This is a genomic window from Cupriavidus sp. FW305-3-2-15-C-LB2, from assembly GCF_058787575.1.
The window spans coordinates 1-55257 of sequence record NZ_JBYSZW010000046.1 but is presented as its reverse complement, the minus strand read 5'-3'; the positions used below and the strand labels follow the sequence as shown (position 1 = coordinate 55257).

Genomic DNA, 55257 nt, shown 5'->3' with positions numbered 1-55257 from the left:
TGGCGATCCCGACCGTGATCTTCAGCCTGTATGGCATGAACTTCGATTTCATGCCTGAGCTGAAATTCCACTTCGCCTACCCGGCAGTGATCGGCGTGACCGCGGTCGCCTGCGGGGGACTGTGGCGGCGGCTGCATCGGGCCGGGTGGATCTGAAGACCTGGTTTTATCTGTGCGAGGAATGATCGTGGCAGATATTATGGCCGATTGATTATTCGCATGGATATTCCGGCGAGTCCGCGCCTGCCTACCGGCGCCGTGTCCTGACTCCTACACTGGAATCAGGAAGGCGCTGTGCCCGGAGTCCGCCATGTCGATTGCCCGCCCCCCGATTGCCGCCTTGCTCGCCGGCGCCACCGCCGCATGGCTGTTGTGCATGCAGGCGGCAGCCTCCGCACCGCAGCCGCCTGCCCCCGCGCAGGTCCAGACCCGCGACGCGGTCACCGCGTATGAAGCGGGCAACTTCGACCAGGCCCTGCGCGGCTTTGCCGATGCGGCCCGGCTGGGCAACCGTCTGGCCCAGTTCAACTACGCAATGATGCTGCTGCGCGGCGAGGGCACCGCCGCCCGCCCGCAGGAGGCGCTGGTCTGGCTGAAAAAAGCGGCCGACAACCAGATGACGCATGCCCAGTACACCTGGGGCGACCTTTACGAGCGCGGCGAACTGGTGCCGAAGTCACTGGAGGAAGCCAACCGCTGGTATGCACTGGCGGCACAGGGCGGGCATGTGCAGGCGCAGATGGCGCTGGCGACGAATTACTTCACTGGCCGGGGCGTGCCGCGCGACTACGGACAGGCGTTCATGTGGTACAGCCGCGCGGCCAGTGCCGGCGACGGCGGCGCGCAATACATCGTCGGCAGCTTCTACGAACACGGCGAGCCCGGCGTGGTCGACCGGGATCTCGAGCAGGCCAAGATCTGGTATGCGCGCTCAGCCGCGCACGGGGATCCGGGCGCGCTGGCGAAGTTGCGGTCGTTGCTGGAGGAGTCGGTGCGGGGAAGGGCGGCGAGGTAGCGCGGTGGGATGCGTGTGCCGGGAAGCGTCAACCATGTCCTCGCACACCTGTCACCTGTGTGCCCGCTCTGTACAGCGGGGGAGGGGGCCGGACCGGCGCGGAATCATGGCTTCCCGCCGCTGCCATCTTCCTCGTCATGCAGATGCTCGATGATCGCCGCCACCCGGTCCCCCAGGTATTTGTTGGCCGAGATCTCCAGCGCCCGCATCATCTCCGTCTCCGCCATCACCAGTGCCAGCGGGCGGATGCGCCACAGGATCTCCACCAGCCGCGGCACGTCCTGCGGCGGCGGCAGCTTGCCAATGCCAAAGCGGTCCAGCTCGCGCACCACGGTAGCGACGATATGGTCAGATACCGCCTGGAAATGCCCGCGCGACTGCGCGATGATCTCCAGCACGTCTTCCAGCGCAAAGCCCGCCTGGGCGATCTCCGCGCCCGCGGCCAGCGCGCGCGGGCTGCGCGCGAGATAGCCCAGGCCGTCCGGTTCCAGCAGCCCCAGCGAGATCGCCTTGGCCAGGGCCGGGCGCGAGATCGCGCGGCCGAACAGCCGCGCCAGCGCCAGGTAGGAGTAGTGCCGCGGCGTCTCGTTGGTCCACGGGCTGCTGATGGCAGTCTCCAACCCAAGGATCGAGCGCAGGTCGTGCCCTTCGACGATGGCCTTGAGCAGCTCGGTGATATTGGCCAGCGTATAGCCGCGCGCCAGCAGGTGGTGGATCAGCTTGAGCCGTCCCAGGTGCGCTTGCGTGTAGATGCCGACGCGCCCGCGCCGCTGCGGCGGATCGATCAAGCCGCGGTCCTGGTAGGAGCGCACGTTGCGCACCGTGGTGCCGGCCACGCGCGCCAGCTCGTCGATGGTGTATTCCGGGGCGGGCGGCGTGGTGTCGGACGCCTGGCTGGTCGGGGACGAGGGGTGGCGGCGCCGGATCAGTGTCATGCGAAAAATTCTAACCGAGGAATGCGGCAGGCAAAGGTGGCGGCCGGTATTGCCGATAATGAGGGCATTGCCGCCCCACCTTCAACGGTCCGCCTTCCATGCATATCCGCTGGCTTGAAGACTTCGTCTGCCTGGCCCAGGCCGGCAGCCTGGCGCGCGCCGCCGAGCTGCGCAACGTGACCCCGCCCGCGTTTGGCCGCCGCATGCAGGCGCTTGAGGTCTGGGCCGGCGCCCCGCTGATCGACCGCAGCGCGTTCCCGGTGCGGCTGACCGCCGAAGGGCGCCAGTTCCTGGAAGCCGCGCAGAGCGCCTTGCGCACGCTGGACGAGACCCGCGTGGCGCTGCGCGCCGCGCACCGCGCCGACGCCAGCACGGTCACCATCGCCACCGGCAAGACCCTGGCGCGCTCGATGGTGCCGGCGTGGCTGGCGGGCCTGCGCGAGGCGCTGCGGCACGACCCCGCGGCGGCCGGTTTCCGCACGCAGCTGTCGACCTTCCCGATGCATGACGCGCTAGCCATGTTTGCCGAGGGCGATGCCGATTTCCTGCTCTGCTACAGCCCGCCGGACCTGCCGGTGATGCTGGATGACGCGCGCTACCAGTTCCACCTGGCCGGCGTGGAGCGGCTGGTGTGCGTCAGCGCCGCCGATGCGCGCGGCGCGCCGCTGCACCGGCTTGCGACCGGCAAGGCTGCGGCGAAGCCGGTGCCCATGATCGCCTACGCCGAGACCCTGACACTCGGCCGCATGGTCAACCAGGAGATCGCGCGCCGCAAGCTGGCGCCGCGGCTGGACGTGATCGCGGTCAGCGACTTTGCCGAGTCGGTGCACGAGATGGTGCGCCAGCGCATGGGCCTGGCCTGGCTGCCGGCACGCCTGATTGCTGACGACCTGCACGCCGGGCGCCTGGTGCGTGCCATCAGCGGCGCGCGCAGCGATGATGGCGGCGACCTGGCGCTCGATATCCGCCTGTACCGCCCGCGCGCGCCGATGCGCCCGCTGGCCGAGGCTTTCTGGCAGGCGGCGGTGCAGGCACCGCGCTGATGCGCCTTCGGCCACCATTGCCGAATCGGCAACCGCCCTTGCCAAAGCTGCACGCCGGGCCGGTTCCGCGCTCACTACCATCGCTCCACAACAACCATTCCGGGACCCCCAGAGCCAAGACCATGAAGACCATCCTGCGCGCGGCCGCTGCCGCACTCTGCCTTGCCGCTTCCGCCGGCGCCGTTGCCTCCGCCTGGCCCGCCAAGCCGATCACGCTGGTGGTGGGCTACACCGCCGGCGGCAGCGTCGACCTGGTGGCCCGGACCATTGCCCCGGAGCTGGGCAAGCGCCTGGGCCAGAGCGTGGTGATCGAGAACCTGGGCGGCGCCGGCGGCACCATCGGCGCGGCCAAGGTGGTCAAGGCCGAGGCCGACGGCTACACCCTGCTGATGGGCTCGGGCAGTGAAGTGTCGATCGCCCGCCTGACCAACCCCGCCGTGCGCTACGACGGCGAAAAGGACCTGGTGCCGGTGACCTTCGTCGGCACCCAGCCGATGGTGCTGGTCGGCAAGCCCGGCCTGGCGGCCAGGAACGCGGCCGAGCTGATTGCGCTGGCCAAGGCCCAGCCGGGCAAGCTGTCGTATGCCTCGTCGGGCGTGGGCACGCCGCTGAACCTGGCCGGCGAGCTGATCAAGCAGCAGGGCAAGGTCAATATCACGCACGTGCCGTACAAGGGCGCGTCGGCCATGGCTACCGACCTGCTCGGCGGCCAGATCGACCTGGCGGTAATGGTGCTGTCGTCGGCGCTGCCGCATATCCAGGCCGGCCGCGTGCAGGCCTACGGCGTGACCAACGCCAAGCGCTCGCCGGTGGCGCCGAACGTGCCCGCGCTGGCCGAGACGCCCGCGCTCAAGGGCGTCGACATGGGCGTGTGGTTCGGCCTGATGGGCCCGGCCAGGCTGCCGCAAGCGGTGGTGGAGCGCCTGAACACCGAGATGCAGGCCGTGCTGGCCATGCCGGATGTGAAGAAGAAGCTGGCAGAAGCCGGTGTGGAAGTGGCGCCTGCCAATCCGGCGCAGTTCGGCAGCTTTATCAAGCGCGAGACGGGGCGCTATCGCACCATCGTGCAGACCGCTGGCATTCATGAATAAGTGAGGTTGCGGGGCGGCGTCGCTTCTTGCAAGTGCCCGCCGCCCTTCCTCAACTCGATTCACAACAACGACCCCGCAGGCATACGACCTGCCAGGCGCCCTGAACGCACCGATTCCCATGACCCAGCCCACCGCACCGATCGACGCCTACCCAGTCGATGTCGCGTTCCCCGACATCCGCGCCTACGCCGCCGGCAATACCGGCATCCCCTACCTGTACACCTTCGACAGCGGCCAGCCCGGCCCGCACGTGATGGTCAACGCGCTGACCCACGGCAACGAGGTCTGCGGCGCCATCGCCGTCAAGGCGCTGCTGGACCACGGACTGCGCCCGCGCCGCGGCCGGCTGACGCTGGCGTTTGCCAACGTCGACGCGTACCACAGCTTCGATGCCGCCAGGCCCGACGCATCGCGCTTTGTCGACCAGGATTTCAACCGCGTGTGGACCGCCAGGGTGCTGGATGACGCCAGCCTGGATTCATCGGAGCTGCGCCGCGCGCGCGCCATGCGGCCGGTGATCGACACCGTCGACCTGCTGCTGGACCTGCATTCGATGCATGAGAAAAGCCGGCCGCTGATCGTCTCCGGCCCGCTCGACAAGGGCATCGCCCTGGCGCGCGCGCTGGGCGCGCCGGCCGATGTGATCGTCGACGAAGGCCACCCCGAAGGCCGCCGCATGCGCGACTACGATGGCTTTGGCGATGCCGCCAGCCCGCGCAATGCACTGCTGATCGAGTGCGGCCAGCACTGGGAGCCCGCCGCCGTGACCGTGGCGCAGGACAGCACCGCGCGCTTCCTGCTGCATGCCGGCGTGATCGATGCGAGCGACTTGCCCGCAGGCTGGCTGCAACCGCTGCCCGCCACGCAGCGCGTGGTGCGCGTGACCGAGCCGGTGGTGGCCACCAGCATGGACTTCCGCTTTGCCGGCCCCTATACCGGGCTGGAGACCTTTACCGAGGCCGGGACCGTAATCGGCTGGCGCGACGGCGAGCCAGTGGTGACGCCGTATCCGGATTGCGTGCTGGTGATGCCGTCGCTGCGGCAGCTGCGCCCGGGCGTGACCGTGGTGCGCCTGGGGCGGCTGGAGCGCTGATCCGGGTACGCTGGGCCGGGCGCGGCTGCGCCCGGCAAGATGCTGCGCAGAGAGGCATGGTCCGGCCCTCCGGTTGACTGCTGACAGGCTAGGCCGCCGGGGCGGCCGTGCCCGCCGGCGGCGGGGGCGGCGGCAGCATGCCGGGGAACAACTGTTCGACCAGTTCATCCAGCTTGGACGACGGCTGCACGAAGTTGCTCAGGTTGAGCCCGCCCGCGCTGCGGTTGGCGTTATAGATGGCCTTGCCGACACGGTCGCCGTTGCGGAACACGGTGATGTCCGCGCTGTTCAGGTACGCAGTCCAGTACCAGGCGCTGCGCGCCGTGTACAGCGCCACCACCGGGCATGCCGCGATCGAGGTCTGCGCCTGCAGCACCTTCACCTCAAAATTGCGCCGCCGCAGCGATGAGAGAAAGTTCTCGACAAAGTCATTGCCTGTGACCGGGTTCACCACCACGCACAGGAGCGTGCCGTTGGCGCCGTAGTTGCCCAGCGGGCCGCCGCCAGCGGGCACCTGGAACGCGACCAGGGGATCGGTGTGGTCGGGCCGGTCGACCGGGGTCACTGCCTGGTAGGTCGAGCAACCGGTGATCAGCAGGCCAAGGCCTGCGGCCAGCATAGCTTTGTACATGGATGTCCTGTGTGGCTGGGGCGGGCTGCCATGCAAGACACAGTGGCCACCGCATACCTTCACACTGTAGGCGCCGGCACGCCGATCCAATCGTCCAAACAGAAGCGCAAAACGGCCGCTTCTGCGCCGCGGTGGCGCCTCAGCCGCCCGCGCCGCCGCCTTGAGCCAGCCGGCCCACCAGGACCAGGCACAGCCCGGCAAGGCAGACCCCGATCACTGCGACCTGCAGCCGCGTGACGGGTCTGCCGCCAAACAGCGTCTGGCTGAGCCAGGCGGGCGAAACCACGCCGACGATGGTGGCCACCATGATCAGGATGGCAAGGACGGACAGAACGGATTGCATGGCGGGACTCCGGAATCTAGGATGGCGCGATCAGTTGGCGCCGCCGCGCAGCAGGCAGTCGCGCAGCAGCGGTGCGCCATCCGCCAGCCCTGCGCCGTTGCATTCCAGCGCGACCTTCTGGCCGCGCCGCACCATGGTGGCTCGTGCTTCCACCTCGCACACCCGCCCTGCCGGGCCGCAGATCTGGCGTTGCAGCAGCAGTGCGCGCACATTCACGCCGGGATCGTTGGTGCGGATATCGACAAAGACCTGGTCGCGCTCGCGGCGAATGCCGCTGGCGACGCCTTCGACGATCAGGTACTGGCCCAGGTAGCGGGTGTCGGCTTCCTTGGGGTTGTCGCGGTAGTCATTCAGCAGCGTGTCGGCCTGGAGCTGCGGCAGCCGGTCCGCGGGGCGCTCCGGGTCGATGCTGATCGGGTCGAGCGTGCCATCGCGCGGGATCCCGCGCACGACGCTGGCCGGCACCGCGCTGGCTTCGGCCTGCGCCTCGGGCGCGGCATCGCCGACATCGTCGCGGCGGTCATTGCCGGCAAACCACAACATGCCAAGGACGGCCACGGCGACGATGGCAACAAGGATTTGCTGGGTACGGTTCAACATCGGAAGGTCCTGCGTCAGTGAATGCGGAAGGCGGAACGGGATTATGCGCCCTGCCTGCCGCAAAAGCGCTCAATCGCCGCCACGGCGTGGTCGACGCCACGCTCGGCGGCCATCGCGCGGCCCAGCCTGGCGGCCCGTTCGCGCGTGGCCGGCTGCTCGGCAAAGGCGATCATCGACGCCAGCCGCGGCGCGTCGATCTTGTGCCCGGCGACATGACGCGGCGCCACGCCCAGTGCCGCCAGCCGGCCCGCCCAGAAGAACTGGTCGCCCGCAAACGGCAGCACAATCGCCGGCACGCCCGCCGCCGCGGCCGCATGCGTGGTGCCCGCACCGCCGTGATGGATTGCCGCCGACACGCGCGGCAACAGCCAGTCATGCGGGGTGGCGCCTACTACGTGAAAGTTGGATGGCAACGCCGCCACGTCGATGCCGCTCCAGCCTGGATAGAACAGCGCGCGCCGGCCATCGGCCGCCTGCACCAGCGCCGTCACCACCTTGTGCCGGTCAAAGCCCGCCATGCTGCCAAAGCCGATATACAGCGGCGCCTCGCCGGCCGCCAGGAAGTCGCGCAGCGGCGCGTCCGGTTGCCAGTCCGGCTGCGGCGGCATGGTCCACGCGCCGCTCACCAGCCAGTCGTCATGCCAGTCATGCGGACGCGGGACCAGCTGCGGCGAGATCGCGCACAGCGTAGGAAAGTCCGCCCACATCGCCTTGCGTGCCGACGCGCCGAACAGCCTGGAGCGCGCAGCATTGGTCGCGCTACGGAACATGCGCCACAGCACGAAGTTGATCACGTGGTGGCTGGCGCGATTGGCCCACCCCGGCATCCTGAACGGCGGCAGCAGCGCGGACGGAAAGGCCCGCGTCGGCGAGATCGGGAACATGCCCGCGCCGATCACCGGCTTGCCCAACTGCTCGCTCACCGACAGCGCCACATACGCCGTCAGCCCCGAGAACACGATGCCGTCCGCATCGCGCGCAGCCTCCGCCAGCTGCGCCATCCACGCCTCGGTGTTGTCCTCGGCAATGCGCGCGAATGCACGCGTGGCCTCGGCGACGTTGCCGCCTTCGGTCATCAGCTTGTGCAGCGCGCCGCCGGGCGCCAGCGTCTGCTGGATATCGCCTGCCATCGGCGCGAAGGCGAGGCCGTGCTCTGCCGCGAGCGTGGCCGCCGAGCGTTCGCCCAGCATCAGCACGTCATGGCCGGCGGCGCGCAGGCCGAGGCCCAGCGCGACGATGGGGCGGCAGTCGCCCTGGGTACCGAAGGTGATCAGGATGAGGCGCATGGCGGGGGAAAGGTGCGATGCAAAAATCCGCATCGCAGCTTCGATTGTGGTGTTCCCGACAGTTTACCCGGGCGTAGCTTGCACAGTAGGCCAGCCTGGCCTCAGGAAGCGTGTGCCGGCCAGCGGCCGTCGGCGACCAGGGCCTGCACCGTGTCGGAAATCAGCGCTTGCACGGTCGATGCGGCCATCGACAGTGGGGTGGTGGCAGAGCGGCACAGGTAGACCGGCCGCGAAATGCCGGGCTCGACGATGCGGGCCGCGGACAGCAAGCCGCCGCGCAATTCGCGGCGGACCGACGCATAGGACAGGATGGTGAAGCCGACCCCCGCCGCGGCCAGCTCGATCAACTGCGGAATGGCGTTGACCTCCGCCAGCACGCGCAAGCTGACGTGATGGGATTTCGCATGGCGGTCGATCAGCGCGCGCAGGCCATGCAGCCCGGCCGGCAGGAGCATGGCGTAGTCAACCAGTTCGGCGAAGGCGACCTGGCCGACCGTGCCCGGACTGCCGCTGGCATTCGGCGCCCCATGGAGCGCGCCAGGGGGTCCCACCAGGACCAGGTCCTCGTCCAGCAGATGCTCGAACAGCAGCCCGGCGCCAGGATCCACCTGGAAGGTCAGGCCGATGTCGATGTGCCCGCTGAGCAGGCGCTCCGGGATATAGCCCGTGCTCAGTTCGATGATCTGGAGCTGGATCTTCTGCCAGCGCGCCAGCGTCTCGCGCACCAGCGCCAGGGTCAGGATCTGCGCCATGGACTGGGGCAGGCCGATCGCGACACGGCCCGCCGGCTCGGCCACGAAGTCGCGGACATCCTCGCAGGCCAGGTCGACGCGGGTCAGGATGTCCTTGGCGTGGCTCACGAAGCGCAGGCCGGCCGCCGTGGGTAGCACGCCCCTCTGGGTACGGTCGAACAGCCTGACGCGTAGTTCTTGCTCGAGTTGCTTGATCTGGAGGCTCAGCGCCGGCTGGGCCAGATGCATGTGCTCGGCCGCCCGCGAGATCGAGCCTGCGGACACGACGGCCAGGAAGCACCGCAGATCCCGTATATCAATGGCCATGATGGGATTTCCAGCAAACGCGCGACAAGGCGGGGAGCTCAGTATATAAAAATTATATGTATGGCATCGTGAAACGGTCTTTTACTTATAGCAAGGCCGGCGCCATAGTGGCAACCAGATTCCCATCCTGCCAGGCAAGCGTGTCCGGCCAGGGACAAGGGAACCACACCGGAGACTGCCATGACATTCAGCCGCCGCACCCTGCTGCTCGGCACTGCCGCCGCCTTGCTGGCCCGGCACGGGTTTGCACAGGGCTGGCCTTCCAGGCCGGTCAGGATCGTGGTGCCGTTCGCGGCGGGAGGTCCGGGCGATTTCGTCGCGCGCCTGGCCGCGAAGCATCTCGCGCAGGTGCTGGCGCAGCCGGTCTTGGTCGAGAACAAGCCAGGCGCCAGCGGCAACCTGGGAGCGCAGTTCGTGCTGGACACGGAGGCCGATGGCCATACCCTGCTGCTGAACACGGTCGGCATGCAGGCGGTCAATCCCCTGATGTACCCAGCCGCGCGCTTCCTGCCGCAGCGCGATTTCGTGGCCATCGGCATTGCCGCCACCGTGCCGAACGTGCTGGTGGTCCATCCGGGCAAGCTCGGTGTCTCGACCATGGGCGACCTGGTCAGGCTTGGCAAGCAGCGGCCCGGCAACCTCACCTTTGCCACCTACGGGCCGGGGAGTTCTCCGCATATCTACGGTGCGCTGCTCCAGCGGCTGGCCGGCTTCTCGGCCATTGAAGTGCCGTACAAGGGCAGCGCGCCGGCCAGCAGCGATGTGATGGCGGGCCAGGTGGACTTCCTGTTCGACAGCATGACCACCTGCGTGGGCCAGATTCAGGGCGGCAAGCTGAAGGGGCTGGCGATCACCTCGGCAGAGCGGTCGCCGCTGTTGCCGGCCGTCCCCACCATGAAGGAGGCGGGCTACGGCGGCCTGGCCCTGAAGTACTGGCTGTCGCTCCAGGCTTCGGCCAGGACCCCGCCTGAGATCGTGTCCGCGCTGCGCCAGGCCCTGGCCAGGGCGCTGGCCGATCCCGCCTATCAGCGCGCCCTGGCCGCGCGTGGCGCAGAGCCGCTCCTGATCGCCCCGGCGCAAGTGCAGGCCTTTGTCGACCGCGATGCTGAACGCTGGACTGCCGCGGCCCGCAGCATTGGCATTCGGGCGGAATAGCCGCCACCCGGCCCTCTCATCCGACTTTACATCCATTGAAACTGCCCATGCTTGCGCTACAAGGAATTCGCGTGCTGGACCTGAGCAAGGTGCTGGCCGGCCCGCTGTGCGGCCAGTATCTGGGGGAACTCGGCGCCGACGTCGTCAAGGTCGAGCCGATCGGCGTGGGGGACGATACCCGCGCCTGGCTGCCGCAGGAGCAGGGCCAGTCGGCAACCTTCCTTTCGGTCAACCACAACAAGCGCAGCATCGCGGTCGACCTCAAGACCGCCGAGGGACAGCAGCTCGTGCAGACCCTGGCCGCCGGCGCGGACATCGTGCTGCAGGGCTTCGGCGGAGGCACCGCGGCCCGGCTGGGCGTGGACCATGACAGCCTGAGCGCGCGCAATCCCCGCCTGATCTACTGCGAGATCTCCGGCTATGGCCGCACCGGCCCGCTCGGCAACGAGCCCGGCTATGACGTCATGCTGCAGGCGTTCAGCGGCATGATTAGCACCATGGGCGATCCGGCAGGCAAGCTGGCGCGCGCCAGTTTCTCTCCGGTCGACCTGGGCACGGGCATGCATGCCTTCAGCGGCATCCTGGCCGCGTTGATCGAACGCGAAAAGACCGGGCACGGCGTCTACCTGGAGGTCTCGCTGCTCGATACCGCGCTCGGCTTCATGGGCTACATGGCGCAGAACTACTGGCGCACCGGCCGGGCGCCGGCGCGCATGGGGACCGCGCACCCCGCCATGGCCCCGTACCAGGCCTTCGATGCAGCGGATGGCCCGCTCATGATCGGCGTCGGCAACGATGCCCAGTGGCGCCGCTTCTGCACGGTCGCCGGGCTGCACGACCACGTCGATGACCCCGCGTTCGCCACCAATGCGGCGCGCGTGGCCAACTTCGCGCGCACCGTGGACCTCGTGCAGCGCCGCATCGCCACGCAGCCGGTCGCATTCTGGCTGCAGGCATTGCGCGTGGCAGGCGTGGCCTGCTCGCCCATCCACACACTCGACCAGGCCCTTGCCCACCCGCAGCTGGAGGCGCGGCAGCTGGTGGTCGAATCGGAACACCCGGTGCTGGGCACGGTCCGGAACATGGGTTTGCCGGTGCGGTTTCGCGACGGCAAGCGGCAGGCGCACCGCGCGCCGCCCTTGCTGGGGCAGCACACCGAGGAAATTCTGCGCGAGGCAGGCTTTGGCCCCGACATGATCCGGCGCTACCAGGCCGACGGCATCGTGGCGGTCGCCGGATCCGTCACGTAGTGAGCGCGAGGCAAGCCCGCCCCCAAGTCAACTGAAGCCCGTCCCATATCCACTCAATGGAATCCATGTCCTCCATCCGCTATGCCGTGCGCGACCAGGTCGCCGAAATCCAGCTGGACAGCCTGCCAGTCAATGCGCTGAACGAGGCCATGATCGACGACCTGATCGGCGCCTTGCGGCGCGCCGCCGAAGACGACTCGGTGCGCGCCGTCATCCTCGGCAGCGCCATCCCGCGCCGCTTCTGTGCCGGCCTGCGGCTCGATGCCGTGCAGCAGTCTTCACCGAGCCAGCTCTATGCGCTGGTGGAGAAACTCTATGTGGGGTTGTGCGAGGCGCAGTTCCAGCTGAAGAAGCCGTCGATCGCGGCGGTCGAGGGTGCGGCGCGCGGCGGTGGCATGACCCTGGCCATCTCGTGCGACATGATCGTCGCGGCCGAGGACGCAACATTTGGCTATCCCGAGATCGACGTCGGCATGATCCCTGCCATCCACTACACGCATCTGCCGCGCATCGTCGGGCGCCACCGCGCCTTTGACCTGCTGTTCACCGGGCGCGCATTCGATGCCGACGAAGCCTGGCGGCTTGGCCTGGTCAGCCGCGTCGTGCCGCAGCCGGACGTCATGCGCGAAGCCCGGGCGCTGGCGCAATCCTTCTGCGAGAAATCGCCCACCATCGTGCGGATGGGCCGCGCCGCCTTCCTGCGCGCCAACGACTCCGACTACCGCCGCGGCGTAGCCGGTGCGGTGGAGAGCTTCGGGAATATCGCGGTAACCGATGACGCAAAGGAAGGCGTGGCGGCGTTCGTGGAGAAGCGCAAGCCGGCATGGTCGCCAGGGTGACTGTGATCCCGTCAGGAGAACGCAACCCAGCAGTGCTTTCATCAAAGGGCCAACCATGCCAGATCATTCCCGAGCCGATCGCCTCGAAGCATTCCGCCAGGAGGTTCGCAGCTTCCTGCGCGAGGTGGTCCCGCCCGATATCCGGGCCGCTTCGCGCGCCCATTGCCTGGTGACGCGCGAGCAGGCCGTGCGCTGGCAGCGGATCCTGCATGCGCGCGGGTGGGCGGCACCTGGCTGGCCGCGGGAGTACGGCGGCCCGGGATGGTCGCTGGTGGAGCAGGCAATCTTCCGGGAAGAGCTGGCGGCCAGCGACGCGCCGCGCTATGACAATCTCGGCATCGATACCATCGGACCCACGCTGATCCGCTATGGCACGCCCGAGCAGTGCCGGCGCTTCCTGCCCGGCATGCTGTCCTTCGATGACTTCTGGGCGCAAGGCTATTCCGAGCCCGACGCCGGGTCCGACCTAGCGTCTTTGCGCACCGTTGCGCGCCGCGATGGCGACGAATGGGTCGTCAACGGCAGCAAGATCTGGCAGACCCTGGGCCAGTGGGCCAACTGGGCACTGGTGCTGGTCCGCACCGATCCGTCTGCCCGACGCAAGCAAGAGGGCATCTCGGTGCTGCTGATGGACCTGCGCACACCGGGCGTGACGGTGCGGCCGATCCGCTTTATCAACGGCGCGCACTTCCACGTGCAGATGTTCTTCGACGACGTGCGGGTGCCCGCGGCCAACCTGGTGGGCGTGGAACACGCCGGCTGGTCCATCGCCAAGGGACTGCTGGTGATCGAGCGCCTGTTCGTCGCCCGGGTGGGAGACTGCAAGGCGGAGCTGGCCAGCGTCGCGAAACTGGCCGGCAAATGGCGCCCGGGCCCCGGCGCGCAGATCGACGATGCCTTGCTGGCGCGCCGGCATGCCGAGCTGGACATTCGCATGCGCGCGCTCGAAGCCGCGTGGTGGCCGGCAGTGCGGTTTGCTGAGCAGGGCGGCAGCCCTGAGCTGGAAGCCTCGCTGCTCAAGCTCGATGGCAACCTGCTGCTGCAGGACCTGCACACGTTCAAGCTGGATGCGTTGGGCGCCCGAACATTGCCCTTCGATCCCCGCGCGATCGATGGCGAGCCCAGTCCGGAGCCGCTATCTCCTGGCCATGCCGAGAATTTTCCGCTGCACTACTGGCGCTACCGTGGCATCACGCTGGCCGGGGGCTCGTCGGAGATACAACGCCAGATCGTTGCCAAGGCTGTGTTCGGCGGACTGACCGAGATCGACCGCCCCCGCCAGGACCAGATGGACGAGCAGCAGGCGATCATGGACGGCACCCTGCGCCGCTGGCTGGACAAGCACTACGGCTTCGAGCGCAGGCGCGAGGTCGTGGCTGCCAGGGACGGCTTCGACCCTGCCGCATGGGCTGCCCTTGCCGAGCTGGGCCTGACCGGCCTGCTGATCCCGGAGTGCGACGGCGGCCTGGGCGGCACCCTGTCCGACCTCATGCCATTGCTGGAAGCGCTCGGCGAGGCCCTGGTGGTGGAGCCCATGCTCTGGAGCGCGGTCCTCGGCACGCAGGTGCTGCTTGGCGCGGAGAACGCAGAAGGACGCGAACCGCTGCTCGCAGCGCTGGCCAGCGGCCAGGCCCGCTGCGCGCTGGCTTATCGCGAGGGCCAGTCCCGCCGCGACGTCCACCATCCTGAAACCGTTGCGCGCCGGGATGGCGCGCACTGGCGCCTGCACGGCGTCAACCGGCTGGTGATGGGCGCCGCCCAGGCGCAGCATCTGTTTGTTACGGCTTGCCTGCCTGAAGGCGGGCTGGCGCTGTTCGATGTGCCGAGCCAGGCGGCCGGTGTCGGCCTGCGTGCCTATCAGCTCCACGACGGGCGCAGCGCGGCGGACATTCGCTTCGACAACGTCGAACTGCCTGCGTCCGCGCTGCTCTGCGGCGCGGACCACGCCACGGCGTTGCTGGACGACGCGCTGGAACTTGCCACCCTCGCCCTCTGCGCGGAAAGCATCGGGGCCATGCGGCGATCGCTTGCCCTCACGGTTGAGTACATGCGCATGCGCAAGCAGTTCGGCCGCACCCTTTCAGAGCAGCAAGTGCTTCAGCATCGGGTGGCCGACCACTATCGCGGCTGGCATGCCGCACGCCAGCTGGTGCGCGAAGCCGTTGCAGGCTGGTCCCTGGTGCCGCCGGCCGAGCGCTCGCGCCGCGTCAGCGCCGCCAAGTACATGGTTGGCCATGCCAGCCGTGTGCTTGCGCTTGACGCCCTGCAACTGCATGGGGCGATCGGCATGCAGGACGAAACCCCGATCAGTCACTACAGCAAGCGCCTGATGGCCAACGATGCACTGCTCGGCAATGCCTCGGCGCATCTCGGGCGCTTTGTCGATGCCGGCCATCGCTCGCAGGCGTGAACAGGACAACACTGAGAAGAAAGAGGCAATGCCATGCAAGCACTCCGCAGTACCAGGCGCCTGGCGCTCGCACTTGCCGCTGCCCTGGGCGCAATGATGGCGGCCCCGGCTGTGTCCGCGCAAACGGGCGCGGCGTGGCCTGCGCGGCCGGTTACCATCATCGTGCCGGGCGCGGCAGGGGGCACGATCGATATTCCCATCCGCCTGCTCGCGCAGAGACTGAGCCTTCGCCTTGGCCAGCCTGTCATCGTGGACAACCGGCCCGGCAGCGGGGGCATCATCGGCACACAGGCGGCGCTACGCGCGCCCGCCGACGGCTACACGCTCCTGGCCGGGAATGTCGGGCCGCAGGCCATCAACTACAGCGCCTACAAGACCCTGCCATACAAGCCGGACGACCTGGTGGGGATTACCGATGTCATCTCTTTTCCCAGCGTCCTGGTCGTCAACGCACAGTCGCCGATCCGGAGCGCCGCCGACCTGGTCGCGCAAATGAGGGCGCAGGCGGGAAAGCTGTCCTTCGGCTCCTCCGGCATCGGCCAGACCAGCCACCTGACCGGCGAACTGCTCAAGCAGCGCACGGGAACGGATGCCATTCACGTTCCCTATCGCGGTTCCACGCCGGCGACCACCGCGCTGCTGGCCGGTGAAACGACTTTCCAGTTCGACAACCTGACCCAGGCCCTGCCGCATATCCGGGCCGGCAAGCTGCGCCCGCTCGCCGTGACGTCGGCACGGCGAATCCCCAGCCTGCCCGAGGTGCCGACCATGGAGGAAACCGGGGTGGGCAACCTCTTGTCGACGGCGTGGATCGGCATCTTTGTGAAAGCCGGCACGCCGCCGGAGATCGCAGCCAGGCTGCATGAGCACCTGGTCGCGGTCCTGCGCGCCCCGGACGTGGTTACCGAAATCAGCCGGATGGGCGGTATTCCAGGCGGACAGGCACAGGAGAGATTCGCCGCCTTTGTCACGGCGGAACGCTTGCGCTGGAGCGAAACCATCAAGACATCGCAGCTGAGCCTGGATTGAGGTCAGGCGCTGCGCCTTATTTTCCGATGCAAAACCGCGTAAAGATCGTCCCCAGCAGATCATCACTGGTGAACTCACCCGTAATGCTGTTCAGGCAATCCTGTGCCAGCCGCAGTTCTTCGGCAAACAGGTCCAGCGCCTGCGCCTGGTGCTCGGCCTGCTCGGCGGCGATATCCAGGTGCGATTGCGCATTCCGCAGCGCCGTCAGGTGCCGCTCGCGCGCCAGGAAGTTGCCTTCATTGCCCGACTGCCAGCCCACCAGCCGCAGCAGCTCACGGCGCAGCAGTTCAATGCCGGCCCCGGTGCGCGCCGAGATCCAGATCTCGGTCGGGTTGGGGCCGTTGGCGGCGACCACGTGCGGGCGGTTGCCGCCGAAGACGACATCGCCAACCGCGGGCGCCTTGTCGATCTTGTTGACGATGCGCACGATCGGCGAGCCCGGCGGCAGCTGGCCGCTGAGCTGGTCGTCGATGGCGTCGTCAGTCTCTGACAGGCCATGGCGCAGGTAGTCGGTGGCGTCGACCAGGTGCAGCACGATGTCGGCGCGGCGGATGGCGTCCCAGGTGCGTTCGATGCCGATGCGCTCGACTTCGTCGGCGGCATGCTCGCGCAGGCCGGCGGTGTCGATGATATGCAGCGGGATGCCGTCGATCTGGATGGTCTCGCGCACGCGGTCGCGCGTGGTGCCGGCGATGGGCGTGACGATGGCCAGCTCCGCGCCGGCCAGCGCGTTCAGCAGCGACGACTTGCCCACGTTGGGCTGGCCCGCCAGCACCACCGACAGGCCCTCGCGCAGCAGCGCGCCCTGGCGCGCCTGCGCCAGCACGCCGCTCAGTTCGGTGCGGATGGTGGCAAGCTGGCCGCGCGCGTCGGACTGCTCCAGGAAATCGATCTCTTCTTCGGGGAAGTCCAGCGTGGCTTCGACCAGCATGCGCAGGTGGATGACCTTGTCCACAAGCTGGCGGATGGCGTTGGAGAATTCGCCCTCCATTGAACGCGCCGCCGAGCGCGCCGCGGCCTCGGTGCTGGCTTCGATCAGGTCGGCCACGGCCTCGGCCTGGGCCAGGTCGAGCTTGTCGTTGAGGAAGGCGCGCCGCGTGAACTCGCCGGGCTCTGCCAGGCGCAGGCCGATGCCGTCGCCCGCTTGCAGGCAGCGTGTCAGCAGCATCTGCATCACCACCGGCCCGCCGTGGCCCTGCAGCTCGAGCACTTCCTCGCCGGTATAGGAATTGGGCGCCGGGAAATACAGCGCCAGGCCGTGGTCGATGACCTTGCCATGGCCATCGAGGAACGGCAGGTAGGTGGCGTGGCGCGGCTTCAGTGCCTGGCCGCAGACGGAGCGCATCACGGGGCCAACATCGGGGCCCGACACGCGCACCACGCCGATGCCGCCGCGTCCGGGCGCGGTGGCGATGGCGGCAATGGGAACCTGGGGAGCAGTCATGGCGCTATTGTCGCAGATCGGGTGCGGTTGGCGTGGCACGCGGTGGGCAGGCCGCCATGGCGGGCGGGTGGTCAGCTGGCACCGGGCAGCGGGCGCGGCGGCGCCTCGTCCGGCATTGCCTGCGCCTGCAGGCAATCGGCCAGCAGCCGGCGCGCGACGATGCCGTCGACAAGGCGGCCGAGCTTTGCCTGCCCTTTGACCAGCTTGCGATGCAGGTCCCTGGTGTAGCGGGATGGCAGCACCGGCTCGAATGCCTCGATCACATAGCGCAGTCGCTTGCCGGCGATGCGCTGCTCATGCACCGCGCGGGGATCGCCGCGGCGTGCGGCCTTTGCCAGCGCGCGCAGGCGCTTGCGGCCGCGGCGCACGCGCTTGCGCGCAAAGGGCCCGAGGCGGCCACCGCCATTGCGGGCGCGGGCGGCCAGCTGGGCCAGGTGCGCCAGGTCGCGATGCAGCGCTGGCAGCGGCCAGTCACGGTAACCGGCCAGGGCCGCCAGCATGGTTTGCCGTGCGGTGTCGCGGCGCTCTCGGGCGGTGTCGGCGATGGCCGACAGCACGGTATCGTCCGGTTCCAGTTTGCGTGCCGGGGCAATGGTTTCGGCCAGGAATACGTCCCAGTCGCGCACGTCGCTGGTGGCGCGCGCCAGCATGCGCAGGTCATGCTTCCAGCGATCGCGCTCCTGCCGCGGCAACGACGGCCCCAGGGCCCAGAGCACCGCGCGCGCATGGCGCACCGCCACGCGCAGCGCGTGCAGGTCTTCGGGCTCGTCGCGGCGCAGCAACTGGGCCAGGCTCGCTTCGATGCGCGCCAGGCTTGCCTGCGTCAGCGCGGCAAAGGCCGCGGCGGGCCGCGTCTTGCGGCGCAGTGGGGGGGGATGGGTGTCGGCGATCATTGCGGGCTGCATGCGCTCAGGCGCGCACTCGGGTCGCGGATGCTTCCAGTGTAGGCGACGGCACGCCGGCCCGCTTCCGCGCGGCGTAACAGGCGCATGGATGGTTGACAGCCCCGCGCCTTCACGCTGCAATGCGCACATCCCGGTGATGCAGTGACCCGACAAGGAACAGCCATGACCACCGAACAGGAACGGCTTCTGCTGCGCGACACCATCGAGGCGGGCTTTCGCCAGGCCGCCTTTGTCAACGATGTCGGCATCACGCTGGCGGACTGCGGGCCCGGCTGGTGCGAATCCACGCTGGCCATTGCGCCGCGCCACCTGCAGCACGGCGGCATCGTCCATGCGGGCGTGCAGGCCACCATCGCGGACCACACCGCGGGCGCGGCGGCATCCACCATCCTGGAGGCAGGCCAGCACGTGGTCACCGCGGAGTTCAAGATCAACCTGCTCAGGGCCGTGCGCAGCGAACGGCTGCGCTGCCGTGCCGATGTGCTCAAGTCCGGCCGTTCGATCATCGTGGTGGAGGCGGATGTCTTCGCCGACGTCCACGGTGAATCGGTGCTGGTCAGCCGCCTGAACGCCACCATGAGCGTGCTGGACCTGGCCTGAGCCCCCTCCCACCGTTGAAAGGAAGCGATCCATGATCGACCACACCGGCGTAAGCGTCAGTGACTACGGCAAGAGCCGCGCCTTCTACCAGGCGGCGCTGGGCGCCATCGGCTATGTGCTGGACAAGGAATTCCCGGCCAGCGTCACCGGCAGCACCGATGTCGCAGGCTTCGGCCCACCGGGGCAACCCGACTTCTGGATCCACCGCGGCACGCCCAGCCAGCCGCCGCTGCATGTGGCCTTCCGCGTGGACAGCCGCGAGACCGTCGATGCCTTCCATCGCGCGGCGCTGGCCGCGGGCGGGCGCGACAACGGCGCGCCGGGCATCCGCGCGCACTACCACCCCAACTACTACGGCGCCTTCGTGCTGGATCCGGACGGGCACAACATCGAAGCGGTGTGCCACAAGCCGGCGTAGGGCTGGCCTCAGCGCGTCGCGACGATAAACAGGCGCGGGAACGGCAGCAGCACCGACCCGTCCGGCAGCGCCGGGTACGCCTTGGCAATCTCGGTCTGGTAGCGCGCCAGGTAGGCGGCGCGCTCGGCCTCGTCCAGCGGTTGCAGGAAGGGGCGCAGGCCGCTGCCCTTGAACCACTCCACCACCGCGGCCGGGCCGTCCGCCAGCGGATGGTGGTACGTGGTCAGCCATACGTCCACGCGCTGGCACAGCGGGCGCAACAGCTCGTAGTACCACTGCGCCGGGGCACGCTCGGCGCGGGCCTTGCTGGCGCCGGCGAGCTTTTCTGCCCACGGGCTTTCCGTCGCCACCTGGCGCATCAGCCGGTGCGCGGGTTCTTCCAGGTTGTCCGGCATCTGCACGGCCAGCGTGCCGCCGGGAGCGAGCCTGGATACCAGTGCCGGGAACAGGCTGGCGTGGTCAGGCAGCCACTGCAGCACGGCATTGGCCAGGATCACGTCATAGGGCCCGGCCTCGTCCCAGGCGCCGATGTCGGCCACGCGGAACTGCACCGCGGGCAGGCGCTTGCGCGCCGCATCGACCATGTCCTGCGAGCTGTCCAGCCCGGTCACCGACGCCCCCGTATAGCGCGCCAGCAGCACCTCGGTGGAGTTGCCCGGCCCGCAGCCGATATCCACCGCGCTGCGCGCGATCTCATTGGGGATGGCAGCCACCAGGTCGCGGACCGGGCGGGTGCGTTCGTCTTCGAAGGCGACGTATTGGTGGGCGGACCAGCTCATGGGGGATCTCCTGACTTTTAGAGCAGGCCAGTAGGATACGCCTGCCGCAGCGGTTCGCTGGCCCTGTCAGCCAGCCCTTACCCCAGCTTCTTCTTCAGCAGCTCATTCACCTGCGCCGGATTGGCCTTGCCCTTGGTCGCCTTCATCGCCTGCCCGACCAGCGCATTGAACGCCTTCTCCTTGCCCGCGCGGAATTCCTCGACCGACCTGGCGTTGGCAGCCAGCACGTCGTCGATGATCTTCTCCAGCTCGCCGGTGTCGGACATCTGCTTCAGGCCCTTGGCCGCGATGATGGCGTCGGCATCGCCGCCGTGCTCGCCGGCCCACATCGCCGGGAACACGTCCTTCTTGGCGGTGTTGTTCGATACCGTGCCGTCGGCGATGCGCGCGAGCAGCCTGGCCAGTTGCGCCGGCGTGACCGGTGCGGCGTCGATGGCGATGCCTTCGCGGTTCAGCTGCGAGGCCACGTCGCCCATCAGCCAGTTGGCCGCGGGCTTGGCGTTGGCGGCGCCGGCGTCGGCCACCACGGCCTCGTAGTAGGCGGCGAAGGCCTTGGTCGCGGTCAGCGTGGTGGCGTCATAGGCCGACAGGCCGTACTGCGAGACAAAGCGCGCCTGCATCGCCACCGGCAGTTCCGGCAGCTCGCCGCGCACGCGCTCGACCCAGCTCGCGTCGATTTCCAGCGGCATCAGGTCGGGGTCTGGGAAGTAGCGGTAATCGTGCGCGTCTTCCTTGGTGCGCATGGCGCGCGTTTCGCCCGTTTCCGGGTCGAACAGCACGGTGGCCTGCTGGATCTTGCGGCCGTCCTCGATCTCGGCGATCTGCCACTGCACTTCGTACTCGATGGCCTGCTGCAGGAAGCGGAACGAATTCAGGTTCTTGATTTCGCGGCGGGTGCCGAATTCCTTCTGGCCGAGCGGGCGCACCGACACGTTGGCGTCGCAGCGGAAGCTGCCTTCCTGCATGTTGCCATCGCAGATGCCCAGCCACACCACCAGCGAGTGCAGCGCCTTGGCATAGGCCACGGCTTCGGCGGCGCTGCGCATGTCGGGCTCGGTGACGATTTCCAGCAGCGGGGTGCCGGCGCGGTTCAGGTCGATGCCGGTCATGCCGGCGAAGTCTTCGTGCAGGGACTTGCCCGCGTCTTCTTCCAGGTGGGCGCGGGTCAGGTTGACGGTCTTTTCGTAGAACTCGCCCTTCCTGCCTTCGACCTGGATGGTGATGGTGCCGCCCTGTACCACCGGGATCTCATACTGGCTGATCTGGTAGCCCTTGGGCAGGTCGGGGTAGAAGTAGTTCTTGCGCGCAAAGACGCTGCGCGGCGAAATGGTGGCGCCGATCGCCAGGCCGAACTGGATGGCGCGCTCGACCGCGCCCTTGTTGAGCACCGGCAGCACGCCCGGCAGCGCCAGGTCCACCGGCGAGGCCTGCGTGTTGGCCTCGGCCCCGAAGGCGGTGGAGGTGCCGGAAAAAATCTTGGAGGCCGTCGAAAGCTGAGCGTGCGTTTCGAGGCCGATCACCACTTCCCATTGCATGGCGGTATTCCTGTTCGGTTCTTTCGGTTCTGTCTGTTGCGGTGGAGCGGCGCAGCCGCCCCGGGGTTCAGTCTGGTCTTGCCCCGGCCCTCAGGGGTCGGGGCTGGCAAGCCATGAGTCGAGCTGGGCCAGCGCGGCCACGCGGGCCACCGCATCGCCGCCGACGGTGACGCCCTGGGTCTTGCGCATGCCCGCCGGTACGTCGCGGCGCATATGCAGCTCGCTGGTGCCGTCAAAGCCGTGATAGGCGCCGGGGTAGATCTCCAGCCGGAAGCGCGCGCCCGGCTGGCGCGCCAGCACCGCGCTTTGCAGCATGGCGCAGCGGGTGGCGGGCGTCCAGTCGTCGGCGCCGCCGATCATCAGCAGCATAGGCGCGCGCAGGCGGAAGTTGTGCTGCTGCACGGCGCGCCTGCAGCCCGGGTAGAACGCCACCGCACGCTCCACCTGGGGCGTGCCGGCCGGCCACGGGCGGCTGGCATCGACGGTGGCCAGCACCGCCTGCGCGCCGTTGGACCAGCCCAGCAGCACGATACGCGCGGTGTCGACCGCCGGCTGCTGCGCCACCCAGCGCAGCGCGGCCAGCGCATCGGCGCGGCGCGTGCGGTCGTCGATGCCGCGCGCGTCGATGGGTTCGGAGCAGATGCCGTGGGGCCTGCCGCGCGCGCTGAAGCTGTCGGGCATCAGCACGGCATAGCCGCGCTCGTTCAGCCAGTGCGCGTATTCGCGGTAGCGTTGCTGCAGCAGTCCGGAAACGTCCGCCTGGGCGGTTCCGGCGGCACCCGCCGCGCTCGCGCGCGCGGGGCGCGCGGACAGCAGGCCGCCGCAGCCGTGCAACGCCACCACCACCGGCAGCGCGCGCGGGGTGGCGCCCTCGCGCGGCAGGAACCAGTAGGCGGTGAGCGCGGGCGTGGCCGCATCGCCGCGCAGCTGGACACGCTGCGCCGGCACGGGTGCCGTGGCCGCGGATCCTGGCGCGGCCCGGCTCACCGCATTCGGCGCCAGCACGCCGGCGGGCGTCAGCGGCGCCGGCTGCGCCAGCGCGGGCGCGGGCAGTTCCGGTGTATGCGCGGATGCGCCGGCCAGCCATGCGCCCAGCCCCAGTGCCACCGCGGCGCGCAGCACCGCCACCGCCGGACGGGCGGTGCGCGGTGAGCGTTGCGGGGTGGCGGGTGCGTGGGTCATGGCCGGCTTCGGTGGCTTCAGCGCGTGCGGGCGCAGGCGCCGCTGCCCGGCTCGAACATCACGGGCCAGGCTTCTTCGTAGACGCCGGGGGTGCAGCGCTGCTGGCAGTTGGCGTGCGCCAGCGTAACGCGGCGCGGGTCCTGCCAGACCATCAGCTTGCAGCCGCTGCCGTCATTGGCGCGCAGCTCGATATGCGGCTTCTTCTGGACCTGGCGGAAGTCCGCCAGGTTGAAGCTGCACGAGCCGCGCTTGCCTACCCACAGCTTCCACGACAGCTGCTGCACGCTGTTGTCCGACACGCGCAGCTGGGCGTCTTCGCGGAAGCCGTCTTCCTCGGTGCGGCGGCAGTCGCCGGCCAGGTCGATGTCGCGGCTGGCGATTGGAGCGGGCCGGCCCAGCCCGCCCGGCAGCGGGATGCAGCCGGCCACCGCCGCGGCGAGCGCGGCCGCGGCCATCAGGCGCAGGGTCAGCGAGGAGCGCGCGGTCATGTTCATGCCTTGCCCGGACGGCGCAGGTGCCAGTCGGTCGCCTGCTGGAACGCGTGCGCGGTCTGCAGCAGGCGCGCCTCGTCGAAGTAGTTGCCGATCAGCTGCAGGCCCACCGGCATGCCGGCCTCGCCAAAGCCGCACGGCACGCTCATGCCGGGCAGGCCGGCCAGGCTGGTCGACAGCGTGAAGATATCGGCCAGGTACATCTGCACCGGGTCCGAGGTCTTCTCGCCCAGTTTCCACGCCACCGTCGGCGCCACCGGCCCCATGATCACGTCGCACTGGGCGAAGGCACGCTGGAAGTCGTCGGCGATGATGCGGCGGATCTTCTGCGCCTGCAGGTAGTAGGCGTCGTAGTAGCCATGCGACAGCACATAGGTGCCGACCATGATGCGGCGCTTGACCTCGGCGCCGAAGCCTTCGGCGCGGCTCTTCTTGTACATGTCGAGCAGGTCGCGGTATTCGGCCGCGCGGTGGCCGTAGCGTACGCCGTCAAAGCGCGACAGGTTGGACGAGGCCTCGGCCGGCGCGATCACGTAGTACACCGGGATCGACAGCTCGGTCTTTGGCAGCGTCACCTCGACCAGCGTGGCGCCCAGCTTTTCATACTCGGCCAGCGCGGCGCGCACGGCCTGCTCGACGTCGGCCGACAGGCCCTTGCCGAAGTATTCCTTCGGCAGGCCGATGCGCAGGCCGGCGAGCGGGCGCTCGGTAGTGGCGCCGGCGCGCGGCTGGCCCAGCAGGCGGGTGTAGTCCTCGTCCACGCCGCCCTGCGCGGGCGTGATGCTGGTGGAGTCCCTGGGGTCGAAGCCGGCCATGGCGTTGAGCAGCAGCGCGCAGTCTTCGGCGCTATGGGCCATCGGGCCGGCCTGGTCCAGCGACGAGGCGAAGGCGATCATGCCGTAGCGCGACACGCGGCCGTAGGTCGGCTTGATGCCGGTGATGCCCGAGAACGACGACGGCTGGCGGATCGAGCCGCCGGTGTCGGTGCCGGTGGCGGCGGGGGCCAGGCCGGCGGCCACGGCCGCGGCCGAGCCGCCCGACGAGCCGCCGGGCACGCGGCTGGTGTCCCAGGGGTTGCGCACCGGGCCGAAATGCGAGTTCTCGTTGGACGAGCCCATCGCGAACTCGTCCATATTGGTCTTGCCCAGCGTGACCATGCCGGCCGCGGCCATGCGTTCGACCACGGTGGCGTCGAACGGGCTTTCATAGTTGGCCAGCATCTTCGAGCCGGCGGTGGCACGCCAGCCGCGCGTGACGAACACGTCCTTGTGCGCGATCGGCACGCCGGTCAGCGGCGCGGCCTCGCCGCGGGCGCGGCGTTCATCGGCGGCGCGCGCCTGCGCCAGGGTCCGCTCGGCATCGACGTGGATAAACGCGTTGAGCGCGGCAGCCTGCTCGATGCGGGCCAGGTACTCGCGTGCGAGTTCCTCGGCGGAGACGGAGCGCGCGGCCAGCGCATCGGCTAGCTGGCGCAGGGAGGTCACGGAATCAGCGGAAAAGGGCATGACAGTCGGTTGGCATCAGGGGGTGGCGTACTGGCGGATGGCCGGCGCCGGACAGGCATGCACGGGTGCGTCGGGTCCGGGCCGGGCGGCGGTCATTCGATGACCTTGGGCACCAGGTACAGGCCGTCTTCGGTGGCCGGCGCGGGGCGCTGGTAGTCGGCGCGGCGGTCGGATTCGGTGACCACGTCCTCGCGCAGGCGCTGGACCATGTCGCGCACGGCTGACAGCGGGTGGGCCAGCGGCTCGATGCCGCTGGTGTCAACCGCCTGCATCTGCTCGACCAGCGAGAAAAAGTTGTTCAGCTGCGCAAGCGTCTGGGCGGCCTCGTCATCGCTGATTTCGATGCGGGCCAGGTGGGCGATGCGCTTGACGTCGGATAGAGCGAGGGCCATGGCGTGGTGGTTCGGATGCTCGGATGCGGGGGCGCGGGCTGCGCCGGCGGCTGGCTCATGGGGCGGCTGCGTCGCACGGCCCGTGGCCTGACCGGGGGCGCCGGAGTGGCGCCCCGGAGTCGTCGGAATTACAGGTATTTTCAGGCTGTAAACGCCCGAAGCAGCAGGAATTATAAGGTATCATTGCGAGTTACCGACCCTTGGCAACGCTTACGCCACATGGCCGCAGGCCGGCCGCTGGCCGGCGCGCTTGCGCCTGGCATCCGCAGGCGCCCGAAGGGCGGACCTGGGTCCTCTGATTAGGCCTCTGCAGCCGGCCAGCGCATGTCGCAGTGATTCGATATGGTGCGCCGGTGCCTGCACATTTCCGCGAACTTTTCCGCGGGGTCTAATCAAAGGTTCCCGTAGGGCCGGCGCGCGCGGTGCGCCGGCGATTGCCGTTCCCATTCCATCCCGGCCCGGGCAGCCCCGTGCCGGACGGCGGGCGGACCGGGAAGCCGGGAACCATTCCGTATTCAACACAACGTATTTCGTGGCCGGGCCGTTCGCGGTGCCGGCCGCTTCGCCTACCCGCGAACACCACCACAGACAGGATTCCTGATGTTCGGATTTCTCCGCAGCTACTTCTCCAACGACCTGGCGATCGACCTCGGCACCGCCAACACGCTGATCTACATGCGCGACAAGGGCATCGTGCTGGACGAGCCCTCGGTCGTCGCGATCCGCCAGGAAGGCGGCCCCAACGCCAAGAAGACCATCACGGCGGTGGGCAAGGAAGCCAAGCAGATGCTGGGCAAGGTGCCGGGCAATATCGAGGCGATCCGCCCGATGAAGGACGGCGTGATCGCCGACTTCACCGTCACCGAGCAGATGCTCAAGCAATTCATCAAGATGGTGCACGACAGCAAGCTGCTGCGCCCGAGCCCGCGCATCATCATCTGCGTGCCGTGCGGCTCGACCCAGGTCGAGCGCCGCGCCATCCGCGAATCGGCGCTGGGCGCCGGTGCCAGCCAGGTCTACTTGATCGAGGAGCCGATGTCGGCTGCGATCGGCGCCGGCCTGCCGGTGTCCGAGCCGTCGGGCTCGATGGTGGTGGATATCGGCGGCGGCACCACCGAGGTGGGCATCATCTCGCTGGGTGGCATGGTCTACAAGGGTTCGGTGCGCGTGGGCGGCGACAAGTTCGACGAGGCCATCGTCAACTACATCCGCCGCAACTACGGCATGCTGATCGGCGAACAGACCGCCGAAGCGATCAAGAAGGAAATCGGCTCGGCCTTCCCGGGCTCCGAAGTCCGCGAGATGGAAGTCAAGGGCCGCAATCTGTCCGAAGGCATCCCGCGCGCCTTCACCGTGTCGTCCAATGAAATCCTCGAAGCCCTTACCGATCCGCTGAACCAGATCGTTTCGGCGGTGAAGATCGCGCTGGAACAGACCCCGCCCGAACTGGGCGCCGACATCGCCGAGCGCGGCATGATGCTGACCGGCGGCGGCGCGCTGCTGCGCGACCTGGACCGCCTGCTGGCGGAAGAAACCGGCCTGCCGGTGCTGGTGGCCGAAGACCCGCTGACCTGCGTGGTGCGCGGTTCCGGCATGGCGCTGGAACGCATGGACAAGCTCGGCAGCATCTTCTCCTACGAGTAAGAAGGACGCTCACGTGGCGATGCGCGGCCTGCCGGATCCAGCGATCAGGGCGGCGTCGCGGCGCCTCATCCGCCGGGGCCAGGCCCTGGCAGTTCCCGCCGCCCGGCCGTGCCGCTCCCGTCCCCGCAAGGGACCCGGGCGCGGCACGGCGGGCGGCGGGGCGTTTCCGCGTGGGCTTTGGCCTTTGTTCGGGTAAATGGATTACTCCCCTCCGCCGCTCTTCAAGCAAGGCACCTCGGCTGTCGCCAGGCTGGTCCTGTACGTGGGTATCGCGCTGGCGCTGCTGGTGGTCGATGCCCGTTTCGACGCGCTCAGCGTGGGCCGGCAGGTTGCCGCCACCGTGCTGATGCCGGTCGAACGCCTGGTGCTGACGCCGCGCGACGCACTGCGCACGATGTTCGACTATGCGCAGTCGTCGGCGATGCTCGCCACCGAAAACCGCGAACTGCGCCAGAACGCCGTGCAGCAGGCCCAGGCCTCGGTGCGCCAGGCGCAGCTGGAGTCCGAGAACAACCAGCTGCGCAAGCTGCTCGGGCTGGCGCAGCAGTCGGCCACGCCGGTGACGGCCGCCGAGATCCTGTATGACGCGCGCGATCCCTACACCCAGCGTATCGTGATCGACAAGGGCAGCCAGCACGGCCTGCGCGCCGGCTACCCGGTGATCGACGAGCGCGGCGTGGTGGGGCAGGTCACGCGCGTGTCGCCGTTCCAGTCCGAGGTGACGCTGCTCACCGACAAGGACCAGGCCATCCCCGTGCAGGTGGTGCGCAACGGGCTGCGCAGCGTGGCCTTCGGCGGCGCGCGCGCGGGCCAGCTGGACCTGCGCTTCATGGCCGCCGCCGCCGACCTGCAGCAGGGCGACCTGCTGGTGACCTCGGGCCTGGACGGCACCTACCCGCCGGGCCTGCCGGTGGCAAAGATCGTCCATATCGAGCGCAAGGCCGATACCGCGTTTTCGCGCGTGTACTGCGAGCCGGTGGCCGGCGTGCGCGCGCACCGCCTGCTGCTGGTGGTGCGCTACGACGCGGCCATTCCCGCGCGGGAAACGGTCGAGGCCAAGCCGGAGGCGCCGGTCAAGGGCGCCAAGTCCGCTGCGGCACGCGCTGCCGCCGATAGCGCAGCGGCTGCCAAGGCCGCACCCGCCAGGGAGGCACCACGGTGACCAATCCCCAATACCTGCTGCGGCCGGTCAATCCCGCCTTTATCGCCTTCAGCTTCGTGCTGGCGTTCCTGTTCAACCTGATGCCCTGGGGCACCACGCTGTGGGTCCCCGACATGGTGGCGCTGGTGCTGGTGTTCTGGAACATCCACCAGCCGCGCAAGGTGGGCATGGGCGTGGCCTTCCTGCTGGGCCTGCTGATGGACGTGCACGATGCCCGGCTGCTGGGCGAGCACGCACTGGCCTACACTCTGCTGGCCTACTTCGCCATCACCATCCACCGCCGCGTGCTGTGGTTCACCGTCTATACCCAGGCGCTGCACGTGCTGCCGCTGCTGTTCGTCGTGCACGCGGTGCCGGTGCTGATCCGGCTGGCCATGGGCGCGCCGCTGCCGGGCTGGCAACTGCTGCTGGCACCGGCGATCGAGGCGCTGCTGTGGCCGCTGGCCACCAGCCTGCTGCTGGCGCCGCAGCGCCGTTCGAGCGATGTCGACGAGACGCGTCCGATCTGACGCCGCACGCACCTGACCGCACCTAAACGCTCATCCCTGGCCAACGCAGTACCATGACCGAAATCCGCAACGTCGAACTGGAAATCGGCCGCTTCCGCATCCGCGTGGCGGCCGCGGCCCTGTTCACGGTGATCTGCTTTGGCCTGCTGTTCACGCGCTTCCTGTGGCTGCAGTGGTACAAGCATGACCAGTACTCGGCCAAGGCCGAGGACAATCGCATCTCGGTGGCGCCGATCGAGCCCAACCGCGGCATCATCATGGACCGCAACGGGATCGTGCTGGCGCGCAATTATTCCGCGTACACGCTGGAGATCACGCCGTCCAAGCTGGGCGATACGCTGGACAACACCATCGAAGGCCTGTCGGCGCTGGTGGATATCCAGCCGCGCGACCGGCGCCGCTTCAAGCGGCTGATGGAAGAGTCGCGCAGCTTTGAAAGCCTGCCGATCCGCAGCCAGCTGAGCGACGAGGAAGTGGCGCGCTTCTCCGCGCAGCGCTTCCGCTTCCCGGGCGTGGATGTGCGCGCGCGGCTGTTCCGGCAGTACCCGCTGGGCGAGTCGGCTTCGCACGTGATCGGCTACCTGGGCCGCATCTCGCAGCGCGACCAGGAACGCATCGAGGCCATGGACGAGGCCAACGATGCCGACGGCGCCAAATACGATCCGCGCAAGGACGCCGACAACTACAAGGGCACCAACTACATCGGCAAGATCGGCCTGGAGCAGAGCTACGAGAGCGAGCTGCACGGCCTGACCGGCTTCGAGGAAGTGGAAGTGAGCGCGGGCGGGCGCCCCATCCGCACGCTTTCGACCTCACCCGCCACGCCTGGCAACAACCTGATCCTGTCGCTGGACATCCGCCTGCAGCAGCTGGCCGAGGCGCTCTACGGCAACCGCCGCGGCGCACTGGTGGCGATCGAGCCGTCCACCGGCGACATCCTGGCCTTTGTCTCCAAGCCGACCTACGACCCCAACCTGTTCGTCGAGGGCATCGACACCAATACCTGGAACGAGCTCAACAACTCGCCCGACAAGCCACTGCTGAACCGCCCGCTGCGCGGCACCTACCCGCCGGGCTCGACCTACAAGCCGTTCATGGCGCTGGCCGCGCTGACCACCGGCAAGCGCACCGCGGCCTGGGGCATGTCCGACCCCGGCTTCTTCACGCTGGGCAACCATACCTTCCGCGACGACAAGCCGGGCGGCCATGGCTGGGTCGACATGCACAGCTCGATCGTGCATTCGTGCGACACCTACTACTACGCGCTGGCGCGCGACATGGGCGTCAACGGCATCCATGACTTCATGAAGCCGCTGGGCTTCGGCCAGATCACGGGCATCGACATCGAGGGCGAAAGCCGCGGCATCCTGCCGTCGACCGACTGGAAGCGCAAGGCGTACCGCAAGCCCGAGCAGCAGAAGTGGTACGACGGCGAGACCATCTCGCTGGGCATCGGCCAGGGCTACAACAGCTTCACCATCCTGCAGCTGGCGCAGGCCACCTCGGTCATCGTCAACGACGGCAAGGTGATGAAGCCCCACCTGGTCAAGGCCGTGGAGGATGCGGTCACGCGCAAGCGCACGCTGACCGTGCCCAAGGAAAGCTACACGATCCCGCTCAAGCAGGCCGACATCAACGTGATCAAGCGCGCCATGGTGGCGGTGACGCATTCCGGCACGGCCGCGCGCGTGTTCGCCGGCGCCGCCTACGAATCGGCGGGCAAGACCGGCACGGCGCAGACCTACAGCCTGGCCAAGGGCGAGAAGTACAACCACCACGCGCTGGACGAGCGCAAGCGCGACCACTCGCTGTACACGGCCTTCGCGCCCGCGGACAACCCCAGGATCGCGATTGCGCTGATCGTCGAGAACGCCGGCTTCGGCGCCGCGGTGGCCGCGCCGATCGCGCGCAAGGTGATGGACTACTACCTGACCGGCAAATGGCCGGCGGAGCTGGAAGCCATCGCGCCGCCGGAAGCCGAGCGCATGGCGGGCCGCCCGCCGGTGGCAACGCCGAGCGTGTTCACCACCGGCCAGACCGCCAGCATTGCCAGCGCCACGGTGATGTCGAGCGGCAGCGCGCCGGCCAGCGGCGCGGCCGCCAGCGAGGTCGCCGCGGCGTCGGGCGCGCATGCCGGGGCGTCTGACGCGATCGCGGCGGCGCTGGACCCGGCCGCGATCGCACCGGCCTCGGCCGTGCAGACGCTGGATGAACGCATGCTGCAGGCGCTGGGCCACAGCAAGCCGAAGGTGCCGCCGCCGGCTTCCGCGCCGGTCGTGCCGGCCAAGGCGCCCGCGCCCAAACCACGCGTCAAGCCCGTGGCTGCCAAGGCAGCCAGCGGTGCCGACGCCACTCGCTGAAGGAGACGCGCATGGATCGACGCCGCGTCCTGTCCCTGATCAAGACCGCGCTGACCGGTTTTGACAAACCACTCTCGCTGATCGTCTTCCTGCTGTTCGCCACTGGCATCGTGGCGCTGTACTCGGCCGCCATCGACATGCCGGGCCGGGTTGAGGATCAGCTGCGCAATATCCTGCTGTCTTATGTGGTGATGATCGTGATCGCCTACCTGCCTACGCAGACGCTGATGCGGGTGGCGGTGCCGATCTACACGGTCGGAGTGGCGCTGCTGATCGCGGTGGCCATGTTCGGCCTGATCCGCAAGGGCGCGCGCCGCTGGCTCTATGTCGGCATGGTGATCCAGCCGTCCGAGATCATGAAGATCTCGATGCCGCTGATGCTGGCCTGGTATTTCCAGAAGCGCGAGGGCGTGATCAAGTGGTTCGACTTCGTGGTGGCGCTGGGGCTGCTGCTGATCCCGGTCGGCCTGATCGCCAAGCAGCCTGACCTGGGCACGGCACTGCTGGTGATGGCCGCGGGCGTGTACGTGATCTACTTCGCCGGCCTGTCGTGGCGGCTGATCCTGCCGCTGCTGGGGCTGCTGGTGGTGGCGATCACGCTGCTGATCACGTTCCAGAACGATATGTGCGCGCCGGGCGTGAACTGGCCGGTGCTGCACGACTACCAGCAGCACCGCGTCTGCACGCTGCTGGACCCGACCAGCGATCCGCTCGGCAAGGGCTTCCACACGATCCAGTCGATCATCGCCATCGGCTCCGGCGGGGTCGAGGGCAAGGGCTGGCTCAAGGGCACGCAGACGCACCTGGAATTCATCCCGGAAAAGCACACCGACTTTATCTTCGCGGTGTACTCGGAAGAGTTCGGCCTGATCGGCAATGCGGTGCTGCTGGTGCTGTACCTGCTGCTGATCTTTCGCGGCCTGTTTATCGCGGCCAATGCGCCGACGCTGTTCTCGCGGCTGCTGGCGGGATCGATCACGCTGATCTTCTTCACCTATGCCTTCGTCAACATGGGCATGGTCAGCGGCATCCTGCCGGTGGTGGGCGTGCCGCTGCCGCTGATGAGCTATGGCGGCACCGCACTGGTGACGCTGGGCGCGGGCATCGGCATTCTGATGAGCATTTCGCGGCAGAAGCGGCTGATCCAGACGTAGCGCAGCCTGCGTAAAAAGGGGGCCGCGGCTGTGCCGCCGGTCCCCTTTGCTAAACTGCCACCCACTTTACCTCTACCGGTCCACGCCCCATGAACGCCCAAGACGTTGCCGCCTACCTGCAGAGCCACCCCGAATTCTTCGAAGAACACGCCGAGCTGCTGGCCGCGGTGCAGCTGACCAGCCCGCACAGCCACCGCGCCGTGTCGCTGCAGGAACGCCAGATGGAAATCCTGCGCGAGAAGAACAAGGGCCTGGAGCTGCGCCTGGCGGACCTGGTCCGCCACGGCCATGACAACGACCGCACCCAGCAACGCATGCATGCCTGGCAGCTGCGCCTGCTGGCCGAAGCCGATCCGCACGCGCTGCCCTATGCAGTGCAGGACGGCCTGCAGCAGGTGTTCGATGTGCCGGCGGTGGCGCTCAGGCTGTGGGATGTCGCCGAGCAATACGTCCATATGGAAGTGGCGCAGGGCGCCAGCGAAGACCTGCGCATCTTTGCCGAAGGCCTGCGTGCGCCGTACTGCGGCAGCAACGGCGGCTTCGAGGCCGCGGGGCTGCTGGAGCGCGACGATATCACCTCGCTGGCGATGGTGACGCTGCGCGTGCCGGTGCGTGCCGGCGATGCCGAGGCCGGTGCCGACGTGCGCGGCGCAGCCTTTGGCCTGCTGGTGCTGGGCTCGCCCGATCCGCGCCGTTTCCACGAAGGCATGGGCACCGCCTACCTGTCGCAGATCGGCGAAGTCGCCGGCGCCGCGCTGCACCGGCTGCGCGACTGAGGCGCGGCGGCCCACGCCTGACGCCATGACTGCACGCCGGCCGCCCCGCAGCGTGGTTGCGGATATCGCTCCTGCCGGCGACGGCCCGCCGCCGGCACCCGAGCCGCTGGTCACACGCTACCTGGACTGGCTGCGCGGCAGCCGCAAGCTGGCCGAGCACACGCTGACCAGCTACAGCCGCGACCTGCGCGTGCTGCAGGGGCACGCGGCGCGTTATGCGCCCGGCGTGGCCCTGCTGGCACTGCAGACCCACCATATCCGCAACTTTGCCGCGCGGCTGCATGGCGCCGGGCTGGTCGGCACCAGCATCGCGCGCACCTTGTCGGCCTGGCGCGGTTTCTTCCAGTGGGCGGCGCGCCACGGCCATGGCGTCACGGTGAACCCGGTCGACGGCGTGCGCGCGCCGCGCTCTGGCCACGCACTGCCCAAGGCCTTGTCGGTCGAACATGCGGTGGCACTGGTCGCGCATCCTGCCGGCACGGATGCCCAGGCACTGCGCGACCAAGCGGTCCATGAGCTGTTCTATTCAAGCGGGCTGCGGCTGTCCGAGCTGGTGCAGCTGGACCTGCGCTATGCCGATGCCGACGGCTACCGCTCCAGCGGCTGGCTCGACCTGGCCGGAGCGGAAGTCACCGTGACCGGCAAGGGTTCGCGCCAGCGCTCGGTGCCGGTCGGCAGCAAGGCCATCGAGGCGCTGCGTGCCTGGCTGGCGGTGCGCGACACGCTGCTGCGCCCAGGCGCCTTGCCGGAAGATGCCCACGCCTTGTTCCTCGGCCCGCGCGGGCGGCGCCTGTCGATGCGCACGGTGCAGTTGCGGCTCAAGCAACAGGCGCTGCGCGCCGGCGTGCCGGCCGATGTGCATCCCCATATGCTGAGGCACTCATTTGCCACCCACGTGCTGCAGTCGTCGGGGGACCTGCGCGCGGTGCAGGAGATGCTGGGCCATGCCAGCATTTCGACCACGCAGGTCTATACCGCGCTCGATTTCCAGCATCTGGCGAAGGTCTACGACAAGGCCCATCCGCGGGCCGGCCGGGCGCGCGCCAGGCCGGCGGCGGACGCAGCCGCCGATCCTGCTGACTCCGGCGAAGCGTCGGAAGACTAGTTCACTCCCACTGCGCCAGCACCTCGCGGAAGCGCTCGATCTCGGGCAGCAGCCAGCCGCGGAACGCCTGCACCTTGGGCAGGTTCAATGAGCCCGGGGCGCATACGAAGTACAGCAGCCATGGACAGGGGATGCTGACATCGAACAGCCGCACCACGCGCCCGGCCAGCAGGTCGTTGTAGGCCAGCGAGGAGCGGATCAGCGCAATGCCCTGGCCTTCGGACGCGGCCTGCAGCAGCAGCGAGGAATCTTCCAGCAGCAGGCCCTTGCGCGGCTCGGGCCAGTCCAGCCCGGCGGCCTCGAACCACGGCTTCCACGGATCGCCCTCGCCGCGCAGCAGCGGCAGCCCCGCCATGTCCTGCGGCCGCTCGGGCAGGCGGCCGCCATTGAAGCCGGGGCTGCAGACCGGGAAGAAGACGTCGTCCAGCAGCCGCTCCACATACAGGCCGGGATAGTCGCCGCTGCCCATGCGCAGCGCGATATCGACTTCCTCGTGCGCAAAGTTGACCAGCGTGTTCGACGACAGCAGCTCGACATCCAGCTCCGGGTGGCGCTCGATAAAGCTGCCGATGCGCGGCGTCAGCCAGCGCGCGGCAAACGACGGCATGGTGCTGATGGTCAGGCGCTTGTCGCGGTTGCCGGCCTGCAGCGCGCGCGTGGCATCGGCGATCTGCAGCAGCGCGTCACGCACGCGCTCGGCATAGAGGCGCCCCGACGGCGTCAGCGCGACACGCTTGCCGTGGCGCTCGAACAGCGGCATGCCCAGTTCGTCTTCCAGCGCGCGGATCTGGTGGCTGACCGCGCCGTGCGTGACAAACAGCTCCGTGGCCGCGCGCGAAAAGCTCTCGTGCCGCGCCGCGGCCTCGAAGGCGCGCAGCGCGGTCAGCGCCGGCAGGCGCGGCAGCTCGCGGTGCCAGCCGCGCGGCAGGTCCTTTTCCCAGGCGCTCTTCCATGCCATGGTGGTCTCCAGGCGGTCGTGTGTATGTGAGTTTGTCTAACAAGAACAAAGAAAATATATCGTTTTGATAGTGGCCGGGCAATCACTAATATTCCATCACCGGCCCCCGCAGTAGTCATTTACTTCACGGCGATATTCAGAGGATTTAACTGGCCTGGTCCCCTTGCCGGGCCAGTTCCGGTACCCCGCCGCGAATTCGTACTGGGTTTGGCGTATCCCCGCCGAGGCCGGCTGAACGGAGAACCACCATGAAAACCGTGCTCACAACGACCGTGTTCACCCTGAATCCTGGCGAAGTCACCACGCTGTCGGTGCATGCTGCCCAGCGCCTGCATGTCGAAGAGGCCCGCGGCGCTGACGTATGGCTGACCCGCGAGAAAGATTCAGAGGACTACTGGCTGCGTTGTGGCGGCAGCCTGCTGCTGCGCTCGGGTGACGAGGTGGTGTTGAGCGTTGACCCGCGTGCGCTGCACCCGGTGCGCCTCGCCCTGATCGCGGAAGCCCGCCGCCCGGCGCTGGCGCTGGCTGATGTGCCGCACCTGGTATATCGCAGCCTGCGCCGTCTGGTTCGAGGCACGGAGTGGACGCCTAACCAGGACCAGGTCACCGCATCCTGAGGCGAAGGTCGGCGGGGCATCGTCCGCATCACACCGCAGCCGCGGGCATCTGCGCCTGGTCTGGTCGCGTGACGCATCGGACGATTCCCGCCGGTCCACGCCCTGAGCGGGCAGCACAAGTGACCGAGGCAGGGCCGGCGCAAGCCGGCCCTTTTCGTTACACTCTCGCCATGCATCCGATTCAAGTCATCGAACGCGGCCGTGAGGACTATCAGCCGTGTTTCGACGCGATGCGCGCCTTCACCGCCGCACGCACGCCCGAGACGCCCGACCAGGTCTGGCTGGTCGAGCATCCGCCGGTCTACACCCTGGGCCAGGCGGGCGACCCCGCGCACCTGCTCGCCCCGGACGACCAGATTCCCGTCGTGCAGATCGATCGTGGCGGGCAGATCACATATCACGGTCCCGGCCAGGTCGTGGCCTATTTGCTGCTCGATCTGCGCCGCCGCCGCCTGATGGTGCGCGAACTGGTGCACGGCATCGAGCAGGCGGTGCTGGACACGCTCGCGGCGTATAATCTCGCAGCCGAACGCAAGCCCGGCGCCCCCGGCATCTATTTGTCCGACGGGCCGCACCAGGGCGCCAAGATTGCCGCGCTCGGCCTCAAGATCCGCAACGGCTGCAGCTACCACGGCGTCAGCCTCAACGTGCAGATGGACCTGTCGCCGTTCCTGCGCATCAATCCCTGCGGCTATGCCGGGCTGGAAACAGTCGACATGGCCAGCGCAGGCGCCACCTTCGCGGCGGCGGATGCCAACGGCGCCCCCTTGCCCGTGACCGCGGCACAACAACCGGAAATCGCACTGCGCCTGGCGGCAGCATTGTGCGAGGTGCTGGCAGCGCACGAAGCCCGCGCGCTGGCTGCCGAAGGAACTGCCGCCCCGGCTGAAGCGAAGCAGCCGGGTGAGACGGCCCTGGCCTCCTAGTCAAAAGCGAAATGCACGCTGAGCGCGTGCGGAGAAATGTATGAGCGACGCCCTGATCGCCACTTCCAGCGAAGCCCCGCAGTCCCCCGCGGAGCAGTATGACCCGACCCGCAAGCAGAAGTCGGCCGACAAGACCGCACGCATCCCCATCAAGATCGTGCCGGCCGAAAAGCTCAAGAAGCCGGACTGGATCCGCGTCAAGGCCGCCACCGGCAGCTCACGCTTCTACGAGATCAAGGACATCTTGCGTGCCAACAACCTGGTGACGGTGTGCGAGGAAGCGAGCTGCCCCAACATCGGTGAATGCTTCGGCAAGGGCACCGCGACCTTCATGATCATGGGCGACAAGTGCACGCGCCGCTGCCCGTTCTGCGACGTCGGCCACGGCCGCCCCGATCCGCTGGATGTGAACGAGCCGGGCAACCTGGCCCGCACCATCGCCCAGCTCAAGCTGAACTACGTCGTGATCACCAGCGTCGACCGCGACGACCTGCGCGACGGCGGCGCCCAGCACTATGTCGACTGCATCTCGCAGACGCGCGAGTTGTCGCCCGCCACGCGCATCGAAGTGCTGGTGCCCGACTTCCGTGGCCGCCTGGACAAGGCGCTGGACATCCTGCAGGCTTGCCCGCCGGACGTGATGAATCACAACATGGAAACCGTGCCGCGGCTGTACAAGCAGGCGCGCCCGGGCGCGGACTATGAGCACTCGCTCAAGCTGCTGCAGGAATTCAAGCGCCGCAACCCCAACGTGCCGACCAAGTCCGGCCTGATGGTGGGCCTGGGCGAGACCGACGAGGAAATCCTCGAAGTCATGCGCGACATGCGCGCCCACGATATCGACATGCTGACCATCGGCCAGTACCTGGCGCCGTCGAACCACCACTTGCCGGTGCTGCGCTACGTGCATCCCGACACCTTCAAGATGTTCGAGGAAGAGGCTTACAAGATGGGCTTCACCCACGCTGCGGTGGGCGCGATGGTGCGCAGTTCGTACCATGCCGACCAGCAGGCGCATCAGGCTGGGTTTGCCTGAACGACAGCGCTGCACACTGATCGAGCAGAGACGGCCGGGATTTCCCGGCCGTTTTTCTTTGGTGCCCGGCCATGGTGCAGCCGGTCGCAGTGGCCCTTGCGCCCCTAGGGTCAATCCTGACTGTTTCTCCTCGTCTCATTTCGATATTATGAATTCATCGATAAATTATCGATGAAATACAAACACGTCACATTCCGGCTTGCCTGCCTAAACTGGTAGCAAGTGCGCTACCGGGAATCTCATGAACTGCACCGTCCACCGACTCGCCGAGCAGGCGCTGCTGTACAGCGTGGCTCCCCCCGCATCGCTGGAAGTCCAGCGCCGGATCTGGGCGATGGCTGCCCGGGCCGAGGACTGGCGCGGGGTGGTGGACGTGGTGCCGGGCATGAACAACCTGACCGTGATCTTCGACGGCAGCGCCGATGTGGACGCGCTGGAGCGCAACCTGAAGCTCGCCTGGGCCTCCGGCGAGGCACGCAATGCCACCGGCAAGCTGGTGGAGATCCCGGTGCGCTACGGCGGCGAGCATGGCCCGGACCTGGGCGATGTGGCGGCCCATACCGGGCTGACACCGCGGGAAGTGGTGCGCCGCCATGCCGCCGGCGAGTACGTCGTCTACTTCCTGGGCTTCCAGCCGGGATTTGCCTATATGGGCGGTCTGGCGCCGGAGCTGGCCACGCCGCGCCGGCGTGAGCCGCGGGTGGCGGTGCCGGCCGGGTCGGTCGGCATTGGCGGCGAGCAGACCGGGATCTATCCGGCGGTGCTGCCGGGCGGCTGGCAGCTGATCGGGCGCACCGATGCCGAGCTCTTCGTGGCGGACCGGGATCCGCCGTCCCTGTTTGCGCCCGGCGATACCGTGCGCTTTGTTGCCGAGGAAATCATCGCGTGATCGAAATCATTCGTCCCGGCGCGCTTGCCTCGGTGCAGGACCTGGGCCGTACCGGCTTTCGCCGTTTTGGCGTCGGCCGTTGCGGGGCCATGGACATGCTGGCGGTGGAGGTGGGCAACCGCCTGCTCGGCAATGCGCCGGGCTGTGCCGCCATTGAATTCACGCTGGGCCGCGCCGCGCTGCGCTTCCATGCCGATATGCGCGTGGCGCTGGCTGGTGCCGAATGCGGCGCCAACCTGGACGGCGTGCCGGTGTGGTCGTGGCATGCCTTTGACGTGCACAAGGGCGAGACGCTGACGCTGCCGTCGACGCGCGGCGGCACGCGCGTGTACCTGTGCGTGGCGGGCGGCATCGAGGTCGAGCCGGTGATGGGCTCGCGCAGCACCGACCTGAAGTCAGGCTTTGGCGGTCTGGGCGGGCGCGCGCTGCAGGAAGGCGACCGCCTGACGGCGGGGCGCCCGGGGCTGGCGGCCGAGACCGACTGGATCGGCGTGCAGGCGCCGGCGTGGGCGCTGCCTGCCAGCATCGCGGGCAAGGCCACGCCGGTCCGGATGCTGCCGGGGCCTGAATATGAAGACTTCGACGCGGCCTCGCGGGCCGCGCTGTGGCAGGCCGACTGGACCGTCACGCCCAACAGCAACCGCATGGGGCTGCGCCTGAACGGGCCCGCGCTGGCGCGGCGCGCCGAGCGCAGCGCCGACCTGCTGTCGCATGGCGTGGTGCCGGGCGTGATGCAGGTGCCGCCGGGCGGCCAGCCGATCGCGCTGATGGCCGATGCGCAGACCACTGGCGGCTACCCCAAGATCGGCGTGGTGATCGGTGCGGACCTGTGGCGGCTGGCGCAGGTGCCGCTGGGTGCGCCGGTGCGTTTCGTGCAGGTGACGCTGGCGCAGGCAGAGGCGGCGCAGGCCGAGCTGGAGCGCTACCTGCGCCAGATCGACCAGGCGCTGCGGTGGCAGGGCGATGGCATGCCCATCGCCGCGCGGCGGCGCGCAAGCACGCGCGTGGCGGCATAGGCGCGCACGCGCAACATCAATCGGGCGACGCAGTGCGCCGCACAGGAGAATGGCAATGCAGATCGATTTGAACGCTGACCTTGGCGAAGGCTGTGCCAACGACGAGGCGCTGCTGGCGCTGATCAGTTCGGCCAATATCGCATGCGGCTGGCACGCGGGCGACGCGGCCACCATGGTGCAGACGGTGAAGTGGGCGCTGGAGCGCGGCGTGGCGATCGGGGCGCACCCGAGCTACCCGGACCGCGAGAACTTCGGCCGCACCGAGATGCAGCGCGACCCGGAACACGTCTACGCCGACGTGCTGTACCAGATCGGCGCGCTCGACGCGATCGTGCGCGCGCAGGGCGGCGAGCTGCATCACGTCAAGCCGCATGGCGCGCTGTACAACCAGGCCGTGCGCGATCCGGCGCTGGCCCGCGCCATCGTGCGCGCGGTGCGCGACTTCGATGCCGACCTGGTGTTCTTCGGCCTGGCCGGCAGCCAGATGATCGATATCGCCAGGGAAGCCGGCCTGCGCGTCAAGCAGGAGGTCTTTGCCGACCGCGGCTACAACCCCGACGGCACGCTGGTCAAGCGCGGCACGCCGGGCGCGCTGCACGAGGACGAGGAAGTCGCCCTGAACCAGACCCTGACCATGGTGCGCGAGAAACGCGTGCGCGCCATCGACGGCACCTGGGTACCGATTCAAGCCGAAACCGTGTGTCTGCACGGCGACGGCGCCCACGCGCTGGCCTTTGCGCGGCGCATCCGGGAACGGCTGGGCGCGGAAGGCATCGCGGTCCGCGCCGGCGACTGAGCACTCCGTCTCAACCGCCAGCATCCACTGCGGCCGGCGCTGTCGTGCGCTGACACGGCTGCCGTCCGCTCGCCTCCGTCACACTCGTTTGGTGTCTCTTATGGAACAGGCAGTCAATCTCTGGCCCCTTGTCGGGGTCGGCGTCATCATTGTCGGCTTCGTGCTGCGCTTCAATCCCATGCTGGTGGTGGTGCTCGCCGCGCTGGCCACGGGGCTGGCCGCGCCGATGCCGCTGATGCAGATCTTCTCGGCGATCGGCACCGCCTTCGTCAAGGCGCGCAACCTGCCGCTGATCATCCTGCTGCCGCTGGCCGTGATCGGCCTGCTGGAGCGGCACGGGCTGCGCGAACATGCGCAGGCATGGATCGCGCGCATTGCCTCGGCCACGGTTGGCCGCCTGCTGATCGTCTACCTGGGCGTGCGCGAGCTGACCGCCGCGATCGGCCTGACCAGCCTGGGCGGGCACCCGCAGATGGTGCGCCCGCTGCTGGCGCCGATGGCCGAGGGCGCGGCCGAGAACCGCTTCGGCCACCTGCCCGAGCCGGTGCGCCAGCGCGTGCTGGCGTTCTGCGCCGCCACCGACAATGTCGGCCTGTTCTTTGGCGAGGACATCTTCGTGGCCTTCGGCGCGATCGCGCTGATGCACACCTTCCTGCTGTCGTCGAACATCGACGTTGAGCCGCTGCATATTGCTGTGTGGGGCATCCCCACCGCGATCTGCGCCTTCCTGATCCACGCCGTGCGCCTGAAGCGCCTGGACCGCTGGCTCGAGCGCGAACTGGGCGGCAAGGCCGCCGCGGCCGCCGTACCTGCCAAGAGCGCAGAGTAAGGAGCCCGCCATGATCATTTCCATCGAATATCTCTACTGGCTCGCGGGCCTGGTGCTGGCGATCACCGCGCTGATGACCTTCGCCGACCGCGAGCATCCGCGCCGCCTCAGCACCGGCCTGTTCTGGCTGCTGTACGCGATCGTATTCCTGATCGGCGACCGGCTGCCGCCGGCCGCGGTCGGCATCGGCGCGGTGGTGATGGCGCTGATTGCGGGCTTCGGCGGCGTCGGCCACGGCAAGCACCACAGCCTGCCCGAGGAAGAACGCCGCGCCAGCGCGCGCCGCCTGGGCAACAGGCTGTTCATCCCGGCGCTGCTGATCCCGCTGGTGACCGTGATCGGCACCATGCTGTTCAAGGACGTCAAGATCGCCGGCGTGCCGCTGCTCGATCCCAAGAACGTGACCTTTGTCTCGCTGGGGATCGGCTGCCTGATCTCGCTGGCGGTGGTGTGCTGGCTCACGCGCGACACCGTGGCGCAGGGCCTGCGCGAGTCGCGCCGGCTGACCGAGTCGCTGGGCTGGGCGCTGGTGCTGCCGCAGATGCTGGCGATGCTGGGCCTGGTGTTCGCCGACGCGGGCGTGGGCAAGGCGGTGGCGCACCTGTCCACCGCCTATATCAACATGGACTACAAGCTGGTGGCGGTGGCGGTCTATTGCGTGGGCATGGCGCTGTTCACCGTGATCATGGGCAACGGCTTCGCGGCCTTCCCGGTGATGACCGGCGGCGTGGGCGTGCCGATCCTGGTCGGCATGTTCGGCGGCAATCCGGCGGTGATGGCGGCGATCGGCATGTTCTCGGGCTATTGCGGCACGCTGATGACGCCGATGGCGGCCAACTTCAATATCGTGCCGGCGGCGCTGCTGGAACTCGACGACAAGAACGCCGTGATCCGCGCGCAGGTGCCGACCGCGCTGGCGATCCTGGTGGCCAATATCGCGCTGCTGTACTTCCTGATGTAACTGCGGAGCCTCGCCATGCGTACCGTGCTGCTGACCGGCTTCGAGCCGTTCGAGAATGAACCGATCAATCCCTCATGGGAGGCAGTGCGCGCGCTCGACGGCGAGCGCGTGGGCGACGCGGTGATCGTGGCGCGGCAGCTGCCGTGCGTGTTCGGCGCGGCGATCGATACCATCGGCGAGCTGGTCGACGTGCTGCGGCCCGCGCTGGTGATTGCCGTGGGCCAGGCCGGCGGGCGCGCCGAGATGTCGGTGGAGCGCGTGGCGATCAATGTCGACGATGCGCGCATTGCCGACAACGCCGGCGCCCAGCCGATCGATACCGCCATCGTCGCGGGCGGCCCGGCCGCCTACTTTGCCACGCTGCCGATCAAGGCGATGGTGCGCGACATGCGCGCGGCGGGCGTGCCGGCCTCGGTGTCGCAGACCGCCGGCACCTTCGTCTGCAACCATGTCTTCTACGGGTTGATGCACCGGCTGTCGCAGCAGCCGGATGGCGACGTGCGCGGCGGCTTTATCCATATCCCCTACCTGCCCGAGCAGGCGGCGCGCCATCCGGGCCAGCCCAGCCTGGCGCAGGAAACGCTGGTGAAGGGATTGCGCGCGGCGGTGGCGACGGCGTTGTCGACCCGCGCCGATGTGCGCGAGCAAGGCGGGCAGTTGCACTAGGCCCCGTCAGCGCTATTCCTGCGTACCGGCCGCGGCCGCCTCACGGCGCGCCGCGGCTTTTTTCCTGGCATGGCGGCGCAGGCTGACCTGTTCGAAGCGCCAGATCACATAGCAGAATGCCAGGAACGGCCACAGCCAGCCCAGCCATTGCGCCAGGCTGTTGAAGTGGATGAAGCGGCCCATGCGCCAGCCTTGCTCCGAGATCCACGCATAGGGGTTGGATGGCAGCACATTGGTCAGCACCACCAGCACGATCAGTGCCACCATTGCCAGCACCGCGCGCAGCCAGCGCGGCAGGTACAGCAGCAGCGCCAGCACCAGCGAACTGGTCAGCAAGGCAAAGCGCCCGCCCTCGGACAGCCAGACAAAAGCGCTCTCGGACGGAAACTGCAGTTCGGCCGCGGTAGCCTTGAGCAGCAGCGCGGCCGCCAGCAGGCCGGCCAGTATGCGCAGCATCGGCGCGCTGCGGCGCATCGCGATCGAGGCGAACAGGCCGGTGCCGACCCAGCTGCTGGCGGTCACCAGCGATTCCAGCAACTGCTGGCTCTGCATGTCCTCGGGCCGCAGGCCGATATGGTCCTGCCAGGCCTCAAGCTGCGGGAACACCATCTGCAGCGCCTGCATCGGCCAGGACTCCGGGTCGGTCAGCCATTCGCGCACGATGCCGCCCATGCCGAACAGGTGCTCTTGCGGAAACACCTGCGCAAACGGCCACAGCAGCAGCAGGATGATGGCAAAGCTGGCGTGCGGCTCGAACCACGCATGGCGCAGGCGCGTCAGGCGCCCGTCGTCGATCAGGGCCCGGGTGAACGGCGCCACCACCGCGCCGCCCAGCAGCGCGCCCAGCGCATTGGTGATCAGGTCGATATTGGAAGAGATGCGGCTTGGCAGCCAGGTCTGGAAGGCCTCCATGCAGGCCGCCAGCAGCGTCCCGGCCACAAGCGCCACCAGCGTGGCGCGCCCGCCCGACATGCGCGGATGCAGCGACAGCACCACCAGCGCACCGAACGGGAAGTACCCCAGCACATTGGTCAGCAGGTCGAAGTCGGTGATGTAGCGCGGCTTGGGCGCGCTCAGGAAGGCAAACGGCGAAACGCCGTTGTCGACCCAGCCCGAGAACGGGTACAGGCTGGCGTACACGACCAGCAGCGTGAAGCAAATCAGCCCCACTCGGGCCAGCGGCGAGTGCTGCGGGCCGGTGGCTTCCGGCGTTGGCTGAGCCGCCGGGGGCGGCGCGGAGGGCGGCGGGGGAGCCGGCTCCATGGCATTTCTCCTTGCGTGTCTACTTTAGCTGCAGCGTGCCGATCCAGTCGAGCAGCGCCGCGATCACCGCGTCGCTGGCCTCGGCCAGGGCCTTCACGCCGCCGGCGCCATCGGCGCTGGCAGCGGGCCGGCGTGCCTCGAAGGTCTGCTGGCCGAGCATGCCATGCTGGAACACCGTGGCGCGCAGCCGCACCACGCCTTCGCTGGTGGTGGCGCTGTCGAACACCTGGTCGAACTCGATCAGGTCCACCTTCAGCGCCGGCACGCTGCTGTCGCCGAACCAGCTCAGCGTGCCGCGCGCGGCCACGGCCTCGCGCAGCCGCTCGTCGAACAGGCGCGTGGGCGACATCACCCAGCGCTGCGTGGCGTAGGCCTGCAGGCGCTGCGCCTGCGCATACTGCAGCCGGTAGAAGAGGGCGTTGCCATCCAGCCAGTTGGGCCCATCGGTCTGCGCCACGCGCAGTTTGGGCAGCCGCGCCGGCGCAGGGTTCCCGTTGCCGGGGGTGGTGGCGGCCGGCGGGCCGAGGTCGTAGGTGACGGTGGGGTCGTTGCCGCGCGTCAGCGCGCAGCCTGACAGCGCCAGCCCCGCGGCGGCCAGCAGCAGGGCGGCCTGGAGGCGGGAGATCGCGGATCGGAGCAAGCGTGGCATCTCGGTCGCAGGGTTCACGGCGGTATCTCGCGGTTGGCGGTATCGGGTGAGGGGCGGCATGCGGGCCGCGCTACGGCGCGCTGAAGCCCGGCTCGCCCGGACCCGGCGCGGGCGCGGGCGCGCCGAACAGCACGCTGCTCGGGCTTTCGTTGAACTGGCCGGCGGCGCGCTCGAAGGTGCGCGCGGTCTGGCGCGCGTCGCGGGCCAGGCCATTGAGCTGCGGCAGGGTCTCTTCGCTGAAGGTGCCCGCCGCGGACTGCACCGACGAGGCCGCGCCCTGCAGGTCGCGCCCGACGCTGTCGACGGTGCGCATCACTGTGCCGTTGGGGTTGGCCAGCTCCTGCGTCAGGCGCCGGGTCGATTCCAGCGTGGCGTTCAGGTTCTCGGTCACCTTCGGCAGCCGGTTGGCGGCCGGGCCCAGCGAATCGGACAACCGCGAGTAGTCCTCGGCGGTCTTGCGCACCGAGCGGATCGCGGCCATCAGCTCGGCGCGGTTGGCGCCCTGGAACATGTCGTTGAGCGAGGCCATCATCGTCTCGACCTGTGTCAGCAGCGAATCGCCGCGTTTTTCCAGCTCTTCGAAGAAGCCGGGGCGCATGGCGATGCGGGCCACCGCCTTGGGCGAGGTCGGCAGCGGCGGCGAGGCCGTGGTGCCGTCGTGCGTAGCGCTGTCGTCCAGCTGCACGTAGGCGATTCCGGTCACGCCCTGGAAGCCCAGCGTGCCATAGGTGGTGCGCGTGATCGGCGTGTCCTTGTTGACGTTGACGCGCACAATGATCTGGCCCGGCACCTGCGGGTCGAACTTGATCGACTCGACCTTGCCCACCGCAAGCCCGCGGTATTTCACATCGCCCTGCGGCTGCAGGCCGTTGACGGTGGAGCGTGTGATCAGGTCATACGGCACGCGCACCGCGTGGTCGGTGCTGAACCAGAAGATCGCGAACAGCACCAGCACGGCCAGCCCGATGGTGAACACGCCGGCAAGGAATGCGTGTGACTTGTTTTCCATCATGCTTCTCCAGGGGGCGGCGCATCCGGCTGCGCGTGCGGCGGCAGCGCCTGCATGGCGCGCTGGGCGCGCTCGCCCAGGAAATACTCGCGGATGAAGGGGTGGTCCACCTTCACCACTTCAGGGATAGGCGCCGCGGCGATCACCTTGTGGTCGGCCAGCACCGCGACGCGGTCGGACAACGCCACCAGCGTGTCCAGGTCGTGCGTGATCATCACCACCGTCAGGCCCAGTTCGCGGCGCAGTTCGCGGATCAGCGCCACGTAGTCGTCCGAGGCCATTGGGTCCAGCCCGGCGGTGGGCTCGTCCAGGAACAGCAGCTCGGGCTCCAGCGCCAGCGCGCGCGCCAGCGCCACGCGCTTGATCATGCCGCCGGACAGGTCCGACGGCATCTTGTCGGCATCGCGCGCCGACAGGCCCACCAGCTGCAGCTTGAGCAGCGCGGCCTGGCAGATCAGGTTGTCGGGCAGCGCGCGCAGCTCACGCAGCGGCAGCGCGATATTGTCGATCACCGACAGCGCCGAGAACAGTGCGCCGCGCTGGAACTGCAGCCCCCAGCGGTTGCGCAGCGCCTGCAGCTGCGCCGGGCGCAGCCGGGTCGGGTCCTCGCCGAACACCTTGATGCTGCCCGAGGTGGGCCGCTCCAGCCCCACGATCTGGCGCAGCAGCACGGTCTTGCCGCTGCCGGACCCGCCCACGATCGACAGCACCTCGTCGCGGTAGACGTCCAGGTTCACGTGGTCATGCACCATGGCCTTGCCGAAGCGCTTGACCAGGTTGCGCACCTCGATGACCGGGGTGCGGTCCTTTTGGACCTTCCCGTCCTGGGTGGCGGTAGCTGGCGCGGCGCTCACAGGCCCACGTCCTTGAACAGGACGGCGAAGACCGCGTCGGCCAGGATCACGATGGTGATCGCGGTCACCACCGAGGCGGTGGTGCCTTCGCCCAGGCTTTGCGTATTTGGCTTGATGCGCAGCCCGAAGTGGCATGCGGTCAGCGCGATCAGGATGCCGAACACCACGCCCTTGCCCAGCCCCAGCCACAGGTTGGCTACCGGCACCGCATCGGGCAGCTCGCGCAGGAAGAAGGTGGCACTGATGCCCAACTGCATGCGCGCGGCCAGCATGCCACCGGCCAGCGCCATAACGTCGGTCCACGCCACCAGCAGCGGCATGGCGATGGCCAGCGCGATCACGCGCGGCATGATCAGCCGGAAGCCGTGCGAGATGCCCATCACGCGCATCGCGTCGAGCTCCTCGGTCACGCGCATCACGCCGATCTGCGCGGTGATGGCCGAACCCGAGCGCCCCGCGATCAGGATCGCCGCCAGCACCGGGCCCAGCTCGCGGATCACCGCCATGCCCAGGATGTTGACGATAAAGGTGCTGGCGCCGAAGGTGCGCAGCTGGTTGGCCGACAGGTAGGACAGCACGATGCCGATCAGGAAGCCGACCAGCGCGGTGATGCCCAGCGCCTTGTAGCCCACGTTGTAGATATTGGCCGAGATCTCGCGCCAGGGGCCGCGTTGCGGCATGCTTGCAAAGCGCAGCAGGTCGAAGGTCAACTGGCCCAGCATGCTGACGCCGCGGCCCAGTTGCGCGCCGAACGACAGCACGTTGGCGCCGAACAGCGTGACCGGGTTGAAGCGGTCCACCATGTGCTTCTTCCAGCCCTCGTTCTGCACCGCGGCGATGCGCTCGAACACGCGGCGCTGGCCCTCGCTGGCCTCGAGCCGCTGCGGCAGCGCGCCGTTCCAGGCCTGCCACAGCAGTTGCCCGCCGATATGGTCCAGCCGCTCGACGCCGGCCAGCGACCACTGCGCGCTGTCTGGCGCCTGCGCCAGCTCATGCAGTTGCGCGCGCAGCTGCCGCGCCTGGTGGCAGCCGGCCAGGGCGAGCGCGGTCCAGTCGCCACGCAGCGCTACGCTGACGGTTCCGTCCCCGCGCGTGATATGGAAGTCTGGCGTCGTCTGGCGTTCCAAGGGCATGCGATGTGATGGCCGAGTCTCGATTCTAAGCCACCCGCCCCGCTGGCGCGACCGCGCCGTGCCGAGGCGGCGGCGCGGCTACAATGCGGCATCTGCCGCAGGCACCCGGGCCGCACCCCGTCCCCGCCTGTGTTTTCTACGATCGCCATCGATCCCAACCCTTTGCCGCGCATGTCCGCCGTTCCTCCGACTCCATCCGACCCTTCCGCCCCATCCGGCGCCAACTGGCGCATTGATGCCGGCGCGCTGCGCGGCATGCTGTCGCCCGCGCTGAGCGACTGGACGCTGGAGCTGGTGGAGGAAACCGGCTCCACCAATGCCGACCTGACCGCGGCCTGCCGCCAGGCGCCGTGGACCGACGCCGCCAGGCTGCGCCTGGCTTACCGCCAGACCGCCGGGCGCGGGCGCCAGGGCCGGCCGTGGCAGGGGCAGGCAGGCATGACCTTCTCGGTGGCACTGCCGCTGGCGCTGGCGCCGGCGCAACTGAGCGGCCTGAGCCTGGCCGTGGGCCTGGCGCTGGCCGAGGCCCTGGGCGATGTCGATGCGCGACTCGGCGCACGGATCGGGCTGAAATGGCCCAACGACCTCCAGATCGATGGCCGCAAGCTGGCCGGCATTCTGATCGAGTCGGTGCCCGCCGGGCCGCAGCGCGTCTGGGCCGTGATCGGCATCGGCCTGAACCTGGTGCGCGACGCGCAGATGGAAGCGGCGCTGGGCCGCGAGCTGGCTGGCGTGGCCGAGGCCATGCCCGGCTTCGACGCGCAGCGCGATGCCCCGCGCCTGCTGGCCGCGCTGCTGGAACGGCTGGCGGCCATGCGCATCGCGTTCCTGGCGCACGGTTTCGGGCCGATGGCACGGCGCTGGTCCGCGGCCGATGCCTACCGCGACCAGCCGGTGCGGCTGCTGCACGAGGGCAAGGTGATCGCCGAAGGCATGGCGCGCGGCGTCGACGAGGCTGGCCACCTGCTGCTGGAAACGCCGGCGGGGCTTGAGCGCATCGCCAGCGGCGAGCTGTCGCTGCGGCCCGCGCCGGGGCAGGGAGACACCGCATGAGCGCGCCGCTCCTGCTGATCGATATCGGCAATACCCGCCTCAAGTGGGCCTGGTGCGAAGCCGGTGCGGCGCTGCCCGCCACCGGCGCGCTGCCCACGCCGTGGCAGCACGGCGGCGCGGTTACCCATGCCGACGCCGGCGCGCTGCAGGCGCTGGCCGCTGACCTGCGCGCGCTGCGCGGCAGCGGGCCGATGCCGTCGGTGTGGATCAGCAACGTCGCCGGGCCGGTGATCGCGGCCGCCGTGGATGCGGCGCTGGCCGACGCCTTCGGGGGCTGTGCGCCGGTGCAATGGGTGCGCAGCGCCGCCGCGCACGGCAACCTGGCCAACGGCTACCGCAAGCCCACGCAACTGGGCGTGGACCGCTGGGTCGGCGCCATCGGCGCGCACCGCTGGCTGCCGCACGACACACTGCTGGTGGTGACCGCGGGCACTGCCACCACGCTGGATATCGTCACGGCCGCGGCGGATGGCAGCGCGCGCTTCGAGGGCGGCCTGATCCTGCCCGGGCTGGCGCTGATGCTGGGCACGCTGGCGCGCAACACCGCGCAGTTGCCGGCGCTGGACGTGGACGACGCCGGCACCGTGGCCGGCGCGCACCTGCGCTGGGCCGACAATACGCACGACGCCATTGCCGCGGGCTGCCTGGCCGCGCAGGCCGGCGCCATCGAACGCACCTGGCGTGCGCTGGGCGAGCGCGGGCCGGGCCCCGTGCGCTGCCTGCTGTCCGGCGGTGCCCGCGGCGCGCTGGCAGGCGCGCTCGCCGTGCCGTTCGAGATGCACGATAATCTGGTGCTGCTCGGCCTGCACGCGATGGCGATGGCATCGGCCGGCGACTAGCGCGCAGCGCAACTTCTCACAGCCTCAATCCGCCCCGACCCATGACCGCCCCAGGCCAGCCCGCCCGGCCACGCTCGCCGCGCATCGTCCCGCTGTTGCTGCTGCTCGCCAATGCCGTGCTGCTGGGGGCGGTGCTCGGGGTGTTCGGCGCGAACCCGCTGGCCGGCTGGTTTGAAACCCCGCGTGAACCGCAACGGCTGCAGCAGCAAGTTCGTGGGGAGCGGATGCGGGTGCAGGCGCCGGCGTCGGCACCGGCGGCGGGTGCCGCACCGCGCAGCGCGCTGCCGTCCGCCACGCTGGCGGCAGCTTGCGTCGAGATCGGTGGCTTCAGCGCCCAGGCGGCGCGCCGCGCCACTGAAGACCTGGCCGCCGCCGCGCTGCGCGTGGAAGCGTTCGCGCGGCAGGAACAGGTGCGCTGGTGGGTCCATCTGCCCGCGCAGCCCACGCGCGAGCATGCCGAGCGCAAGCTGGCCGAACTGCGCCGGCGCAATGTGACCGAGTACTCGCTGGTGACCGCTGGCACGCCCGAGGCCCCCACCTATACGGTGTCGCTGGGCCTCTTCCGCGAGCGCGAGCGTGCCGAGCAATATCTCGATACCCTGCGCGGCTACGGTGTGCGTACCGCCATGCTGACCGAGGCCGCGCGGCCGCTCACGCGGCAGTGGCTGCGCGTGCGCGATGCCGACCACGCGGCGCGTGCCCGGCTCGAGGCCATGCGCCAGCGCTACGGCGCCGAGGACGTGCTGGCCTGCTCCTGAGCGCCCTGGGCTGCCTTAGCTGCCCTGGCGCACCCTGGTCAGCAGCTTGGTGGTCGAGCGGTCGTGCAGGAAGGGGATGGCGTAGGCCTGCCCGCCCCAGCTGCGCACCAGCCGGGTTTCTTCCAGCGTGTCGATGTCGTAGTCGCCGCCCTTGACGTAGATGTCGGGGCGCACCAGGCGGATCAGTTCCACCGGGGTCTGTTCGCGGAACATCGCCACCAGGTCGACCGACTCCAGCGCGGCCAGCAGCGCCATGCGGTCCGATTCATGGTTCAGCGGACGGTCGTCGCCCTTGCCCAGCATCTTTACGGAAGCATCGCTGTTGACGCCAACCACCAGGCTTGCGCCCAGTGCGCGCGCCTGTGCCAGGTAGGTGGCATGGCCGCGGTGCAGGATGTCGAAGACGCCATTGGTGAACACCAGCGGGCGCGGCAAGGCGGCGATGCGCGCGGCCAGCGCGGCGGGGGTGTCAGGCAGGGTCAGCTTGGATTCGAAAGCGGGTACGGACATGGGGTCGGCATCGGAAAGTGGAGGCTGGCCCCTGGTCGGAGCCGGCGTGCTTGCCCGAGATGGTACCCCTTCTTGGGATCCCCGCCGGCGGCGGGGTCCTGGTTACCCCGTCACGCACAGCCTCATGGCCGCGTCGTTGGCGACATCCCTGGCTGCCGGATCGGAGACCGGCCGGGCCTGCTGCACCGACGCGGTGGCAATGCCGCGCAAGGCGCCCTGCAGCGCCTGCCGCACGGCGTCGATATGCGCGGCCTGCGCGTTGCTGCCAGCTGCGGCTGGCGCTAATTCCGATATTATCGGAATTGCTAGGCATTACACCACGAATTAAATGAATTCGTAATGCTGGATTTACATCGAATTGATGGCCGGGGTAATTGAGGCGTGATTTAAATATTCTATTTCCGGATATAAATCTATTCGACAAACGGACGCCAGGCATGGGTTTGCCGCCGCCGCGCGAGAGCGCGGCAGTGCGCGGGACGGGAATGGAATGATGTAGTAACCGGTTACTACCTGCGTGGCAACTCGCTCGTTTATCATGCCAGGCGCTCGAATTTCCGGGACAAGGAAATCAGCATCGCAGAATACCCGCCACAGCCGGACCAGGTCCGGTGCGCCGCCGCGGGTCGCATTTGTCGGGAATGCGTCAAGGCAAAAGAAGGGAAAAGAAAAGCCCCGCTTCGGCGGGGCTTTTTTTCGTGCTGCCGGACTGGCCGCTCAGGCTTGCGCCGGCTGGGCCCCGCCCGAGCCTTGCAGGCTGGCGTTCAGTTCCTTGCGGTAGCGGTTCAGGTCCTGCACGGTTTCGAAGGTGCGTTCGAACAGCAGCGACATGTTGTGCAGAATCCGTTCGATGACCTTCTTCTCCCAGCCTTCGTCAAAGCGGATCTGCTCGTCCAGCCAGTGCTCGAGCCAGTCCGGATCCGGCAGGCGCGACTGCACCGTGTCGTTGGGGAACAGCGCCTTGTTGACGTGCAGGTTGGTCGGGTGCAGCGGCTTCTCGGTGCGGCGGGCCGAGGCCATCAGCACGCCGATCTTGGCAAAGGCGGCGCGCGCGCTGTCGCCGAACTGCGCCAGGTATTTCTTCATGTAGCGCAGGTAGGCGCCGCCATGGCGGGCTTCATCCTGCGACAGGGTGCGGTAGATATGCTTGATCACCGGTTCCGTGTGCCATTCGGCGGCGCGGCGGTACCAGTGGTTCAGGCGGATCTCGCCGCAGAAATGCAGCATCAGGGTTTCCAGCGGCGGGGCCGGGTCGAACTCGAAGCGCACCGCGTGCAGTTCTTCCTCGGTCGGCACCAGGTCCGGGCGGAAGCGGCGCAGGTACTCCATCAGCACCAGCGAGTGCTTCTGTTCCTCAAAGAACCAGATGCTCATGAACGCCGAAAAATCAGAATCGTGGCGGTTGTCGCGCAGGAACATCTCGGTCGCGGGCAGGGCGGACCATTCCGTGATCGCATTCATCCGGATGGTCTTGGCCTGGTCGTCCGTCAGCATGCTGGCGTCAAAGGAGTCCCAGGGGATGTCCTTGTCCATGTGCCAGCGGACGGCTTCCAACGATTTGAACAGTTCGGGGTAGAGCATGGTAAGCCTTTGAAATTACGGGCAGATTCTACCAGATGCGAATTATTCTCTTCTCCTTTTTTAGTCCGGATCGGGGCAAATGCAACGCTTTTTGACGCGGTTTGGCGCAGCCGGCTGCATATTGCGGGCGATCAGCGGAGCGCCGAGGCGTCAATGTGCCAGCCGCGGCGCCTGGCAGGACGCCATGTGCGGGCGGGTGCTCAGGGCGAAAGCGCGCGTTCGTCCACCGGCAGCGCGGCCGGTGGCGTGCCCGGGACGACGCCGAACAGGAACGCCGCCAGCTCGTCCGCCTGGGCCTCGGCATCGCGCTCGCCCAGTGCCATCAGGGCCTGGGTGAAGGCGGGTTCGAACAGCAGGTAGCTGGCGAAGGCGGCGCCGCGCGCCTCGGTGCCGCCCAGTGGCGCCAGCAGGGCGCGCACCGTGCGCGGCAGCTGCTTCTGGTGCTCGGCGGCAATGGCTTCGATTGGCTCGCTGGGGGAGATCGTCATCACCTGCACCGGGCGCCAGCCCTCGCGGTCGCCGGCCAGCTCCGGCATGCGCGCCAGCAGGCGGTTGATATGCAGCAGCCGTTCCAGGTCGGCGTTGAGCCCGTCCAGGAAGATGCTGGCGAGCGCCTGTCCGCCCACCTGCGCCAGCGACGGGTAGCCGCCGGCCGGCATGGTGTCGTACCAGCCCGAGCGCTGGCGCGAGGCCGCGCCGATCGCCAGCACGCGCGACGCGCCCAGGTGGATCGCCGGCGACAGCGGCGACATCTGCCGCATGGTGCCGTCGCCGAACCACTCATGGTGGCCGTCCAGCTCCAGCGGCATGGCCGGGAACAGGAACGGGATCGACGCGGATGCCAGCAGGTGGTCAACCGTGATCGGCGCCGGGATCGCAATGCGCTGGCTGCGGTGCCACGGATGGATGCGGTGGTGCGACTGGTAGAAGGTCACGTGGCGCCCGGTGCTGTAGGACAGCGCGGTGACCGCGAAGGCCTGCAGCGCACCGCTGTCCAGGCTGGCCTGCACGCGCTCGGGCTCGAACAGCTCGCCCAGCATGCTGCCCAGCGGGGTGTTGTCGAACAGGGCACGGGGCGCGCGCCGCTGCGTGGCCCAGCCCAGCGCCAGCGTGGACAGCCAGCGCGCACCCGACACGCCCACGCGCAGCACGTCGGTGCGGTAGACGTCGTCGGCATGGATGCTGTGCCACAGCGCCGCCAGGCTCTGCGTGGCGGCCTGGAAGTCCCCCGCCTGGATTGCCAGCCCGGCGCCGTTGATCGCCCCTGCCGAGGTTCCGGCGATGATGCCGAAGGGCATCGCGCCATGGCCCTTGCCGTGCCGCGCGGCAATGCGCGCCAGCCCGCTCAGCACGCCCGCCTGGTAGGCGGCGCGCGCGCCGCCGCCCATCATGATCAGCGCGGTGGCGGCGGGATTGGGTCCGGATTGCGACGCGGGGTGGGGGGCCGGGAAGGACTCGCGGTGCATTGCGTTGGTGTGGACGATTTGTCGGAGTATCTGGCGGTCAGGCTGCGCTGCTGCCGTTGGCGCCGTTGTTGCCCCCGTTCTTGCCATTGTCCTCGCCGTTGCCGGCGTCCCTGGCCGGTTTTGCCTTGGCCGCCTTTTTGGCCGGCGCCTTCTTTGCCGGCGCTTTCCTGGCGGCGGGCTTGCCCGTGCCGGCGGAGGCGGCCGTGCCAGGCGCGTCCGTCTTCGGTTTTGCAGCCGCCGCTTGCGCTGCGGCGTCGGGGCTGGCTGCGGTGCCGAAGCCGCCCACGCCGCCCATGCCGAACGGGGCGATGCTGGCCGCGGCGGCGCTGCTGGCGATCTGGTTGAACTGCTGTTGCAGCAGGTCCCACCACAGCGCGGCGTTGGGCGGCAAGGCGGAATCGGTGTCGCTTGCCGCAGCTTGCGGGCGCTCGGCGGCAGGCGGCTCTTGTTGCGTGCCGCTGTCGGCATCCGCGCCGGCGTCGCGCTCCGGCGCCGCGGCGCTGGGCGTGTTGGCCGCGCGCGCGACGTTTTCCATGGCGGACTGCATGGCCTCGGGCGACAGCGCGTTGCCGAAGGTCTGCAGCGCCACCAGCGTGGCGCGCTGCACTTCCAGGCCCTGGATGGTGGTGCGCAGCAGGTTGGTGTTCAGTTGCAGCCAGCTCTCCACGGCCTTCAGGTCGGCAATGCGCTTGTCGAGGTCGTCGAGGTCCATCGGCGGCGTCATTGCCTGCAGGCCGGGCATCATGCCGGCGGGCATGCCGCTGCCGCTGCCCCACAGCCGGCGCATGAAGTCGAAGCCGTTGGTGAAATCGGGAATCTGTCCGAACATGGTCGAGCGCTCCGTGTGCGGCGCAGCCCCGGGATTGGCCAGGAGGGCCCGTCGGGCCGGCGGCTGCGTCGTCGTTACCTGAACTGTGGCGGCCGCTTCTGGCGCAGGCTCGCCACGCCTTCGTGCACGTCGGGGCCGGCAAAGCCCATGAATTCAAGCGCCAGCGAGGTGTCGAAGGCGGGGCCGGCCATGCGCAGCCAGTTGTTGAGGGCGTACTTGGTCCAGCGGATCGCGGTCTGCGACCCGGCCGCCAGCCGGTTGGCCACCTCGAAGGCGCGCGCCACCAGTTCGTCCTCTTCCACCGCCAGCGAGACCAGGCCGATCCGCTCGGCTTCCTCGCCGCTGACCGACTCGCACAGCATCAGATAGTACTTGGCCTTGGCCATTCCGCACAGCAGCGGCCACACGATCGCGGCATGGTCGCCGGCGGCCACGCCCAGCCGGGTATGGCCGTCGACGATGCGCGCGCTCCTGGCCGCGATCGAGATATCTGCCAGCAGGCCCGCCACCAGCCCGGCGCCGACGGCGGGACCGTGCATGGCTGAGACCACCGGCTTGTCGCAGTTGATGACGTTGTAGACCAGGTCGCGCGCCTCGTGCCAGACGCGGGTGCGGGTCTCGAAGTCGTTGGCCATGTCTTCCACCAGCGCCAGGTCGCCGCCGGCGGAGAAGCCCTTGCCCTCGCCGCGGATCAGCGCCACGCGCACCTCGGGGTCGGCGGATACGTCGCGCCAGATCTCGGCCAGCTCGCGGTGCATGTTGGCGTCCGCCGTGGCCAGCTTCTGGTTGGCCGACTGGGCCGCGCCCATGATGATTTCGAGGATGGGGCCGTGGCGGCGCAGCGTCAGTGCGCGATAGCGCTCGTAGCGGGGGGAGAGGGG

The 55257-nt window shown here is 68.9% G+C and carries 56 protein-coding genes (1 of these 56 only partly in view); 31 read left to right on the top strand and 25 right to left on the bottom strand.

The window, feature by feature from the left end; translation table 11 throughout:
- A protein-coding gene (locus AC3WRR_RS27025) for a magnesium and cobalt transport protein CorA (RefSeq protein WP_492298611.1) crosses the window boundary here: on the top strand, positions 1-155 show its end. Its footprint begins 817 nt before the window's first position; only the last 155 of its 972 coding nucleotides appear in the window; its start codon lies off the left edge, out of view; the stop codon is at positions 153-155.
- 154 nt (positions 156-309) lie between these two features.
- Positions 310-1014 (top strand): tetratricopeptide repeat protein, encoded by a 705-nt coding sequence (locus tag AC3WRR_RS27020; RefSeq protein ID WP_010811455.1) that lies wholly within the window; start codon positions 310-312, stop codon positions 1012-1014.
- A gap of 104 nt (positions 1015-1118) precedes the next feature.
- Here AC3WRR_RS27020 and AC3WRR_RS27015 read toward each other — a convergent pair whose 3' ends face one another.
- Entirely contained in the window at positions 1119-1949 is an 831-nt protein-coding gene (locus tag AC3WRR_RS27015; RefSeq protein ID WP_010811456.1) for a MerR family transcriptional regulator, read from the bottom strand.
- 98 nt (positions 1950-2047) lie between these two features.
- Between AC3WRR_RS27015 and AC3WRR_RS27010 the strand changes: the two genes are divergently transcribed.
- The 3 genes from AC3WRR_RS27010 (at position 2048) to AC3WRR_RS27000 (ending at position 5176) form a co-directional block, all read left to right on the top strand.
- A complete protein-coding gene (locus AC3WRR_RS27010; RefSeq protein ID WP_010811457.1) occupies positions 2048-2992 on the top strand; it encodes a LysR family transcriptional regulator in 945 nt (314 codons plus the stop codon).
- A 122-nt stretch (positions 2993-3114) separates the two neighbouring features.
- Positions 3115-4083, top strand: a complete 969-nt coding sequence (locus AC3WRR_RS27005) for a Bug family tripartite tricarboxylate transporter substrate binding protein (RefSeq protein WP_011614342.1) — start codon at positions 3115-3117, stop codon at positions 4081-4083.
- A 118-nt stretch (positions 4084-4201) separates the two neighbouring features.
- Positions 4202-5176 (top strand): M14 family metallopeptidase, encoded by a 975-nt coding sequence (locus tag AC3WRR_RS27000; RefSeq protein WP_058697467.1) that lies wholly within the window; start codon positions 4202-4204, stop codon positions 5174-5176.
- Positions 5177-5264: 88 nt separating this feature from the next.
- Here AC3WRR_RS27000 and AC3WRR_RS26995 read toward each other — a convergent pair whose 3' ends face one another.
- The 5 genes from AC3WRR_RS26995 to AC3WRR_RS26975 all read right to left on the bottom strand — a co-directional run bounded on the left by AC3WRR_RS26995 (position 5265) and on the right by AC3WRR_RS26975 (position 9094).
- Positions 5265-5807, bottom strand: a complete 543-nt coding sequence (locus AC3WRR_RS26995; RefSeq protein WP_011614344.1) for an Sbal_3080 family lipoprotein — start codon at positions 5805-5807, stop codon at positions 5265-5267.
- A 139-nt stretch (positions 5808-5946) separates the two neighbouring features.
- A complete protein-coding gene (locus tag AC3WRR_RS26990) occupies positions 5947-6150 on the bottom strand; it encodes a hypothetical protein (protein WP_010811461.1) in 204 nt (67 codons plus the stop codon).
- Between the two features lie 30 nt (positions 6151-6180).
- A complete protein-coding gene (locus tag AC3WRR_RS26985) occupies positions 6181-6750 on the bottom strand; it encodes an OB-fold putative lipoprotein (protein WP_010811462.1) in 570 nt (189 codons plus the stop codon).
- Positions 6751-6791: 41 nt separating this feature from the next.
- A complete protein-coding gene (locus AC3WRR_RS26980) occupies positions 6792-8036 on the bottom strand; it encodes a glycosyltransferase (RefSeq protein ID WP_492298608.1) in 1245 nt (414 codons plus the stop codon).
- Positions 8037-8137: 101 nt separating this feature from the next.
- Positions 8138-9094: a LysR family transcriptional regulator gene (locus AC3WRR_RS26975; RefSeq protein ID WP_492298606.1), complete on the bottom strand. Its 957-nt coding sequence runs from the start codon at positions 9092-9094 to the stop codon at positions 8138-8140.
- A gap of 180 nt (positions 9095-9274) precedes the next feature.
- Between AC3WRR_RS26975 and AC3WRR_RS26970 the strand changes: the two genes are divergently transcribed.
- From AC3WRR_RS26970 to AC3WRR_RS26950, 5 genes are all read left to right on the top strand, one after another.
- The gene (locus tag AC3WRR_RS26970) at positions 9275-10249 is read left to right on the top strand and encodes a Bug family tripartite tricarboxylate transporter substrate binding protein (protein ID WP_439668469.1); all 975 of its coding nucleotides are present in this window, start codon (positions 9275-9277) and stop codon (positions 10247-10249) included.
- Positions 10250-10296: 47 nt separating this feature from the next.
- Positions 10297-11499: a CaiB/BaiF CoA transferase family protein gene (locus tag AC3WRR_RS26965; RefSeq protein WP_037025277.1), complete on the top strand. Its 1203-nt coding sequence runs from the start codon at positions 10297-10299 to the stop codon at positions 11497-11499.
- A gap of 65 nt (positions 11500-11564) precedes the next feature.
- Positions 11565-12338 (top strand): enoyl-CoA hydratase/isomerase family protein, encoded by a 774-nt coding sequence (locus AC3WRR_RS26960; RefSeq protein WP_010811467.1) that lies wholly within the window; start codon positions 11565-11567, stop codon positions 12336-12338.
- A 55-nt stretch (positions 12339-12393) separates the two neighbouring features.
- Entirely contained in the window at positions 12394-14748 is a 2355-nt protein-coding gene (locus AC3WRR_RS26955) for an acyl-CoA dehydrogenase family protein (RefSeq protein ID WP_492298604.1), read from the top strand.
- A 33-nt stretch (positions 14749-14781) separates the two neighbouring features.
- Positions 14782-15777 carry a tripartite tricarboxylate transporter substrate binding protein gene (locus AC3WRR_RS26950; RefSeq protein WP_492298602.1) on the top strand — a complete coding sequence of 332 codons (996 nt, stop codon included), beginning with the start codon at positions 14782-14784 and terminating at the stop codon, positions 15775-15777.
- Between the two features lie 16 nt (positions 15778-15793).
- Here AC3WRR_RS26950 and mnmE read toward each other — a convergent pair whose 3' ends face one another.
- Together mnmE and AC3WRR_RS26940 are read right to left on the bottom strand one after the other, a co-directional pair.
- The gene (gene mnmE / locus AC3WRR_RS26945) at positions 15794-17221 is read right to left on the bottom strand and encodes a tRNA uridine-5-carboxymethylaminomethyl(34) synthesis GTPase MnmE (protein WP_041687099.1); all 1428 of its coding nucleotides are present in this window, start codon (positions 17219-17221) and stop codon (positions 15794-15796) included.
- 71 nt (positions 17222-17292) lie between these two features.
- On the bottom strand, positions 17293-18114 hold the full coding sequence (locus AC3WRR_RS26940) for a CHAD domain-containing protein (protein ID WP_041687101.1): 822 nt from the start codon (positions 18112-18114) through the stop codon (positions 17293-17295).
- Between the two features lie 174 nt (positions 18115-18288).
- Between AC3WRR_RS26940 and AC3WRR_RS26935 the strand changes: the two genes are divergently transcribed.
- Both AC3WRR_RS26935 and AC3WRR_RS26930 read left to right on the top strand, forming a co-directional pair.
- The gene (locus AC3WRR_RS26935) at positions 18289-18726 is read left to right on the top strand and encodes a PaaI family thioesterase (RefSeq protein WP_010811472.1); all 438 of its coding nucleotides are present in this window, start codon (positions 18289-18291) and stop codon (positions 18724-18726) included.
- 31 nt (positions 18727-18757) lie between these two features.
- Positions 18758-19144 carry a VOC family protein gene (locus AC3WRR_RS26930; RefSeq protein ID WP_492298599.1) on the top strand — a complete coding sequence of 129 codons (387 nt, stop codon included), beginning with the start codon at positions 18758-18760 and terminating at the stop codon, positions 19142-19144.
- Between the two features lie 8 nt (positions 19145-19152).
- Here AC3WRR_RS26930 and tam read toward each other — a convergent pair whose 3' ends face one another.
- The 6 genes from tam to gatC form a co-directional block, all read right to left on the bottom strand.
- On the bottom strand, positions 19153-19923 hold the full coding sequence (gene tam / locus AC3WRR_RS26925; protein WP_011614354.1) for a trans-aconitate 2-methyltransferase: 771 nt from the start codon (positions 19921-19923) through the stop codon (positions 19153-19155).
- Positions 19924-20000: 77 nt separating this feature from the next.
- Positions 20001-21458, bottom strand: a complete 1458-nt coding sequence (gatB, locus tag AC3WRR_RS26920) for an Asp-tRNA(Asn)/Glu-tRNA(Gln) amidotransferase subunit GatB (protein WP_011614355.1) — start codon at positions 21456-21458, stop codon at positions 20001-20003.
- A gap of 90 nt (positions 21459-21548) precedes the next feature.
- Positions 21549-22640: a dienelactone hydrolase family protein gene (locus AC3WRR_RS26915; protein WP_010811476.1), complete on the bottom strand. Its 1092-nt coding sequence runs from the start codon at positions 22638-22640 to the stop codon at positions 21549-21551.
- A gap of 17 nt (positions 22641-22657) precedes the next feature.
- Positions 22658-23134 (bottom strand): hypothetical protein, encoded by a 477-nt coding sequence (locus tag AC3WRR_RS26910; protein WP_010811477.1) that lies wholly within the window; start codon positions 23132-23134, stop codon positions 22658-22660.
- Positions 23131-24636, bottom strand: coding sequence for an Asp-tRNA(Asn)/Glu-tRNA(Gln) amidotransferase subunit GatA (gene gatA, locus AC3WRR_RS26905; protein ID WP_010811478.1), 1506 nt, complete (start codon positions 24634-24636; stop codon positions 23131-23133). The genes AC3WRR_RS26910 and gatA overlap by 4 nt, the downstream gene beginning before the upstream one ends.
- Before the next feature lie 92 nt (positions 24637-24728).
- Positions 24729-25028 (bottom strand): Asp-tRNA(Asn)/Glu-tRNA(Gln) amidotransferase subunit GatC, encoded by a 300-nt coding sequence (gene gatC / locus AC3WRR_RS26900; RefSeq protein ID WP_011614358.1) that lies wholly within the window; start codon positions 25026-25028, stop codon positions 24729-24731.
- Between the two features lie 600 nt (positions 25029-25628).
- Between gatC and AC3WRR_RS26895 the strand changes: the two genes are divergently transcribed.
- From AC3WRR_RS26895 to AC3WRR_RS26865, 7 genes are all read left to right on the top strand, one after another.
- Positions 25629-26672 (top strand): rod shape-determining protein, encoded by a 1044-nt coding sequence (locus AC3WRR_RS26895; RefSeq protein ID WP_008648066.1) that lies wholly within the window; start codon positions 25629-25631, stop codon positions 26670-26672.
- Between the two features lie 196 nt (positions 26673-26868).
- The gene (mreC, locus tag AC3WRR_RS26890) at positions 26869-27834 is read left to right on the top strand and encodes a rod shape-determining protein MreC (protein ID WP_492298597.1); all 966 of its coding nucleotides are present in this window, start codon (positions 26869-26871) and stop codon (positions 27832-27834) included.
- Positions 27831-28343 (top strand): rod shape-determining protein MreD, encoded by a 513-nt coding sequence (mreD, locus tag AC3WRR_RS26885; RefSeq protein ID WP_010811481.1) that lies wholly within the window; start codon positions 27831-27833, stop codon positions 28341-28343. The genes mreC and mreD overlap by 4 nt, the downstream gene beginning before the upstream one ends.
- A 53-nt stretch (positions 28344-28396) precedes the next feature.
- The gene (gene mrdA / locus AC3WRR_RS26880) at positions 28397-30703 is read left to right on the top strand and encodes a penicillin-binding protein 2 (protein WP_011614359.1); all 2307 of its coding nucleotides are present in this window, start codon (positions 28397-28399) and stop codon (positions 30701-30703) included.
- 11 nt (positions 30704-30714) lie between these two features.
- Positions 30715-31857 carry a rod shape-determining protein RodA gene (gene rodA, locus AC3WRR_RS26875; RefSeq protein ID WP_010811483.1) on the top strand — a complete coding sequence of 381 codons (1143 nt, stop codon included), beginning with the start codon at positions 30715-30717 and terminating at the stop codon, positions 31855-31857.
- Positions 31858-31946: 89 nt separating this feature from the next.
- Complete coding sequence (locus AC3WRR_RS26870) at positions 31947-32633, top strand: DUF484 family protein (RefSeq protein WP_492298595.1); 687 nt, start codon at positions 31947-31949, stop codon at positions 32631-32633.
- Between the two features lie 25 nt (positions 32634-32658).
- Positions 32659-33738, top strand: coding sequence for a tyrosine recombinase XerC (locus tag AC3WRR_RS26865; RefSeq protein ID WP_492298593.1), 1080 nt, complete (start codon positions 32659-32661; stop codon positions 33736-33738).
- A gap of 1 nt (position 33739) precedes the next feature.
- Here AC3WRR_RS26865 and AC3WRR_RS26860 read toward each other — a convergent pair whose 3' ends face one another.
- The gene (locus tag AC3WRR_RS26860) at positions 33740-34696 is read right to left on the bottom strand and encodes a transcriptional regulator GcvA (protein ID WP_010811486.1); all 957 of its coding nucleotides are present in this window, start codon (positions 34694-34696) and stop codon (positions 33740-33742) included.
- 248 nt (positions 34697-34944) lie between these two features.
- On the opposite strand from AC3WRR_RS26860, the gene AC3WRR_RS26855 reads away from it, so the two are divergent.
- The 9 genes from AC3WRR_RS26855 (at position 34945) to pcp (ending at position 42432) form a co-directional block, all read left to right on the top strand.
- Positions 34945-35313: a DUF2917 domain-containing protein gene (locus AC3WRR_RS26855; protein WP_010811487.1), complete on the top strand. Its 369-nt coding sequence runs from the start codon at positions 34945-34947 to the stop codon at positions 35311-35313.
- Between the two features lie 170 nt (positions 35314-35483).
- Positions 35484-36239, top strand: a complete 756-nt coding sequence (lipB, locus tag AC3WRR_RS26850) for a lipoyl(octanoyl) transferase LipB (protein ID WP_010811488.1) — start codon at positions 35484-35486, stop codon at positions 36237-36239.
- Between the two features lie 40 nt (positions 36240-36279).
- Positions 36280-37275 carry a lipoyl synthase gene (gene lipA / locus AC3WRR_RS26845; RefSeq protein WP_010811489.1) on the top strand — a complete coding sequence of 332 codons (996 nt, stop codon included), beginning with the start codon at positions 36280-36282 and terminating at the stop codon, positions 37273-37275.
- A gap of 241 nt (positions 37276-37516) precedes the next feature.
- Entirely contained in the window at positions 37517-38164 is a 648-nt protein-coding gene (gene pxpB, locus AC3WRR_RS26840; protein ID WP_010811490.1) for a 5-oxoprolinase subunit PxpB, read from the top strand.
- Positions 38161-39180: a 5-oxoprolinase subunit C family protein gene (locus AC3WRR_RS26835; RefSeq protein WP_011614361.1), complete on the top strand. Its 1020-nt coding sequence runs from the start codon at positions 38161-38163 to the stop codon at positions 39178-39180. The genes pxpB and AC3WRR_RS26835 overlap by 4 nt, the downstream gene beginning before the upstream one ends.
- Before the next feature lie 55 nt (positions 39181-39235).
- Complete coding sequence (pxpA, locus tag AC3WRR_RS26830) at positions 39236-39976, top strand: 5-oxoprolinase subunit PxpA (protein WP_010811492.1); 741 nt, start codon at positions 39236-39238, stop codon at positions 39974-39976.
- Positions 39977-40076: 100 nt separating this feature from the next.
- Positions 40077-40805 (top strand): DUF969 domain-containing protein, encoded by a 729-nt coding sequence (locus AC3WRR_RS26825; RefSeq protein ID WP_010811493.1) that lies wholly within the window; start codon positions 40077-40079, stop codon positions 40803-40805.
- A 10-nt stretch (positions 40806-40815) separates the two neighbouring features.
- Positions 40816-41766 carry a DUF979 domain-containing protein gene (locus AC3WRR_RS26820; protein ID WP_010811494.1) on the top strand — a complete coding sequence of 317 codons (951 nt, stop codon included), beginning with the start codon at positions 40816-40818 and terminating at the stop codon, positions 41764-41766.
- Positions 41767-41781: 15 nt separating this feature from the next.
- Positions 41782-42432, top strand: a complete 651-nt coding sequence (gene pcp, locus AC3WRR_RS26815) for a pyroglutamyl-peptidase I (RefSeq protein WP_010811495.1) — start codon at positions 41782-41784, stop codon at positions 42430-42432.
- A 12-nt stretch (positions 42433-42444) separates the two neighbouring features.
- Here the strand turns inward: pcp and AC3WRR_RS26810 are convergent, their stop codons facing one another.
- From AC3WRR_RS26810 to AC3WRR_RS26790, 5 genes are all read right to left on the bottom strand, one after another.
- A complete protein-coding gene (locus tag AC3WRR_RS26810) occupies positions 42445-43695 on the bottom strand; it encodes a VanZ family protein (protein ID WP_011614363.1) in 1251 nt (416 codons plus the stop codon).
- Between the two features lie 19 nt (positions 43696-43714).
- Positions 43715-44344 carry an ABC-type transport auxiliary lipoprotein family protein gene (locus AC3WRR_RS26805; protein WP_231881374.1) on the bottom strand — a complete coding sequence of 210 codons (630 nt, stop codon included), beginning with the start codon at positions 44342-44344 and terminating at the stop codon, positions 43715-43717.
- 70 nt (positions 44345-44414) lie between these two features.
- Positions 44415-45356, bottom strand: a complete 942-nt coding sequence (locus AC3WRR_RS26800; protein ID WP_011614365.1) for an MlaD family protein — start codon at positions 45354-45356, stop codon at positions 44415-44417.
- The gene (locus AC3WRR_RS26795) at positions 45353-46207 is read right to left on the bottom strand and encodes an ABC transporter ATP-binding protein (RefSeq protein ID WP_010811499.1); all 855 of its coding nucleotides are present in this window, start codon (positions 46205-46207) and stop codon (positions 45353-45355) included. Before AC3WRR_RS26795 ends, AC3WRR_RS26800 begins: the two co-directional genes overlap by 4 nt.
- The gene (locus AC3WRR_RS26790) at positions 46204-47340 is read right to left on the bottom strand and encodes an MlaE family ABC transporter permease (RefSeq protein ID WP_492298590.1); all 1137 of its coding nucleotides are present in this window, start codon (positions 47338-47340) and stop codon (positions 46204-46206) included. Before AC3WRR_RS26790 ends, AC3WRR_RS26795 begins: the two co-directional genes overlap by 4 nt.
- 171 nt (positions 47341-47511) lie before the next feature.
- Between AC3WRR_RS26790 and AC3WRR_RS26785 the strand changes: the two genes are divergently transcribed.
- From AC3WRR_RS26785 to AC3WRR_RS26775, 3 genes are read left to right on the top strand one after another with little or no spacing between them, the layout of a single operon-like run.
- Positions 47512-48393, top strand: a complete 882-nt coding sequence (locus AC3WRR_RS26785; RefSeq protein ID WP_037025304.1) for a biotin--[acetyl-CoA-carboxylase] ligase — start codon at positions 47512-47514, stop codon at positions 48391-48393.
- Positions 48390-49232, top strand: a complete 843-nt coding sequence (locus AC3WRR_RS26780) for a type III pantothenate kinase (protein WP_439668475.1) — start codon at positions 48390-48392, stop codon at positions 49230-49232. Before AC3WRR_RS26785 ends, AC3WRR_RS26780 begins: the two co-directional genes overlap by 4 nt.
- Positions 49233-49273: 41 nt before the next feature.
- The gene (locus AC3WRR_RS26775) at positions 49274-49990 is read left to right on the top strand and encodes an SPOR domain-containing protein (protein WP_010811503.1); all 717 of its coding nucleotides are present in this window, start codon (positions 49274-49276) and stop codon (positions 49988-49990) included.
- A 15-nt stretch (positions 49991-50005) separates the two neighbouring features.
- On the opposite strand, the gene rfaE2 is transcribed toward AC3WRR_RS26775, so the two are convergent.
- The 5 genes from rfaE2 to AC3WRR_RS26750 form a co-directional block, all read right to left on the bottom strand.
- The gene (rfaE2, locus tag AC3WRR_RS26770) at positions 50006-50500 is read right to left on the bottom strand and encodes a D-glycero-beta-D-manno-heptose 1-phosphate adenylyltransferase (RefSeq protein WP_010811504.1); all 495 of its coding nucleotides are present in this window, start codon (positions 50498-50500) and stop codon (positions 50006-50008) included.
- A gap of 717 nt (positions 50501-51217) precedes the next feature.
- Entirely contained in the window at positions 51218-52081 is an 864-nt protein-coding gene (locus tag AC3WRR_RS26765; RefSeq protein ID WP_010811505.1) for a ferritin family protein, read from the bottom strand.
- A 200-nt stretch (positions 52082-52281) separates the two neighbouring features.
- Positions 52282-53547 (bottom strand): patatin-like phospholipase family protein, encoded by a 1266-nt coding sequence (locus AC3WRR_RS26760; protein ID WP_010811506.1) that lies wholly within the window; start codon positions 53545-53547, stop codon positions 52282-52284.
- 37 nt (positions 53548-53584) lie between these two features.
- Positions 53585-54376, bottom strand: coding sequence for a polyhydroxybutyrate granule multifunctional regulator PhaM (phaM, locus tag AC3WRR_RS26755; protein ID WP_492298588.1), 792 nt, complete (start codon positions 54374-54376; stop codon positions 53585-53587).
- Between the two features lie 74 nt (positions 54377-54450).
- Positions 54451-55257: enoyl-CoA hydratase/isomerase family protein (locus AC3WRR_RS26750; RefSeq protein ID WP_492298587.1), on the bottom strand; the 807-nt coding region annotated here is incomplete at its 5' end.

Coding starts and splice junctions, on each gene's coding strand:
- mreC (WP_492298597.1), top strand. CDS start 26,869: ATGGATTACTCCCCTCCGCCGCTCTTCAAGCAAGGCACCTCGGCTGTC.
- AC3WRR_RS26870 (WP_492298595.1), top strand. CDS start 31,947: ATGAACGCCCAAGACGTTGCCGCCTACCTGCAGAGCCACCCCGAATTC.
- AC3WRR_RS26820 (WP_010811494.1), top strand. CDS start 40,816: ATGATCATTTCCATCGAATATCTCTACTGGCTCGCGGGCCTGGTGCTG.
- gatB (WP_011614355.1), bottom strand. CDS start 21,458: ATGCAATGGGAAGTGGTGATCGGCCTCGAAACGCACGCTCAGCTTTCG.
- AC3WRR_RS26940 (WP_041687101.1), bottom strand. CDS start 18,114: ATGATCGCCGACACCCATCCCCCCCCACTGCGCCGCAAGACGCGGCCC.
- pxpA (WP_010811492.1), top strand. CDS start 39,236: ATGCAGATCGATTTGAACGCTGACCTTGGCGAAGGCTGTGCCAACGAC.
- AC3WRR_RS26805 (WP_231881374.1), bottom strand. CDS start 44,344: ATGCCACGCTTGCTCCGATCCGCGATCTCCCGCCTCCAGGCCGCCCTG.
- AC3WRR_RS26790 (WP_492298590.1), bottom strand. CDS start 47,340: ATGCCCTTGGAACGCCAGACGACGCCAGACTTCCATATCACGCGCGGG.
- AC3WRR_RS27000 (WP_058697467.1), top strand. CDS start 4,202: ATGACCCAGCCCACCGCACCGATCGACGCCTACCCAGTCGATGTCGCG.
- pxpB (WP_010811490.1), top strand. CDS start 37,517: ATGAACTGCACCGTCCACCGACTCGCCGAGCAGGCGCTGCTGTACAGC.
- AC3WRR_RS26955 (WP_492298604.1), top strand. CDS start 12,394: ATGCCAGATCATTCCCGAGCCGATCGCCTCGAAGCATTCCGCCAGGAG.
- AC3WRR_RS26775 (WP_010811503.1), top strand. CDS start 49,274: ATGACCGCCCCAGGCCAGCCCGCCCGGCCACGCTCGCCGCGCATCGTC.
- AC3WRR_RS26765 (WP_010811505.1), bottom strand. CDS start 52,081: ATGCTCTACCCCGAACTGTTCAAATCGTTGGAAGCCGTCCGCTGGCAC.
- phaM (WP_492298588.1), bottom strand. CDS start 54,376: ATGTTCGGACAGATTCCCGATTTCACCAACGGCTTCGACTTCATGCGC.
- AC3WRR_RS26970 (WP_439668469.1), top strand. CDS start 9,275: ATGACATTCAGCCGCCGCACCCTGCTGCTCGGCACTGCCGCCGCCTTG.
- tam (WP_011614354.1), bottom strand. CDS start 19,923: ATGAGCTGGTCCGCCCACCAATACGTCGCCTTCGAAGACGAACGCACC.
- AC3WRR_RS26785 (WP_037025304.1), top strand. CDS start 47,512: ATGTCCGCCGTTCCTCCGACTCCATCCGACCCTTCCGCCCCATCCGGC.
- AC3WRR_RS26860 (WP_010811486.1), bottom strand. CDS start 34,696: ATGGCATGGAAGAGCGCCTGGGAAAAGGACCTGCCGCGCGGCTGGCAC.
- AC3WRR_RS26975 (WP_492298606.1), bottom strand. CDS start 9,094: ATGGCCATTGATATACGGGATCTGCGGTGCTTCCTGGCCGTCGTGTCC.
- rodA (WP_010811483.1), top strand. CDS start 30,715: ATGGATCGACGCCGCGTCCTGTCCCTGATCAAGACCGCGCTGACCGGT.
- AC3WRR_RS26895 (WP_008648066.1), top strand. CDS start 25,629: ATGTTCGGATTTCTCCGCAGCTACTTCTCCAACGACCTGGCGATCGAC.
- AC3WRR_RS26930 (WP_492298599.1), top strand. CDS start 18,758: ATGATCGACCACACCGGCGTAAGCGTCAGTGACTACGGCAAGAGCCGC.
- AC3WRR_RS26780 (WP_439668475.1), top strand. CDS start 48,390: ATGAGCGCGCCGCTCCTGCTGATCGATATCGGCAATACCCGCCTCAAG.
- gatC (WP_011614358.1), bottom strand. CDS start 25,028: ATGGCCCTCGCTCTATCCGACGTCAAGCGCATCGCCCACCTGGCCCGC.
- AC3WRR_RS26995 (WP_011614344.1), bottom strand. CDS start 5,807: ATGTACAAAGCTATGCTGGCCGCAGGCCTTGGCCTGCTGATCACCGGT.
- AC3WRR_RS26960 (WP_010811467.1), top strand. CDS start 11,565: ATGTCCTCCATCCGCTATGCCGTGCGCGACCAGGTCGCCGAAATCCAG.
- gatA (WP_010811478.1), bottom strand. CDS start 24,636: ATGCCCTTTTCCGCTGATTCCGTGACCTCCCTGCGCCAGCTAGCCGAT.
- AC3WRR_RS26980 (WP_492298608.1), bottom strand. CDS start 8,036: ATGCGCCTCATCCTGATCACCTTCGGTACCCAGGGCGACTGCCGCCCC.
- AC3WRR_RS27015 (WP_010811456.1), bottom strand. CDS start 1,949: ATGACACTGATCCGGCGCCGCCACCCCTCGTCCCCGACCAGCCAGGCG.
- AC3WRR_RS26935 (WP_010811472.1), top strand. CDS start 18,289: ATGACCACCGAACAGGAACGGCTTCTGCTGCGCGACACCATCGAGGCG.
- AC3WRR_RS27005 (WP_011614342.1), top strand. CDS start 3,115: ATGAAGACCATCCTGCGCGCGGCCGCTGCCGCACTCTGCCTTGCCGCT.
- AC3WRR_RS27010 (WP_010811457.1), top strand. CDS start 2,048: ATGCATATCCGCTGGCTTGAAGACTTCGTCTGCCTGGCCCAGGCCGGC.
- AC3WRR_RS26910 (WP_010811477.1), bottom strand. CDS start 23,134: ATGAACATGACCGCGCGCTCCTCGCTGACCCTGCGCCTGATGGCCGCG.
- AC3WRR_RS26985 (WP_010811462.1), bottom strand. CDS start 6,750: ATGTTGAACCGTACCCAGCAAATCCTTGTTGCCATCGTCGCCGTGGCC.
- AC3WRR_RS26810 (WP_011614363.1), bottom strand. CDS start 43,695: ATGGAGCCGGCTCCCCCGCCGCCCTCCGCGCCGCCCCCGGCGGCTCAG.
- pcp (WP_010811495.1), top strand. CDS start 41,782: ATGCGTACCGTGCTGCTGACCGGCTTCGAGCCGTTCGAGAATGAACCG.
- AC3WRR_RS26965 (WP_037025277.1), top strand. CDS start 10,297: ATGCTTGCGCTACAAGGAATTCGCGTGCTGGACCTGAGCAAGGTGCTG.
- AC3WRR_RS26865 (WP_492298593.1), top strand. CDS start 32,659: ATGACTGCACGCCGGCCGCCCCGCAGCGTGGTTGCGGATATCGCTCCT.
- rfaE2 (WP_010811504.1), bottom strand. CDS start 50,500: ATGTCCGTACCCGCTTTCGAATCCAAGCTGACCCTGCCTGACACCCCC.
- mnmE (WP_041687099.1), bottom strand. CDS start 17,221: ATGACTGCTCCCCAGGTTCCCATTGCCGCCATCGCCACCGCGCCCGGA.
- AC3WRR_RS26800 (WP_011614365.1), bottom strand. CDS start 45,356: ATGATGGAAAACAAGTCACACGCATTCCTTGCCGGCGTGTTCACCATC.
- AC3WRR_RS26825 (WP_010811493.1), top strand. CDS start 40,077: ATGGAACAGGCAGTCAATCTCTGGCCCCTTGTCGGGGTCGGCGTCATC.
- AC3WRR_RS27020 (WP_010811455.1), top strand. CDS start 310: ATGTCGATTGCCCGCCCCCCGATTGCCGCCTTGCTCGCCGGCGCCACC.
- AC3WRR_RS26760 (WP_010811506.1), bottom strand. CDS start 53,547: ATGCACCGCGAGTCCTTCCCGGCCCCCCACCCCGCGTCGCAATCCGGA.
- lipA (WP_010811489.1), top strand. CDS start 36,280: ATGAGCGACGCCCTGATCGCCACTTCCAGCGAAGCCCCGCAGTCCCCC.
- lipB (WP_010811488.1), top strand. CDS start 35,484: ATGCATCCGATTCAAGTCATCGAACGCGGCCGTGAGGACTATCAGCCG.
- mrdA (WP_011614359.1), top strand. CDS start 28,397: ATGACCGAAATCCGCAACGTCGAACTGGAAATCGGCCGCTTCCGCATC.
- AC3WRR_RS26855 (WP_010811487.1), top strand. CDS start 34,945: ATGAAAACCGTGCTCACAACGACCGTGTTCACCCTGAATCCTGGCGAA.
- AC3WRR_RS26990 (WP_010811461.1), bottom strand. CDS start 6,150: ATGCAATCCGTTCTGTCCGTCCTTGCCATCCTGATCATGGTGGCCACC.
- AC3WRR_RS26950 (WP_492298602.1), top strand. CDS start 14,782: ATGCAAGCACTCCGCAGTACCAGGCGCCTGGCGCTCGCACTTGCCGCT.
- AC3WRR_RS26915 (WP_010811476.1), bottom strand. CDS start 22,640: ATGACCCACGCACCCGCCACCCCGCAACGCTCACCGCGCACCGCCCGT.